This is a genomic window from Nocardia sp. NPDC050710 (assembly GCF_040654375.1).
Classification (GTDB): domain Bacteria; phylum Actinomycetota; class Actinomycetes; order Mycobacteriales; family Mycobacteriaceae; genus Nocardia.
Map to the genome: position 1 here is coordinate 111,565 of NZ_JBFAHV010000010.1, position 55,626 is coordinate 167,190.

The window sequence follows — 55,626 nt, forward strand, 5'->3', positions numbered from 1 at the left end:
GACTATCCGCTCCCAACTCAGCCCCGTCCGGAGCGAGCCTTACGAGCGACCCGTTCGCGGCCGTCTCGCTGCCGAGCGGCCGAAGCGCACGCGACGCAGTCGCAAGTCTCGGCCGCTCGACAGCGAGACATCCAGGGCCGCGAACACGCCGCGCCCGCGCGGCCAAAAACACAGCCCGCGAACACGCCGCGCCGCCAGGCGCGGCAGAATAAACACAGTGACCGTGATCATCCTGCTCGCGCTCTCCGGCTTCCTGCTCGGCGGCGCCTACTCGACCTGGAAGACGGCGCGCCCGCTGTCCATCGCGCTGGCCGTATGCGCGGTGCTCGCGGCGGGCGGCGCTATCGCCTGGTGGATCTAGCTCGGTTTCTCGAGAACTCAGCTCTTCGACAGACGGAAGATCCGCAGATCTTCGGGGACACCGCTGAGCGGGGCCGCGAAGAAACTGCGTCTGTACGGCTTGACCGCGAACCCCAATTCCTCGAGTGTGCCCTCGCTGAGCGACAGCAGCGTCGCCTCGGAAAGCATGGTGTTGCCATTGCCGCCCGCCTCCATCACCCGGGCCGCGATGGTGACGTCGACCCCGAGCCAATCGCCGCCGATCTCGCGCGGCGAACCGGTGTGCAGACCGATCCGCATTCGCGGACGGTAGCCGTGCACGCCGACCTTCTCCAGGTTGCGTTTGGCCTGCACCGCGGCGTGCAACGCGCGATCGGCCGAGGTGAAGACGGCCATCACGCCGTCGCCCATGCGTTTGACGACGTGGCCGCCGCGATCGACGATCGGCGGCTCGATGGCCTTCGCGACACCGCGCAGTAACTCCAGCGTCGCCTCGTCACCGGCCGAGAGCGACCAACTGGAGAAGGCCACCAGGTCGGTGAACATGACAGTTACTTCTTCGCTACCTTTTCCGCGGCCAACTCGCTCCAGCATCGCCTGCCAGACCTGGAGCGCGCCGAAGCCGATCTCGCGGGCGGCGCTCGGGGTGTCGCCGACCAGCTTGTCGGCCGCGCGGGCCACCGCGCGCGCCCCGCCGGGCCCCGAAACCGACAGCGGGTCACCGAAAGACGGGTCACCGGGCAGCTGTTCACGCGCCTTGCGCAGTACGCCGATCAGATCCGGTCGTTGATTCGCCGCGTTCATCAGCGAGGAAAGCTGCCCCCGGCGATATCCCGCACCCGGACGACGCGGTTCCTCCGCTTCGTCGGTCGGCACCAACGGGATGACGACCTCGGGCGGAACCCCGCCCTCGTCCTCCGGCTCCGACCCGGGCTCAGCACCGCCGGAAGGTGTTTCGTTCACGCCCCGAGGGTATCTCAGCGGACCGACCGTGGGCGGGCTACCAATTATCGCCATCCGAGACCTCTCGATCGAGCGGGACGAGCACGCCATTGGGTCCGCCGATGGGTAACACGATGTTTGCCGGGCCGATGCTAGTGCGCGGACGTACACCCGTGCAGTGCCGTGCGTCACATCCGGAGAAACCACCGGCCCGGTGCGAAGGGGATATCGCACCGGGCCGGAGGGCACACCGTCCGCCGGGCAGTGGCAGGCGGTGTACTCCGGGGTCACGGACCTCCCGACAAGGTCGCGACCTCACACACCCGAGTAGCGAGGGAAGGCACTCGGGTGGCTCTCGGTCAGGCGTCGCGCTTGTTCACCACGAACAGCGCGGAGCCGAAGATGAGGGCGACAATGGCGGCGAAGTAGAGCAGTCCGCCCCACTCGCCCCAGTGCCAGGGCAGGGTCTCGTCCGCGGTGCCGAGGAATCGGCCCGCGTTCTGGAAGGGCAGGAATACCTGGATATTCCGCCCGACCTTGCCGAAGGCCCCGACGATCGGCTCGATCAGCACCGGCCACACGATCAGCAGCGAGAGCGCACCGGCGGACTGCCGGATCAGCGCACCGACGCCCACCGCGAGGAAGACCACCAGCGCCACGAAGATCGGCACCGCGTAGAAGACCTTGTTGTCGCCGTCCGACAGACTCAGGAACCGGCCCGCGTCGCTACCGGTCATCGCCTTGAAGATGAAGAAGCTGACGAAGGTGAGGATCGCCGAGAGGACCGCCGCACCGACACTGATCAGGCCCGCCTTGGCGACGAGCACCGAACTCCGATGGGGCAGCGCCAGGAAGGTCGCCTTGATGGTGCCGAAACGGTATTCGCTGGTCACCGCCAGCGCCGCGAGGATCATCACCAGGATGTAGCCGAAGCCGGGGAAGCCCGCGGCCACACCGGTAATGCCGAGTCCCGCGATCGAGTTGTCCGGATACGGGTTGTCGGTGATGGGGACGCGGCCCGCCGCCACGTCCTCGTTGAACTGATTCACCGTCGCCTTCAGCGCGAGACTGAACAGCACCGCGATGCCGAGCGCGAAGGCGACCATCAACGCCGTGCACCACCAGGGCGACCGGGTCGAGGTGAGTTTGATCCGTTCCGCTGCCAACACGCCCATCAGAGCGCACCTCCCATCACCTGGTCGAAGCCTTCACCGTGGTACTGCACCGCACCGCCGGTCATCCGCATGAACGCCTCCTCGAGCGAGGCCCGCTGCGGCGACAGCTCGAACAGCGTGATGTCGTTCGCGCCCGCCAGCTTGCCGACCGCGTCGCTCACGACATTGGCGACGATCAGGGCCGGGCCGTCCGAGCCCTCACCGTCTTCGCGCACCGTCATACCGCTGGAGGTCAGCAGGCTGCGCAGTTGGTCGAGCTGCGGGCTGCGCACCCGCACCGCCGTCTCCGAGGAGCGCTCGATGAATTCCTTGGTGGTCGTGTCGGCGATCAGCTGACCGCGTCCGATCACGATCAGATGTTCGGCGGTCTGCGCCATTTCCGAGAGCAGGTGACTGGATACGAGCACGGTGCGACCCTCGGCGGCCAGCCGCTGCATGAACCGGCGAATCCACAGGATGCCCTCGGGATCGAGGCCGTTCACCGGCTCGTCGAACAGCAGAACTTGCGGATCGCCGAGCAGAGCGCCCGCGAGGCCGAGCCGCTGCGACATGCCCAGCGAGAAACCGCCCGCATTCTTACCCGCCACCTCCGAGAGGCCGACCAGCCGCAGCACCTCGTCCACCCGGGACTTGGCGATGCCGTTGGAGGCGGCCAACCACTGCAGATGGGCGCGGGCGGAGCGATTGGGATGCACCCATTTGGCGTCGAGTAGTGCGCCGACGGCACGTAGCGGATGGTCCAGCTCGTGGTACGGCTTGCCGTTGATGAGCGCCGTCCCCGCGGTGGGCTTGTCCAGCCCGAGGATCATCCGCATGGTGGTCGATTTACCGGCGCCGTTCGGTCCGAGGAAGCCCGTCACCTGTCCCGGCTGGACGGTGAAGGACAGATCCTGAACCGCGACGGTCTGGCCGAAGTGCTTGGTCAGGCCCCTCAGTTCGATCATGCCGACCAGCATTGCGCAAAACCGTCTCGGACGCGTCACTACAAAGTGTTCTCTTCGGTCATCCTCAGGGATGACTATCGGGTGTCCAGGTGGGTGCAAGTCCGTACGGGAATGTCCGCGAGCTGGCGTTATGCATGCCAGCGAATGCGAGTGGACGCCCACGTTCAACCGGAATAGTGACACGTTGGTGACACGGAACGGCCAGCGCACGATGTAGGCCCCGGATAGATCCGGGGCCTACATCCTTTGCGGCCTCCTGGCCGTTCGAGCCTGGTTTCTGCATGGTGAATCTGATTCAGTCGTCCCGGCCGTCGTCCTCGCGCGGGTCTTCGTTCCAGTTGTTGCTGGCCGAGCCGTCCGGCCCGGGGTTCTGCACCTTCACCATGTCGTGACGTCCTTCCCAGCGTCGTTGCTGCTCGGGTGGGTCTATGAGCCTGTGGCGCGGTGAATCTCGTCGTAGCGGCGGGTGTAGGACGCCGCCCTCGGTGCGATCACGTTCAGCTCGCACAGCCGCACCAGGGTTTCGGGCACCTCGCCGTCGAAGTGCGCCAGGCTCGGTGCGATCACGGCGTCGGCGTCGAGCGCCTGAACCACGTTCCTCAGACGCATCTCCGGATCGTCGGTCGTCGCGCTGAACGTCACGGTCTTGGCGAGGCTGTAGCCCAGAGTTTTTGCGCGACTGCGGATCTGGATCTCATCCCATTGCTGGCTTGCGCCGGATACGTCCTTGCGTAGGTATCCGATCGCGGTAGGTGTCTGCCTCATCGCCGGGCCGCCTTCCGGATCGGCGGAATATCCAGCGCGGCCCGGCCTGGCGTTGTCTGGACGTACCCGCGTCCGTTGGCGCTCAGTTCCCATGTCGTGGTTGGCGTTCCGGCCGTCGGTGCGAGTAGGCCACGGTCTGCCAGTGCCATGACCGCTTCGTGGACCCGTCCGGCCTCGAGGCCGGATGCGCCGGCTAGCTGTTCTGCGGTCAATTGCTGGCCCGATTGCAGGGCCTTCATGACCCGGGCCTCGTCGTTCGTCATTGCCGTCACCTCCGTCGGCGAGATGGTGAGGCAACCCGGGACCAGGCCGACTGACACCGGCCCCGGGCGCCCACCTCGGACGGTAGAGACGGGCCGCGCAACAGCACATCAGAATTGCGCGAGATTGCGCGCTAATTCCAGCTCGTGGGGCCAATTAAGCTGGGAAGATTGCGATACCAGGACTCATCGCAATGCAAGGAGCGTCCAGTGACCACACTGCGACTGCTCGGATCTGGGTCGGAGAATGGTGGATGTCCCGCCCTGTACGCAGCCGATCACGACACGTTGGTCGTGCAAGGTGTAGCTACTCGCAGTGGTGCAGCAGTGCTCGTTCCGCACGTGCTGCTCGACTGGGCCGAACCCGGCACCACAATCTCGGTCGAGACCACCGATACGCCTGGCTTGCTGCTAGTCGAAGGGGTACCCGTGACCGCTGACGTGCGCGCACGGCTTACTCTCGCGTCCGACGAAACCGCGGTGGTGGTCACGGCGTGAGGGCGCTATCCGGTGCGGGTATCTTCGACGAATTCTTTCGTGCCGCAAAGACATCAGCGTTTCACGTCGAGACCAAGGATTCGTACGTAGTCGATACCGAGGCAGAAGCCCTGTCTCGGTTCGCTGCTGGGGAGCCGCCGCCCGCACAGCGTCCGGCGGCACATAATGCGTGGAACGACCTGATTCAGGAGACCACCGGTCGGGGTGTGGCCGTCTCACGGGTGCGCGTCGTCACGGTGCCACATTCGACCTACACAAGTTGGCTGATATCGGTTACGGAGCGCGCTATCGCCAATGGTGAGCAGATCCGTTGGCTACCTCGGCATTTGGCCGAGCAGTCGGGGCATGTACCGCTTGACGACTTTTGGATTTTCGATCGAAGGACGGTCGCGTTCAACACGACCGATCCAACTGGCGCTACAACTGGGCTCGCCGTAACTGATGACCCGGTGATCGTGTCGGTGTGCTCTGAGATCTCCGAGCGGCTCTGGGCACAGGGTGTCGATCACGCTCGTTATGTCGAATCGGAGCACGCCGGAAGGTGAGCACAGTTGGGCAGGCAAGGGCAGCCCTCGGAGCGCGGCTACGTGAGCTCCGTAGGGATGCCCGCTTATCCGGTAAGCAACTCGCGGTCGCGTGTGATTGGCATCCGTCGAAAGTATCTCGCCTGGAATTGGGCAGGCAGCAGCCCAGCGAGGATGACCTTGCGGCATGGTGTCACGCGGTCGACAACGAACTCGTGTACGACGATCTCGTTGCCACACTTCGCAATCTGCGGTCGATGTATCTGGAGTGGCGACGGGTAAACGCAAGTGGGCACGCGCCACGCCAACGGCGTTCGATCGGTATCGAATCTGCAACCAAGCTGATCCGCTGGCACGAAGTCAACGTGATTCCCGGCCTGCTGCAAACCTCCGACTACGCGCGCGGAATTTTGCGCGCCTGCATCGACATGACGGGAGGCCGTGACGATCTCGACGACGCGGTAGCCGCCCGGATGGAGCGGCAGAAGGTTTTGCATGCCGGTGCTCGCCGCTTCACGTTCCTGGTCGAGGCGGGTGCGCTGTATCGCACCGTCGGCAGCTCCGAGGTGATGGCAGAGCAGATGGACGCGCTGGTCGAAGCGAGCCGAAACCCACGAATCAGCCTGGGCGTAATCGAGCTCACGGCGCGCTACCGCTGCCCGGCACGCGGGTTCATCCTGTTCGACCGCTCAATGGTGATGGTCGAGACTCCCAGCGCCGAGCTCACGATCACTCGCCCGTCGGAGGTGGTGACCTACGAGCGGACCTTCGCGCTACTGGCCGAATCGGCCGTTTTCGGCGACAGCGCCCGCGAGGTGATCACGGCCATAGGTGCCGTGCACACAGCTCATGCTGGCGGTTGCCGCTGAGCCACGCCGCCGCGGCCTGATGTAGAACGGCTCCATCGCGCATTCGCCGCGGCGCGAGCCTGCGTCGATCGGTTGTCCGACTGGCCTGGTTCGCTGATGCAATGGCCCGCGCTCCACTTTCCCCAGAAGAACGTCAGCTACGGGTAGAACTCATGCGCGCCATCGCGCACGAGATCCAACGACGCGGCATGACCGTCACGCAGGCGGCGGAATTCCTCGGTGAGAAGCAGCCGACCATCTCGTATTTGGTGAACGAACACGCCGAGCGCCACAGCCTCGGTCAGTTGCTCGGCTTCGCTCGGCAGTTCGGCCTGTTCTTCAGATTCGAGCTAGAAAGCATCTGACAACTCAGTACAGCACCCGTGCAGGTTCAGAGCGGCGACCAACCCTGGGGATGACCCAGGCTCCGGGTGGATGGGGGCCTACACCCGGTCAGAACCAGGACTTGGCCCGGATGTCGTTGGCGAGATCCACCAGGGCATAGCGGTGGTTGCGACCGGGGGCGCTGCGGGCGAGGACGCGCAGACCCGCCTCGGTGCCCTCACGCAGATCGCGTTCGGCGAACGGAGCCCCGAAGAGGGTGGCCTCCGCGAGCTTCGGAGTATTACCGGACCGCAGCCAGGCCAGTGCCGCGCCGAGTACCAGTACCTTCATCTGCACCGCGCGACTCTCACCCGCGGGCAAGGTCTGCACCCGGGAGGCCGCGATGTGCAGGGTGGACTCCTCCAACTCGGCGATCGGGGCGGCGGTGAGCAGCAGCCAGGCCGCCGTCAACCGGGCCGTGTTGTAGCAGCGCGAGGAGGCGGGAACTTCGTCGAGGGCAGTGACGGCCTCGGCGACCCGGCCCGCCGCCGCGAGCTGGCGGGCCAGTCCGAAGGCGGCGCTCACCACCGCACGATCGGTGCGCCAGACCGTGTCGTAGAACTTCTCGGCGTAGGCCCGCCACTGCTCGGGATCCTCCGAATCCCAGTGCTGCAGTATGAGTTCCGCGGTCGCGGCGAGGGCGAGTTTGGGTGCGATCTCCCCGGGCAGCACCCGCAGCACCGCGTCGAAGGCGGCGAATGCCTGCTCGTAGTTCCGCTCCAACAGTTCGGCCTGCCCGGTGTACCAGTGTGTGCGCCAGTCGTTCTCGGGCGAACCGCGTAGCAGGTACAGCACCGCGGCCGCCTCGCCGAGATCCAGCCGCATCCGGGCTTCGGCCAGCGTCAGCTCCAGATCCAGGGTGTCCGGCGAATTTCCGGGGTCGGCCCCGGCGCGCGCGCGGGCCTCCTGTAGCGCGGCCAGGGCCTGCTGCGGGTCCGGATGCACCGTGGTGGCCAGCAGCGGCGCCGAAGGGTCGGCCGGGTCGAGCAGCGGAACCGGTAGCGCCGCAACGATATCGCGGGGCTTCAGCAACTCGCTGCGGGCGATGCCGTCGGCGTAGGCGTCGGTCTGGCTGATCAGTTCCTCGGTGCCGAAGCTGGCGCGCTGCGGACCGAATACCGTCGACAGCTGGGGATGTTCGACGCCGGTGTCCAGCGCCAGGATTTCCCGCAATACGCCCGCCAACTGTGCCGACAGGATGCGGGCCGAGGCGAATCGGCGCTCCGGATCGGGATCGGTGGCGCTCAGCAGCAGCCGGTGGAAGAACTCGTAACGCCGCAACGCCGGCTGGTCGGCGGGGTCGGGGATGCCGTCGCGGTAGCGGCCGTGCTCCATTGCCATGTTCAGGGTCAGCACCGCCAGCGTACGGCCGACGGTGTAGATATCCGAGGCGACCGTCGGCCCCGTCCTGGCGATCTCGGGGGCCTGGAAACCCCTGGTGCCGTACAGGTTTCCGTAGGCATCGATGGTGGCGACGGCACCGAGATCGATCAATTTCACCTGATCCTCGGTGACCATGACATTATCGGGCTTGAGATCGTTGTAGGTGAGTCCGATGGAGTGCAGGTACTCCAAGGCGGGCAGGATCTCCAGCAGGTAGGCGATCGCCTCCGCGACCGGCATCCGCTGCGGACGCTTGTAGGTGTCCAGGATCGCGCGCAGCGAACGCCCGCCCACGTACTCCATCACGATGTAGCCGATGGGCTCGCCGTCCTGGCCCGCGGATTCGACGAAGTTGTGGATCTTGACGATGCTGGGATGGGCCACCTCGGCCAGGAACTGGCGCTCCGCGACGGCGACCGCTTGGGCCTCGGCATCGCCCGCGTGCAACAGGCCCTTCAACACCACCCAGCGATCGCTCACATTGCGGTCGATCGCCAGGTAGATCCAGCCGAGGCCGCCGTGCGCGATACAGCCCTGGATCTCGTACTGCCCGGAGACCATATCGCCGGGGTGCAGCGAAGGCCGGAAATCGTAAGGGGCATCGCAGGTTTCGCAGACGCCGACGGTGGTGGCCAGACGCACCGGGGTGGCGCGACCGACCGGATTCCCGCACCGCCAGCAGAAGCGCTTACCCTCCGCGACCACCGGATCGGTGAGCACCGCCGCCAGCGGGTCCGCGGGGGCGACGGTCGGGATCGGCACCAGCCCGGCGCCGAGCAGGCGCACCGCGGGGCGGGAACGGGCGGTGCGCACGGAGCGACCGGAGGTGCGCAGCGCGGCACCGGAATCGGCCCCGGGGCCGAAGGCGGCGGCCTTGGTGCTCTGTTCGACAGCCTCGGGTGCCACCGCCATTGTGTTCTGGTCGACAGGAGTTTTCTGTTTCACCGGAGTGCCCTGTTCCACCGGCGTGCCCGGCTCGACGGGGCCGCCCTGTCCGGCGGATTCCGCCGCCCCGCCGCCGGTCTCGTCCACGGCCGCTCCGGTGCCGCTCGGCTCGGGTTCCGAAGCTCGACGCGGCACCGCCATGGTGGCATCGGACTCACCCGGCTCCGTCCAGAATCCCAGGTAGAGCGGCTGTGTGGCCGTCACATCGCCGGGGAACTCCGCCGTGGCCGAATCGACCGGCTCAGGCGGCGAATCCCGGTGCCCGGCAACCACATCGGACCAGCGAATGGTTGGAACCGCATGTTCGGACTCGAGGCCGGCCCCGGCGGACTCGGCCGGTTCCGATGCGCTGCGCTGCTGTTCGCTCATCGCCCTCAGTCCTCATAGGTGGGGGCGGGCGGCGCGGGCACATCGCCGAGCACACTGAGCCACTGCCGGTAGATCCGACTCCAGGTGCCGTCGGCACGGATCCGATCCAGGGTGCCGTTCACGAAACGCACCAGATCGTCGGAACCCTTCGGAATGCCGATGCCGTAGGGCTCGCCGCTGATACTCGCGCCGACCAGCTCGGTATAGGGGTCCTGCGCGGCCAATCCGGCCAGGATTGCGTCATCGGTACTCACCGCGTCGACTTGGCGCTGCTGTAGCACCACCAGGCAGTCGGCCCAGGTCGGCACCGAGAGGATGGCGGCGGCGGGCTGCTCCCGGCGGACGCGGTCCAGCGAGGTGGTGCCGCGCACCACGCAGACCCGTTTGCCCGCCAGATCGTCGAGTCCGCGAATGCCGGAGTTCTTCATCGCCAACACCCGCTGATCGGCCCGCAGGTACACGGTGGAGAAGCTGACCCGCTGGCGTCGCTCACAGGTGATCGTCATGGTCTTGGCGACCATATCGACGGTGTGATCCTCCAGTGCCTGTTCCCGATCGGCGGAGCCGAGGGTGCGGTACTCGATCAGATCGGGGCTACCGAGCAGATCGCGGGCGACCTCGCGCGCGATATCGGCGTCGAAGCCGACGATGGTGCCGCTGAGCGGATCCCGGAAGCTGAAGAGATTGCTGCCCGCGTCCAATCCGACCACCAGCCTGCCGCGCGCCCGGATGGCGTCCAGTGTCGGTCCGCGGGCGGCCGAACCCGCCCCGGTGGGCCGCAGACTGGCGGTCGGATCACCGCATTTCGGCTCGTTCTGCGGCGGCAGCGGCGTATCCGTGAATACCGAAACGGCTTTGGCGGGCAGCGGCGGCTCGGTATACGTTGCGGATCGGGTGGTACCCGCCGAACCCGTGTCGTCACTGCAACCGGTCAGCACGACGGTGGCGGCGAGAGCGGCGGCCAGCAGGCCGCGGGCCCGGTTCACCGGTACTCCCGCAGTCGGGGCCAGAGCCCGAGTCCGACATAGCCGGCGGCCAGGATGCCGAGTATCAGCGCACCGGGCGCCAGGAAGTCGAGCCCTCCGGTCGCCTGGGAGATATTGCCACGCAAGGTATTCCGAGTTTCGGTAATGCCCTCGTCGAGCGCCCGGTCCAGCACGTCGACCTGGGCGGCGGCATCCGCGGAGCCGGGGCCGGTGGCCACCGCGGCAGCGCCCTGGAAATCGCCGCGGGCCAGTGTCTCGTTCATCCGCAGATGTGCCGCGCGCCAACGATCCAGTGCGGCACGGGCATTCGCGGCGTCATCGGCCGCGGGAACGTCACCGGGATAGCCGCCGAGCAGCTCGCCGAGCCGGACTATTCCGGTGTCGTAGGTCCGGTCGTAGTCGCCGGTCGCGTCGCGGCGCACCAATTTCAGCGTCTCCGCCGATCGCGCCTGCTGGGTCAGGATCCGGCTCTCGGTGAGGCGCGACGCGGGCACCGCGCCCTCGTCGCGGCCCTGGATCATCGCCGCGGCCGATACCGAACCGGCGATCACCGTCCAGCCCAACAGGATCAGCATCGCGGCGGAGGCGAGTAGCAATCCGGCGTTGAAGGTCCGCCGCCAGCGCCGCGCCAATTCGACCTGAGCCCAGACCAATACGGCCAGCGCCAGGATCGGCAGGACGATCGCGGGCCACGGCGGGCGGATGTGGTGACGCTGGGCCGAATCCACCGCGGCGGACCGATGATCCTGTAATTCCTCGGCCATCGGCAACAGCGTCGTCTGCATCTGGTTCGATGCCTCGCTCAAATACGCGGCGCCGACCGGATTCCCGATGCGGTTGTTGGTACGGGCGGTCTCGATCAGCCCGGTATAGACCGGAAGGCTCGTGGCGATACCGGTGCGCAACCGGGCGTCGGCGGAGGTGTCGGAGGGGTCCTGCGTCGCGTGCCCGGATTGGGTGATCAGCTCCGCGGCGGCCTCGCCGACGGCCTGGGTGTAGCGATCGCGCACCGCTTCCGGCTCCAACCCGCCCGCGATGAAGGCGGTGCTCGCGGCGGCGTCGGCAATGGACAGCGTGGTGTAGAGCCGGTGCGCGGAGTGCGCGTCCGGCTCGGTGTCGTCGAGCATGACATCCAGTGCCTGCTGGCGATCGCTGACGGTGATCGCGGTGACCGTACCGGCGGCCAGACATAGACCAATCAGTAGCAATCCGAGAGCAATCAGACGTCCGGGCGAGGACTGCGCGAAGGACCGCAGATTGGCCGGATCCAGATGTTCACGCACCATTGCCGCGGGCAGGCCGGCGAAATGCCTGCGCGCGGATTCGGCACCGACCGACGGCGGCCGCGCGGCCGCCAGCTGCTCGGTCCGAGCCATATCCACCTCCGGGTCTGCGCCACACATAGGCGCCTGTGTCGCAGTTTATTGTGGTCCTACCGGTGCTGCGGCGTGTGAAACACCCCTGGAAAACAGTCCAGACTATGACATCGCCGCGGCTGGATGAGGATAGGTAGCGATGCGTGGTGACGGTGACGGGTGGTCGCGGGACCCGGACGGAGTTCGGCACTGGGGCCGATTCGGCGCTGCCGGATTGTTGCTGCGAGCGCCGCTCGCGGACGGGGGCGCGGCGGTACTGCTGCAACATCGCGCGCCGTGGAGTCATCAGGGCGGTACGTGGGCGCTACCGGGCGGTGCGCTGGACAGCCACGAGACACCGATGCGCGCCGCGGTCCGCGAGGCATGGGAGGAAGCGGGCATCCGCCCCACCGATGTCCGGGTGCGCAGCGAGCGCGTCACCGCCTCCGCGCCGAGCGGCTGGATCTACACCACCGTCATCGCCGACGCCGCCATGACCTTGCCGACCAGCCGCAATCGTGAGAGCACGGCGCTGGCTTGGGTTCCCGAGGAGGAGGTCGTCGACCGACCGCTGCACCCGGGTTTCGCCGCCGCCTGGCCGGAGCTGCGCGCCGCACCGGCCCGCGTCGTCCTCGACGATGTGGCCGACGCCCCCACACTCGCCGCCGCGCTCCCGCGCATCGTCGACCTGGCCGATCAGGGCTTCGTCTGGCTGCATTCGGATCCGGACGGACCCGGCGGCTATGTGCGCATCGTCGACACGGTTGCCGACGCCGTCGAACCCGCCGCGACACCGGAACCGGAACACAGTGCCGCCGCGCTGCTGTCGCTGACCCGGGGTCAGCTGCTGGCCTGACTCGGATGCGCCAGGTGGCAAAGGTGCGCCTCCGCTTCCCAGCCGTGGATATACCGCGCCGACCGGCTCGCGACACGGCATCCGCGATCAGGCGTTGGCGAGCAGCGCGACCTTGAGTCTGCGGGCCGCGGCCTCCGGATCACGGGCCTCGGTGATCGCGCGCACCACGACGATGCGTTGCGCACCGGCCTCGAGCAGCGCGGGGAGTCGCTCGGAGTCGATGCCGCCGATGGCGAACCAAGGCCGGGTCGGATGCGAATCGGCGGTGGAACGGATCAGATCCAGGCTCGCGGGCTGGCGACCCGGTTTGGTCGGGGTCGCCCACACCGGCCCGGTGCAGAAGTAATCGATGTGCTCATCAATGGCGGCCAATCCGGCCTGCGCCCGACTGTGGGTGGATCGGCCGATCACCACATCGGGGCCGACGATGCGGCGGGCATACCAGGGCGGTAGGTCGCCCTGACCCAGGTGCAGCACATCGGCCCCCGCGGCGAGCGCGATATCGGCGCGATCGTTCACCGCGACCAGCGCGCCGTGCCTGCGGGCCGCGGCCTTCAATTCGGCAAGCGCGCCGAGTTCCGCCTTGGCCTCCAGCGGGCCGAACTTCGCCTCACCCGGCGAACCCTTGTCCCGCAACTGGATGATGTCGACCCCGCCCGCAAGCGCCGCGTCGGCGAACTTGGCGAGATCGCCCCGTTCCCGGCGCGCGTCCGTGCAGAGATATAGCCGCGCGGTCGCCAGACGTTCCCTGGGCGGTAGGAGCCGGTTCGGGTGGGAGGGATGCACGCCCTCGACCGTAGCCGCGCTACCGTGGGGATGCGAATAAGGAGGCCAGAAGCAGGTGGAACGAATGCGGACGCTGGCCGTCGTCGGTGGCGGCGCCATCGGTCTGGCCGTGGCGTGGCGAGCAGCGGAATCGGGTTGGTCGGTCACGCTGTTCGATCCCGCCGTCGGATCCGGCGCGTCCTGGGTCGCCGGGGGCATGTTGGCCCCGCTGTCGGAGGGCTGGCCCGGTGAGGACCGGGTACTGGAGTTCGGCGCCGCCTCGTTGGCCCGCTGGCCCGAGTTCGCACAGCGCCTCCAAGCCACCACCGGGGTGCCGGTATTCGTCGCGGACGAGACATTGACCGTCGCGCTGGACAGCGCCGACGCCGCCGATCTGCGCACCGTCGCCGACTGGGTCGGCGGTCGCGGTCACGAGATGCGGATCCTGGACCGGGTGGGGGTGCGGGCGCTGGAACCGGCGCTGGCCCGCACGGTGCGCGCCGGTCTGCTCGCACCCGCCGAACCTGCCATCGACAACCGGCGACTGCTGGAGGGCCTGCGCCGGGCCTGCGCCACCGCCGGGGTGCGGATGCGGGCCGAATCGGTCGACACCCTCGAACTACCCGACTTCGATCAGATCGTGCTGGCCGCGGGCGCCGCCTCGGCGCGGCTGGCGCCCGAACTTCCGGTGCGGCCGGTCAAGGGCGAAATCCTGCGCCTGCGGCACCGTCCGGGCGCCGCGCCCGCGCCACGACGGGTTATCCGCGCCCGGGTGCACGGCAGACCGGTCTACCTGGTCCCGCGCGGGGACGGGATCGTGGTCGGCGCAACCCAATACGAGGCCGGTTTCGACACCGCCGTCACCGTCTCCGGGGTGCGCGATCTGATCGCGGACGCCGAGGCCGTGCTGCCCGGTATCGGCGAATACGAACTGGCCGAGGCCACCGCGGGTTCGCGACCGAGCACCCCGGACAATCTGCCGCTGATCGGCAGGCTCACCGACCGCCTCGTCGTCGCCACCGGTCACGGCCGCAATGGCATGCTCGCCATACCGCTCACCGTCGACGCGACGCTCGGGCTGCTGGCCGGGGCGCCCGTGGCTGAGGCGGAAGCGGCCGACCCACACCGATTTTCGACGGCGACCGCGCCGTCCGTCTCGTCCGTAGGAGGAGTTCGATGACCGCGACATCAATCCCGATCGGTGTCACCGTGAACGGGGAGGACCACGAGTTCGCCGAATCGCTCAGTGTGCGTGAGCTGTTGACTCGACTCGGGCTGCCGTGCCAGGGCGTCGCCCTGGCCGTCGACGGCGCGGTCTTCCCTAAATCCCGCTGGGATGAACCGGTCGGCCGCGGCTGGACCATCGAAGTGCTGACGGCGGTCCAAGGTGGATGAGCGCCCGACCCCCGTCGTCGACGAGCAGGCGGACGCGGGCTTCGGGCTGCCGCCGCTGCGCATCGCGGATCGGGTGTTCGGCTCCCGGCTGATCATGGGTACCGGCGGTGCGGAATCGCTGAGCGTGCTGGAGGAAGCGCTGCTCGCCTCGGGCACCGAACTCACCACGGTCGCCATGCGCCGCGTCGACGCCGCGGGCGGCACCGGGGTGCTGGATCTGCTGAAGCGCCTCGACATCATGCCGCTGCCCAATACGGCGGGCTGTCGCACGGCCGCCGAGGCGGTGCTGACCGCACAGCTGGCCAGGGAGGCGCTGAATACCAATTGGGTCAAGCTGGAGGTCATCGCCGACGAGCGCACCCTGCTCCCGGACCCGATCGAATTGCTCACCGCCGCCGAACAACTCGTCGACGCCGACTTCGTGGTGCTGCCCTACACCACCGACGATCCGGTGCTGGCCCGGCGCCTCGAGGATGCGGGCTGCGCCGCGGTCATGCCGCTCGGCGCTCCCATCGGCACCGGACTCGGCATCGGCAATCCGCACAATATCGAGATGATCGTGGCAGCGGCCGGAGTACCGGTCATCCTGGACGCGGGCATCGGCACCGCGAGCGATGCCGCGCTCGCCATGGAACTCGGCTGCTCGGCGGTGCTTTTGGCCACCGCGGTGACCCGGGCCAAGCAGCCCGCGCTGATGGCCGCCGCGATGGCCGATGCGGTCCGCGCGGGGCATCTGGCCCGTGCGGCGGGACGCATTCCGAAGCGGTTCTGGGCGCAGGCGTCCTCGCCGTCGCTCTGAGACTTCGGCGAATACAGAGCTCAGCGATTCCGACACGAAGCCCGGCGAATCCGGCAAAAGCGAAGCCCGGCCGGGAGGGAAAACCGGCCGGGCTGGACCTTGTGTCGCGGAGCAGTCGGCACTTCGGACGCCGCGGGCCTACCGCACGCTGTCACACCGGGGGCAGCCGGAGTGACGCTCGGGGGCGAGGGCATTCGCGTATCCGATGACGTGCGGTGGAGTCCGGCGGCGGTCTCGGAGTACCGGGCGAACCTGATCCGGTACCCATACTGACCGGACCATCATGAGATTTCCGTGAGGTTTTCTGAAGAGGCCACCACATCGTGCGCGGCGCGGGCGATGGCCAGCTCCTCGTTGGTGGGCACCACCAGCACCGGGATGCGCGAGTCCGGTGGCGAGATCCACCGTGCGCCACGCTCTTTCGCGGTATTGCGGGCCGGGTCGACGGCAATGCCGAAGCTCTCCAGCCCGGCCAGCGCGTCGGCGCGGACCTGGGGGCTGTTCTCCCCCACCCCCGCGGTGAAGGTGATGGCGTCGACGCGACCCAGCTCCACCAGGTACGCGCCGAGGTAGCGGCGCAGCCGGTGGATGTAGACGTCGTAGGCGAGCCGCGCCGACTCCGAACCCGTATCGATCAGTCGTTGCAGTTCGCGGAAGTCATTGACCCCGGACAGGCCCTTGATCCCCGAATTACGGTTCAGCAGTTGATCGATCCCGTCGGCGTCCAGATTCGCCGACCGCATCAGATGCAGCAGGATGCCCGGATCCAGATCGCCGCCGCGGGTACCCATCACCAGGCCCTCCAGCGGGGTCAGCCCCATGGTGGTGTCGACCGGATGTCCGCCGCGGATCGCCGAGGCCGAGGCGCCGTTGCCGAGGTGGAAGATGATCTGATTCAGCTCGGCCGGATCGCGCTCCAACAGCCCGGCGACCTGACCCGCGACGTACTCGTGCGAGGTGCCGTGGAATCCGTACTTCCGAATACCGTGCGCCATCGCCACATCCGCGTCGATGGCGTAGGTCTTGGCGGCGGCGGGCAAGCCGTGGAAGAACGCGGTATCGAACACCGCGACCTGCGGTACGCCGGGCAGCAGTTCCCTGGTGCTCCGGATACCGGTGACATTGGCCGGATTGTGCAGGGGGGCAAGGGTGGACAGGTCGGAGATGGCCGCCACCACCGCGTCGGTGATCAGCGTCGGCTGGTAGAAGATCTCACCGCCGTGCACCACCCGGTGCCCGACCGCGCGCACCCCCGCGCCCGTCAGATCGTGCCCGGTCGCGGCGAACATGTCGAAGACCAGCTGCAGACCCGCCTTGTGGTCCGAGATCGGCCCCTCGTGCTCGACGGTGCGCCCGCCCGCCTTGTGTTCGATGGCGCCGCTCTGCTCGCCGATCCGTTCGACCAGACCGGAGGCCACGACCACACCCGATTCCGGGTTCAGCAGTTGGTATTTGATCGACGACGAGCCGGAGTTGATCACCAGCACCAGGTCATCGGCGGCGTTGCTCATCGTGCCTCCTGCGTCCCGCGCAGGGCTCCGGCATCAGCGCCGGGCCCCTCATCCGATCCCCAACCGGCGGTGCGCCGGGGTTGTTCCACATCCGTCACCCCGTGTGCTGGACGACACCTCGGGTTTCGTCCGCGCGCGGTGCGCCGATGGCCGCGCCTTCGAAGCAGCGGCCCGATCGCAGTCCGGCATTCGGTGAGCACGACGAAGTCGCGGCGGCGTGCCCACCGTGCTCATTCGCCCTGGGCCTGGATCGCGGTGATCGCCACCGTGTTGACGATATCGGCGACCAGAGCCCCACGGGACAGGTCGTTGACCGGCTTGCGCAGACCCTGTAGCACCGGGCCGATGGCCACCGCGCCCGCGCTGCGCTGCACCGCCTTGTAGGTGTTGTTGCCGGTATTGAGGTCCGGAAAGATGAATACCGTGGCGCGACCGGCCACCTCGGAATCCGGCAGCTTGGTATTCGCCACCGTCGGCTCGATCGCCGCGTCGTATTGGATCGGGCCCTCCACCAGCAGCTCCGATGCGCGCTCACGCACCAGCTTGGTCGCGACCCGCACCTTGTCCACATCCGCGCCGCTACCGGACTCACCGGTCGAGTACGAGAGCATGGCGATCCGCGGATCGATACCGAAGCGGGCAGCGGTCTGTGCGGAAGAGATCGCGATATCCGCCAGCTGCTCCGAGCTCGGATCCGGGACCACCGCGCAGTCGCCGTAGGCCAGCACCCGGTCCGCCAGGCACATCAGGAAGACGCTGGAGACGGTCGAGACCCCGGGCACCGTCTTGATGATCTCGAAGGACGGCCGGATGGTGTGCGCCGTGGTGTGCGCGGCGCCGGAGACCATGCCGTCGGCGATGCCCTTGTGAACCATCATGGTGCCGAAATACGAGATATCGGTCATGGTTTCGCGGGCCCGCTCCAACGTCATGCCCTTGTGTTTGCGCAGCTCGGTGTATTCGGCGGCGAAATCGTCCAGGTAGCCGGAGGTTTCGGGATCCAATACCTGCGCGTCGGTGATATCGACGCCGAGTTCCGCGGCCCTGGCCCGCACGCTGGTCTCGTTGCCGAGGATGACAAGGTCGGCGATCTTGCGCTGCAACACCCGGCCCGCCGCCCGCAGGATGCGGTCGTCATCGCCCTCGGGCAGCACGATGCGCTTGCGGTCGCCACGGGCCCGTTCGATCAGCTGGTATTCGAACATCTGCGGGGTGACGATGGTCGTGAGCGGAACGTTGACGCGGCGCAGCAACTCCGGCGCATCCACATACTGTTCCATCAGCGCCAGTGCGGTATTCACCTTGCGCGGGTTGCCCGCCGACATCCGGCCGCGAGTGCGGTAGGCGGCGCTGGCGGTGTCGTAGGTGCCGAGATCGGTGGTGAGGATCGGCAGCCGGGGCTTCAACCCTTCCATCAACCGCGCGACCGCGGGATGCGGCAGCATGCCGCCATTCATGACGATGCCCGACAACGACGGAAAGCCCTCGGCCTCATGCGCGTTCACAACGCTGAGCAGCACGTCGGAGCGGTCACCCGGCGCGATCACCACGACGCCGTCGGTCAACCGCTCCAGAATGTGTTCGGCCGTCATACCGCCGACCATGATCTTCAACGCCTCGCGCTGTAGTAATTCCGGGTCGCCGCTGTACATTTCGCCGTCGACGGCCTGGCACAGCTCGGCCATGGTCGGGGCGATCAGCAGCGGCACCTCGGGCAACGCCCAGGTAGGCACCCCCAAAGGCCGCAGGGTCGAACAGATTTCGGTGAGCCGATCCGGATCGCAGCGGTTGGCGACGATCGCCACCAGCTGCGCATGCTCCTGATGCAATTCGCTCGCGCACAGCTCGGCCAGCTGCTTCACCTCATCCGGGGTGCGATCGGAACCGCGGACCACGAGGAGCACCGGTGCGCCGAGGTTCACCGCGATCCTGGCGTTGTAGCGCAGTTCGCTCGGGCTGGCCACGTCGGTGTAGTCGCTGCCGATCACCAGGACCGCGTCGCATGCCTTGGCGACCTCGTGGAAGCGCATCACGATCTCGCTGATCGCGGCATCCGGGTCGGCGTGCACCTGCTCATAGGTGACGCCGATGGACTGGGTGTAGTCGAGATCGGCGGTGCTGTGTTCGAGCAGCAGTTCCAGGATGTAATCCGGTTCGGTGGTCGACCGGGTGATGGGGCGGAACACTCCGACGCGGGCGGTGCTGGCGCACAGCATCTGGAGGACGCCGAGCGCGACCGTCGACTTTCCGGTGTCACCTTCCGGCGACGCGATGTACATGATGGACGGGGCAGAATCGGCCATGATCATGAGCTTAATGAGCGGCCGGCTCGGGCCACCGCCGGAATCTGGCAACTATCCGGAGAATCACGTACGAACCGGCGGGCGATCACCGCGGCGGCCTCTCGCGACCAGGTGGGGCGCGGTCACCGCATATAGTCCGGGAATGGCTGAGCAGTTTCCGGACCGGCAGTGGGGTTCGCGCACCAATATCCTGTCCCGAGCGGCGAACAGATTCGCGGCGACCAAACCCGGCTCCTGGTTCATCCGGACCATCACCCCGCTGGATCGGGCCCTGCTGGAGCGCACCGACGCCAAGTTCACCGTGCTCGGCCCGATCGGCGCACCCGTCATCCTGCTCACCAGCATCGGCCGCAAATCCGGTCGGCCGCGCACCCAGCCGCTGCTCTACGTGCACGACGGCGACACCCTGTACATCATCGGCAGCAACTTCGGCCAAGAGCACCACCCCGCCTGGACCGCCAACCTCCTGGCAAACCCCTCCGCCACCGTCGCCATCGCGGGCGAGCGCATCCCCGTCACCGCCACCCCCATCCCCGCCACGGACAAGGACGCCATCTTCACCCGCTTCGTAGACATCACCGGCGCCTACGCCGCCTACCGCGACCGCACCACCCGCGACCTCCGCATCTTCGCCCTCACCCGCACCTAGCGATCTCCACAAAGGTTTCCCACGCCTCACAGAGGGTGCACGCTCTGTGAGGCGTGCGGAAGGTCTGTGGGGTCGTCTGATCAGATCCGGGGCGCGGGGATCCACGTGCCGATTCGGGTGGTGGGGTGGGCGATTTGGGCGGCCCGGGTCAGGCGGGTCAGCCATTCGTGGGGGGTTTCGAGTTCGCGCCAGGTCCAGCGGATGACGATCCAGCCCAGGGCTCGGAGTGCGTCCTCGCGGGCCTTTTCCGCGATCACCACGTCCTCGGGGGATCGGGTGCCGCGCAGAGCCGCGCGGTACTTCACGAGGCCGTCGAATTCGCCGATGACGCCGAGCTCGGGGAAGAGGAAATCGACTCTTGCCACCTCCTGGTGATCGGGGGTGAGGATGTGTGCCTGCAACTCCGGCGCGGGAAGGCGAACCGCCCGCATCGCGACACGGCTGCGGGATTCGCCCGCGCTCTCGGAACGGCCATCCAGGAAATCCACCACTCGGCGCGCCGCCGGGACGCCGGGACGCCCGACTGACCGCGCAAGTTGTTCCGCCAGTTCGGCTCTCGTTGCCTTGCCGAGCCGGAGTGCGCTGTCACCGGCGACGACGGCCTGCTCGAAGGGAACCGTACGGGCCAGGTCGATCACCGTTCGTGCCACGCTGGTCACCGACAGGTCTCCGACCCGCACGATTTCGTCGGCATCGATGCGCATCGAATGCAGGACGACCTGCCGGGTAGCGCGCCCACCGGTCGAGCGATCGCGGGCGAGGTGGACCCGGCTCAGCGGTACGCCCCACATCGTCAATCCGTGCGCGATCGAGGCGGAAACGTGGCTCACCGTGGCGTCCGGACTGGAGGCCTGCACCACGGCATTCGTCAGAACCAGATGTCGCTCTTCGGCGGTCAGCTCTGCCGCACCCTCGGCCTCGATGTACGAGCCGCGCCGAACCCGCCGCCAAGCCGCTCCGTGCAACTCCCGGTCGGTGAATCCGGCAACGAGCGCGTCCCCGCGCGATATCGGAACAGGACGATCCATACCGCCGATCCTCAACCGCACACCCCCGCCAAACCACACCCCCACCCCAAAATGTGGACAACTCGCCCCCTGTGGACTACCGGGCCAATGGCGCCCACAAAGCCTCCACACGCCTCACAGAGGGTGCACGCTCTGTGAGGCGGGCGGAAGGTCTGTGGCAGCTACGATCCCAACCCAACGGGTAGCGCTCTACCCTGGGTGTATGCGGATTTCGGTGGCGGCGGATGAGTGCGTGGGGGTGGCCGGGGAGTTGGTCGAGGAGCTCGGGCGTCGGGGGTTGGAGACGGTGGTGCATGGTGCGCTATCGGAGACCGAACGCGACGATTGGGCCTGGGCGAGTGAGGCGGCGGCGCGGGATGTCGTCGAGGGGCGCGCCGAGCAGGCGATTGTCTGCTGCTGGACCGGTACCGGCGCCTCCATCGCGGCGAATAAGGTGCACGGGATTCGGGCCGCGCTCTGCGGGGATGCCGCCACCGCTGCCGGGGCACGCAAGTGGAATGACGCGAATGTGCTGGCGCTGAGCCTGCGTACCACCTCGCGGGCGGTGCTGACCGAGATTCTGGACGCCTGGTTCGCGGGCGAGCCGAGTACGGGTGCGGACGACCGGGCCAATATCGCGCATCTGGCGAAGATCGAACGCGAGCACTGAAGCGAGGTCGTCGACTTCGATCAGAACACCGAATCACAACCTGAGCCGACATCTCTTCGGTTCAACCTATTGACAGTATGCTGTCAAATATGACAGCATACTGTCATGGCAATGAAGACAGTTCACACGGCGGTTTACGACACTCTGGCCGACTGGGAGGTCGGGGCGGCCACCGCACATATCAACAATCCGACGTGGCAGGTCGCGCCGGGCACATTCGAGGTGAAGACCGTCGGCCTGACCAAGGACCCGATCGTCACCAAGGGTGGCATGCGGATCGTGCCGGATCTGGCGCTGGCCGATCTCACGCCCGCCGACAGCGCGATGCTCATCCTGCCGGGCGCCGATACGTGGATGGGCGAGGAACTGGTTCCCTTCGCGCGCAAGGCGCGGGAGTTCCTGGATGCGGGGGTGCCGGTCGCGGGGATCTGCGGCGCGACCTTCGGACTGGCCAGGGAGGGTCTGCTCGACACCAGGAACCACACCAGCAATATCGCGGAATTCCTGTTGTACAGCGGATATTCGGGTGCGGACCGGTACATCGACCAGCCCGCGGTGACCGACGGCAACGTGGTCACGGCCTCGGGGATGGCGCCGTTCGAATTCGCTCGCGAGGTGCTCGGCCTGCTCGGCGTCTACGAGCCGCATATCCTCGACGCCTGGTACCGGCTCTTCGCGCACAGCGATCCGGCGGCCTACGCGGTGCTCGACGAGTACGAACAAGCACAATCGGTCGCATGACGAGCGACCCGCGAGACAGCGCGTGGCAATCGGGCCGGAGCGGGCGGGGCACAGGCCACACTTCGTCCGGGCACGGACATGGCTGAGACACCCGAACAGGAGCTCTTCAGCAGCGCCGCGATCACCTCATTTCGGCTGAACGGCCAATTCCTCTCGATCGCGGAGGAATTGGCCGCACCGGCGGGACTGACCGCGGCCTGGTGGCAGGTGCTCGGCGCGGTGCTGCGCGAACCGCTGCCGGTGGCGGGCATCGCCCGCGCGATGGGCATCACCCGGCAGAGTGTGCAGCGCATCGCGGATCTGCTCGTGGACAAGGGTATGGCCGAGTATCGGCCGAACCCGGCGCACCGCCGCGCCAAGCTGGTCGCGGCGACCGACTCCGGTCGCGCGGCGATCGCGCGCATCAACCCGCGTCACGCTGTGCTCGCCGACCGGCTCGCCACCGAACTCGGCCCGGATCGCCTGGCGGAGATCGTCACCGCGCTCACCGACCTCGCTGCCGCGCTCGACGCGCTCACCGGCAACACGGACTGAATCCGAACCGCGCGAGACCGCCTGTCGAACAGGGCAGTCCGCCGCGTCGATCTAGTCGAACGGCTTGGTGGTCCGCCCGACCAGATCGGCGACCGAGTCGAGCACCAGCGTCGGCCGGTACGGGTACTGCTCGACAGACGCCCGGGTGGAGATGCCGGTGGTGACCAGGATGGTCCGCATACCCGCCTCCAGTCCGGAGACCACATCGGTATCCATCCGGTCACCGATCATCACGGTGGATTGGGAGTGGGCGCCGATGCGGCGCAGCGCCGAACGCATCATCAGCGGATTCGGCTTACCGACGTAGTAGGGCTCTCGCCCGGTCGCGCGGGTGATCAGCGCGGCCACCGAACCGGTCGCGGGTAGCAGGCCCTCCCGGGACGGACCGGTCGCGTCCGGATTGGTGGCGATGAAGCGGGCGCCGCGCTCCACCAGCCGGATCGCGGTGGTGATGGCTTCGAAGGAGTAGGTGCGGGTCTCGCCGAGCACCACATAGTCGGGGTCGCTGTCGGTGAGGACATAGCCGATTTCGTGCAGCGCTGTGGTCAGCCCGGATTCGCCGACCACGTAGGCGGTCCCGTTCGGGCGCTGGTCGTTCAGGAAGGTCGCGGTGGCCAGCGCCGAAGTCCAGATCGCCGCCTCCGGGATATCCAGGCCGGTATGCCGCAACCGGGCCTGGAGATCCCGCGGGGTGCGGATCGAGTTGTTGGTCAGTACCAGGAATGGGATTTCCTTGGCCCGCAGCTCGGCCAGGAATTGATCGGCGCCCGGAACCAGGTGGTCCTCGTGCACCAGCACTCCGTCCATATCGGTGAGGTAGGACAGGATCGGCTCGTCGTCTGCGGTCACCGGTCAATTATCGGCTACCCGGGCGGGCCCGGCGGGCGATGTGCCGTGCGATGCGACCCAGCGCACACCGCCGGACCCCGCTGACTATGGTCGAAGTCGGCCGTATGCGACGCCGGCGCGGGAACGCCCGCGCGCTCCCGGCGGTTGTAGCGGGACAGGTCCGCGGCACGCCTGCGGCCGAACCCGCGTGCGGAATTCCCGCACCGGACGCGTGGCAGCGAAGCGACAGGAGTGGCGCACATATGGGTGGTCTCAAACTCGGATACAAGGCGTCGGCGGAACAATTCGGGCCGCGTGAGCTGGTCGACATCGCGGTACTCGCCGAGGAACACGGACTCGACAGCGCGACGGTGAGCGACCATTTCCAGCCATGGCGGCACAAGGGCGGGCACGCCCCGTTCTCGCTGGCCTGGATGGCCGCGGTGGGCGAGCGCACCGAACGCATCCAACTCGGCACCTCGGTGCTGACCCCGACCTTCCGCTACAACCCCGCCGTGATCGCGCAGGCCTTCGCGACCATGGGGTGTCTGTACCCGGAACGGATCATGCTCGGCGTCGGCACCGGTGAGGCGCTCAACGAGATCGCCACCGGATACACCGGGGAATGGCCGGAATTCAAGGAGCGTTTCGCCCGGCTGCGCGAGGCGGTCGACCTGATGCGCGCCCTGTGGACCGGTGAGCGCACCGATTTCGAGGGCCAGTACTACAAGACCGTCGGCGCCTCCATCTACGACGTGCCCAAGGGCGGCATCCCGATCTACATCGCCGCGGGCGGCCCGCTGGTGGCCAGGTACGCCGGCCGCGCGGGTGACGGATTCATCTGCACCTCGGGCAAGGGTATGGACCTCTACACCGAGAAGCTGATGCCCGCGGTGGCGGAGGGCGCCGCCAAGGCCGGGCGCAGCGTCGACGATCTCGATCGGATGATCGAGATCAAGATCTCCTATGACACCGATCCCGAACTGGCGCTGGAGAATACGCGCTTCTGGGCCCCGCTCTCACTGACCCCGGAGCAGAAGCACAGCATTACCGATCCGATCGAAATGGAGGCCGCCGCCGACGCGCTGCCCATCGAGCAGATCGCCAAGCGCTGGATCGTCGCCAGCGATCCCGACGAGGCCGTCGCTCAGATCAAGCCGTATCTGGATGCCGGGCTGAACCACCTGGTCTTCCATGCCCCCGGCCATGATCAGCGGCGCTTCCTCGAGCTGTTCGAGCGCGATCTCGGCCCGCGGTTGCGCTCGCTCGGCTGAATCCGGGTACGAAAAAGGCCCCACGCCAACCGATTTCGGGCGAGGGTGGGGGCTTTGCACATCTCGGGAAGGCGTGGCCGGGTCGAGCGACCCGGCCATCGGCATCTCAGCGCAGGGCGTGGTCGAGATCGCCGAGCAGATCCTCGACATCTTCCAGACCCACGGAGATCCGGAGGACACCGTCGGACAGGCCGATCGTGGCGCGCCCCTCCGGGCCCATGGCACGGTGAGTTGTGGTGGCGGGGTGGGTGATCAGGGTTTTGGAGTCACCGAGGTTATTGGAGATGTCGATGATCCGCAGCCGGTTGAGCACCTCGAAGGCCCGCTTCTTCGCCTCGTCGGCGGGAGCGTTGAGCTCGAAGGTGACCACGGTGCCGCCGCCGCTCATCTGACTGGTCGCCAGATCGTACTGCGGATGCGATTCCAGGTACGGGTAACGCACCCAGCCGACCGAATCGTTGCCCTCCAGGAACCGGGCGATCTTCAGCGCGGACGCGGTGGAGTGCCGCACCCGCAGCGGCATCGTCTCCAGACCCTTGAGCAGCGTCCACGCATTGAACGGGCTCAGCGCCGGACCGGTATGGCGCATCAGGTTTTTCACCGGACCGTCGATGTAGTCCCGCGCGCCGAGAATGGCGCCGCCGAGCACCCGGCCCTGACCGTCGATGTGCTTGGTGCCCGAGTAGACGAGCACGTCGGCGCCGAGATCGAAGCCCTTTTGCAACAGCGGGGTCGCGAAGACGTTGTCCAGCACCACTTTCGCGCCCGCCGCGTGCGCCAGCTCGCTGACCTTGCGCACGTCGACCAGGGTCTGCATCGGATTGGCCGGTGTCTCGAAGAAAACGGCCTGGGTCGGCACCGACAGCGCCTGCTCCCACTGGTCCAGATCGTCACCGTCGACGAAGACGGTCTCCACACCCCAGCGCGGCAGGATCTCATTGCACACCACGAAGCAGGAGCCGAAGAGGCTGCGCGCGGCCACAAGTCGATCGCCGGCGCCCAGCAGTGCGCCGAGCGCGGTGAATACCGCCGACATACCGCTCGCGGTCGCGAAACACGCTTCGGCGCCGTCGAGCAGGCGTATCCGCTCCTCGAACATGGCCACCGTCGGGTTGCCGTAACGGGAGTAGACGAAGTGCTCGACCTCGCCGGTGAACGCGGCCTCGGCCGCCTCGGCGCTTTCGTAGACGAAACCGGAAGTCAGATACAGGGCTTCGGAGGTCTCCTCGAAACCGGAGCGCCGCAGACCGCCGCGGACACCGAGGGTCGCGGGGCCGACGCCCTCCGGCAGCGGCTTGTCGAAGGCGCCGCCGGTGATCACGACTGCCGCCAGGGCAGTCCGAGGGCACGCCACCCTTCACTACCGCGATGGCCGAACGCGTCGAGCGCGCCTTCGAAACCCTCGAGCACGTTGTAGGACGGGGCGATGCCGAGCTGGGTGGCGACGGTCGCCGCATGCGCCGAACGCTGACCGGAGCGACACAGGAAGACGACGGGCGCCTCCGGGCCGCGGCCGTCGAGCGCCTTGCCCAGCTGATCGGCGAACTCGGCGTTGCGCGCGCCATTGCTGTCGACCCATTCGATCAGCACGGTCGGCCGCTCGATCGAGCTCGTATCCGGTACGCCGACGAAGCGCCATTCCGCCTCGGTACGCACATCCACCAATACGGCTTCCGGGTTGTCCCGCAATATGTCCCACGCCTGCTGCGGGGTGATGTCACCGGCATAACTCATGTCGAACCTCCTGTGAATCCGCACTTGCCGCACCTGTGTTCGGTGCGCGGCCAGGTCGTCACCCGGAGCACCCCACCGCGGAGGAGGGTTGCCGACCAGCCAGCCGGGGCTTGACGCTGGTTCTCATGACCTACGGACTGAGATTGCCTGGGCGACGGCCACCCTGTCAAACATCGGTTCGCGACACGCGGACGGTCAGTCGCAGACCAGCCACTTATCGCCGGACCGGGTGAAGTTCCAGGTCGCGGTCGCTTCGCGGCCATCGACCTTGGTGGTCACCGTCGCCTTCGCCCGATCGCCGTTGACGGTCGGATTCTCGATTTCAATGACCTCGATGGACTTTCCGGTTGCCGCCGTGCCGAACTGAGCCGCCAGCGGCGACTTGCTCTCGTCGAAACTCGCGCAGGCCGCGCCCGGCGGCGGCATGAGATCGCTGTTCGCACGCGCTTGCGCGTAGTTGCGCGCGGCCGCCGCGATCCGGTCGGCTTCTGTGACATTTTTCTCAGCGGGCGAGAGCAGCCCGCCCGCCACGATCGCGACGAGCACGATCGCGGCGAAAATCGCCGCCGCGATGAACGGCACCATGGTGCGCTTATCGGTCTGGTCGACCACGATCGCTTCGTCGCCCTCGGGGTCGGGCCGCTGCTCGGTCATATACCGATGATCCCTGGTCGGCGTGGTTATCCGACGCCGACCCCCGTCTCGCGCGGCGGGACCGCCACGCCCGCGCGATAACGCGGACCGGACGGTCCCTCGATAATGATGTGAGCGGGCTGGCCATCACCGCTGGGAGGCATAGCATCCACCCAGCTCACGGCACCCTGATAGGTCGCTCGCCGCGCCACCGATAGAATCGCGAGAATGCGACCTGCTGTCATAGCCATTCGACAGCTCACCGTCGTAGCGACCTGGGGGCCGTGTAGCCACGAGCCAGCAGCACCAGCGTCCGCATCGCGAGGTGCAAGCAAGCGGCGCGTCAGCTTAGCCTAAGCTAAAACTGACGCCATTAATTCTCGACCATAAGGTGCGCGTAAGAGATGACCGAACAGAGTGCAGCATCAACGAGCGGTGTTCCCGGCCCCTCCGTGGTGACGCAGGCTGCCTCCTCCGGGCCTGACGCTCACACCGCGGCGGCCCGCCCGCTCCGCATTGCGATCGTGGGCGCGGGACCGGCCGGTATCTACGCCGCCGACGCGTTGATGAAGTCCGACGCCGAGGTGAGCATCGACCTGTACGAGCGCATGCCCGCACCCTTCGGGCTGATCCGCTACGGCGTGGCACCTGACCACCCGCGGATCAAGGGCATCATCACCGCCCTGCACAAGGTGCTCGACAAGGAGCAGGTGCGCCTGCTCGGCAATATCGACTACGGCACCGATATCACCCTCGACGACCTGCGTCGCTTCTACGACGCGGTGATCTTCTCCACCGGCGCCAACGCCGACCGCGCACTGGATATCCCCGGCATCGGCCTGGACGGCTCCTACGGCGCCGCGGACTTCGTGTCCTGGTACGACGGACACCCCGATGTGCCGCGCAGCTGGCCGCTGGACGCGGAGAAGGTCGCGGTCCTCGGGGTCGGCAATGTCGCGCTCGACGTGGCCCGCGTGCTGGCCAAGACCGGTGACGAACTGCTGCCGACCGAGATCCCGCCGAACGTCTACAAGGGACTCAAGGACAACAAGGCCATCGAGGTCCACGTCTTCGGACGCCGCGGCCCCGCCCAGGCCAAGTTCACCCCCCTCGAACTCCGCGAACTCGACCACTCCCCGACCATCGAGGTCATCGTCGACCCCGAGGACATCGACTACGACGAGGGCTCCGAGGCCGCGCGCCGCCACTCCAAACAGGTCGATATGGTCGCCAACACGCTGGAGCAGTGGGCGATCCGCGACCAGGGCAACCGGCCGCACAAGCTGTACCTGCACTTCTTCGAATCGCCCGCCGAAATCGTCGGCGACGAGAACGGCAAGGTCGTCGGCCTGCGCACCGAGCGCACCCAGCTCGACGGCACCGGCAACGTCAAGGGCACCGGCGTGATCAAGGACTGGGACATCCAGGCCGTGTACCGCGCGGTCGGCTACCTGTCGCAGAACATCACCAACCTGCCGTTCGACGATCAGGCGGGCACCGTGCCGAATGAGGCCGGACGCGTCATCGCCGACGAGAATGCCGACGGCGCGGCCCGCTACATGCCCGCCACATACGTCACCGGCTGGATCAAGCGCGGCCCGGTCGGCCTGATCGGCCACACCAAGGGCGACGCCAACGAGACCGTGGCCTGCCTGCTGGACGACGCCGAGAACTTCACCCCGGCCGAACAGCCGGAACTGGATGCCGTCACCGAGTTCCTCGAGAGCAAGGGCATCCCGTTCACCACCTGGCAGGGCTGGTACCGCCTCGACGCACACGAGCGCGCCCTCGGCGAGCCCGAAGGCCGCGAACGCGTCAAGGTCGTCGAGCGCGAAGATATGCTGCGCGCCAGCGAACCGCACAAGGTCTGATCCACCCGGGCCGCAACGGTCCCATTTCGGCGACCGTTGCGGCAGCAGAAACTCCGCTACTGAGGCATTCTGTTCACGTGTTCGATGCCCATTTCCACATCTTCGACCCGCGGTTCCCGCTGGCCGAGAACGATGGCTACCTGCCCGACCTGTACACCATCGCGGACTATCGAAAGCGCATGTCGCGCTTCGACGTCCGTGGCGGTGCGGTGGTCAGCGGTTCCTTCCAAGGCACCGACCAGACATATCTGAAGGCGGCGCTGGCGGAGCTGGGTGCGGGCTGGGTCGGGGTAACCACGCTCGACCTGGACGCCAGCGACGACGACATCATCGAGCTGGACCGCATCGGGGTGCGAGCGCTGCGCTTCAACCTCAAGCGCGCGGCCGCCGACATCACCGGCATGACATTGCAGGCGCTGCGCGCGCACGAACTGGTCGGCTGGCATGTCGAGGTCTATATCGACGGTCAGATGCTCGCCTCGCTACAGCCGGTCATCTCCAAACTCCCCGCCCTGTCCATCGACCATCTCGGCATGTCCGATGAGGGCCTGCCCTACCTGCTGGACCTGGTCGACCGCGGCGCCCGCGTCAAGGCAACCGGATTCGGCCGCGTCTCGATGAACGTCGCCGACACGCTGCGCCGCATCCACACCGTCAACCCCGAGGCCCTGATGTTCGGCACCGATCTCCCGGGCACCCGAGCGGGTCGCCCCTTCGAGGACTCCGACGTGGACCTCATCTGCGACGTGGTCGGCACCGATATGTTCGCCGTCCTCGAAGACAATGCCCGCGCGTTCTACCGCCTCCCCGCCTACGAACGCGCCACCGCCGCCGACCCGCTCCCCACGGTCCCGCTGCACCGCACCGAACAACCCACCCTCCCGCTGCGTCGCGACGAACTCCCCACCCCGGTCCCCGACGACACCATCCCCTTCCCGATCATCGAGAGGTGAGACGCGCCCGCCCAGGGCAATGGGGTTGAGCCGCAGGCGAATCGGTTGCCGAACGGCTGCTGGGCGATGAACGCGCCGCTTACCCACGTTCCGGTGGCCAGCAGGCCGCCGAGGAGTTCGACACGCACGGACCGGCAACCGGCCCGTCTGCGCCACCCGGCCCGCGCGCCTCGGCCGAGGCTACTTCCGAGCCCGCAACCACCCCTGACCAGCTACGGCGCGACCTCGGCTGGATATTCGGCGAATACTACGGCGATCCGAGATAGGTCGATCGACCGATGTGGCCGGACGGGCCTGCGATCACCATTGGCAGCACGGTCTCGATAAGCACCGATCATCGGAGGTTCGAAAGGCGTACGTGAAACGCCTTGCCTTGCCTGCCAATTCATATTCCGAGCCGTGCCCGATCGCGCTCCGGCGCAGATTCATCGCATTTGTCGAAGGAAACCTCATGTCCCGTCCACTCCGCCGCGGCACTCGTGCCGCAGGCATTCTCTTGGGTGTAGGTGTCATCGCGCTCGGCACAGTGGGAGGGCCCGCGCTACAAACCGCGGGCGCCTCCAGCCACCGCGAGGCCCCCTTGGTCGCCGCCGATCCGACGGTGGACAACACCGACGTCTACTCGTTCGTCAGCCCCGATAAACCGGACACCGTGACAATCGTCGCCAACTGGTTCGGGCTGCAGGAACCCAACGGCGGCCCGAATTTCTATCCCTGGGCCACCGACGCCAACTACGACATCAATATCGACAACGACGGCAACGGGAAGCCCGACATCACCTATCGGGTCACCTTCGCAACCGAAGATCGGCGCGCGGGCAGCACCTTCCTGTACAACAACGGTCCGGTCACCGCACTGAACGACGAGAACCTGCTGTTCCGGCAGAACTACACGGTATCGGTCAGTCACGGCGCGAACGATTGGCGGCCGATCGCGCAGGGCCAGGCGGCTCCGTCGTTCACCGGAACGGCCTCGATGCCGGACTACGGTCAGCTGCGCAAGCAGGCGACCGCGAATCTGCCGGGCGGCGGGTCGGTCTATGTCGGAGCCGCGGAGGACCCCTTCTTCCTCGACCTGCGCGTATTCGATCTGCTCTACGGTGGTGATCTGTCCGAGGTCGGTACCGACACACTCGCCGGATACAACGTCAACACCGTTGTCCTGCAGGTGCCCAAGCGCGACCTCGCGCTGCGCAACGACCCGGCGCGCAACCCGGTGATCGGGGTGTGGAGCGACACCGAGCGCCGCTCGATGCAACTCAGCCCCGGCGCGGCGACATCGGTCGGTGAGTTCGTGCAGGTGTCGCGGCTGGGCAACCCGCTGGTGAACGAGGTGGTCGTCCCGGTCGCGCTGAAGGACGCGTTCAACAGTCTGTCGCCGAGTAAGGACGCGACAATTCCCGACGTCGTCCGGCGGGTCACCGATCCCGAACTGCCGAAACTGATCGAGGCGCTGTACAAGGTGCCCGCGCCGGCGGCCCCGCGCAACGACCTCGTGGAAATCTTCCTGACCGGGATCGCGAAGAAGGCGCCGACCCTGGACGGCAGCACCCCGCCCATCCAGGCGGACCTGAACTCGCAGATCCTCAATGCCGACGTGCAGGCCGCGGCGTTCCAGCCATCGGAGATGTTGCGCCTGAACATGTCGGTGCCGGTGACGGCGCAACCGAACCGGCTGGGCGTGATCGGCGGTGACCTGCAGGGATTCCCCAACGGTCGGCGGCTGAGCGATGACGTGGTCGACATCGCGCTGCAGGCCATGGTGGGTGCCGCGCAGACCGGCAAACCGGTCGACGCCCTCGCCGCCGGAGACGCGGTCGATGCCAACGACACGTCGTTCTCCAGCAGCTTCCCGTATGTCGCGCTGCCGTCGCCGGGCAAGACCATGGTCCAGGCGAAGGCGACGAACGCGACCACGAACGTGGCCGTCACGGCGCCGCAGGACACCGACGACAGCACCTCCACGGTGCTGCTCGTCGCGGCCGGTGTCGGCGTGGGTGCGGTGGTCGCGGGCGCCGGCTGGCTGTTGATCCGCCGCCGGGCGCGCAGGGCATCGGCGTCCACCCCGCCGCCGAGCTCCTGACATCTCGTTCCGGTGGCGGGACCGATCCGGTCCCGCCGCCGGAACGATCCCCCGCTTCGCGCACATGACCACCCCGAAGGACTTGTGATGTCCGAACTTCTTTCCCGTACGCTCCGTCGGCCTTTGCTCATCCTGTTCGTCCTGGCCGGAACGATCGCCGCCGCACTGGGAGTAACCGCGGCGCTGCCCGACGACTCCCCGACCGCCCAGCCCGTCACCACCGACCCCGGCGGCCCGTTGGTCGCGCAGATCACCCAGACGCAACAACAACTCGATCGCGTACCCGGCAATGCGATCGGTTGGGCCGGTCTCGGCGCCGCCTACGTCGAGCTGGCCCGGGTGACCGGCGATCCCGAGAACTACGGCGAGGCGCAGCGGGCGCTGGATCGATCGCTGGAGCTGAAGCCCCAAGGCAATGCCGAAGCGCTCACCGGACTCGGTGCGCTCGCCAACGCCAGGCACGACTTCATCGCCGCGCGCCGCTACGCCGAACAGGCTCTCGCGCTGCGACCGGACAGCGCGGACGTCTACGGCGTCCTGATCGATGCGCTGACCCAACTCGGCGAGGCCGACGCCGCGACCGCGGCCGTGCAGCGGATGCTCGACTTGCGCCCCGGCGTTCCATCGTTCACCCGCGCCGCCTACGACCTCGAACTGCGCGGTCGCACCGACGAGGCCGGGCAGGCGCTACAGATGGCGCTGAACGCGGCGAATACCGCCGACCAGATCGCTTTCTGCCGCTACCACCTCGGCGAGCTCGCGTTCCACACCGGAAACCTCGACGAGGCCGAGAACCATTATCGCTCCGGTCTTCTGGCGAATCCGGCGAACGCGGCACTGCAACAGGGCATGGCCAAGACGTACGCGGCCCGCGGCGATCTCGACCGGGCCATCGCCGAGTACACGGCTGTGACCGACCGCGCGCCGCTGCCCGAATACCTGATCGAGTTCGGCGAGCTGTTGGAGGCCATGGGCAGGCCCGGTGAAGCAGCCGCCAAGTATCGGGAGGTCTCCGACCAGTTCCGCAGGCTCGAAGAGCAGGGAGCCTCCGAGTACGTGGACGCCGCTCAGCTCGCCGCGGAACACGGCGATCCGGTCGAGGCGGTACGGCTGGCGCAGTTGGAGTTCGGCCGCCGCCAGAGCGTCATCACCTCCGACGTGCTCGCCTGGTCGCTGCACAAGGCGGGGCGCGATGCCGAAGCGATCGTCTACGCCGACCGGGCGGCTGCGCTCGGCTGGCGCAGCGCCACCCTCGCCTACCATCGCGGCATGATCCTCGCGGCGCTGGGCGAGGCCGATCAGGCCGCCGCCGCACTGTCCGAGGCGCTGCGGACGAACCCGTATTTCTCGCCCTTGCACGCTCCGCGGGCCCAGCAGGCCCTCCAGGCGCTCGGCGCTCGATGAACCGATGAGGACACGCCCGCGTCGACCGGTCCGCCGGATCTACGCGGGCGACTGTCCGTGCTATTCGGGCTGATCCGTCCCGCAATACGGCAGGAGGGTGTCCGACTCCTCCCCCGTCTCGACCACACGAACGTCGCCACGGCAGCGGCTATTCGATCGCGGCGGAACTGGTGTTGTGAGCGCACAGCGGGACATCAAGGATTCGTCAATCCGGTGCGCCGAACCTTGTCCGCGGCGCCGCGAGGACTTTATATCGGATTATGACCACCACTCCGGACGCGCAGCCTGATCTGTGCACGTCGTCCGGCGCTGTCCTGGTCGGCGGCGTGCACATGTTGCCCTCGTCGCTGGAACTTTTCGGTTTCGGAAGTGAGGACGAGCCGCCGAGTCCGGCTTGATATCTCCCTCTTTCCGCCCTGTTCGGCGCTGCCACGGGGCGCCTCTGTGCGTACGGAAGCTACCGCTGCCGTACGTATTCCGATGACTGTCCGCGCGCCTGGATCACTCGTTGCGGATTCATCCGCCGTCAGTCGACGGCGGACCCACGCTCACTCGATAGGAGAGCTATGTTCGAAACTCTGTCCGCGGTTCGGATCACCATGGTGACCGGCGTCGATACCCGTCTCGGTCTCGCGACCGCGCGACGGCTCGCCGCCGACGGCGCCGCCGTTATCCTGCACGCGCAGGGCAAAGAAGGCGCCGAGGAAGCGTTCGAAGAATTGGCGCAGGCGGGCACTCCGGCTGCCCGGCTGCACGTCGTGCACGCGAACTTCTTGAAACTCACCGAGGTGGACGAGCTCGCGGCCACATTGGGCGCGACGGTGACGCGCCTGGACGCGCTGATCGATGCCGCGTCGATTCCTGGCGGGGAACGCCGCTCACGAACCGAAGACGGCTACGAGACGACCCTGCAGGCCAACTATCTTGCGCCGCAGCGCTTGATCACGGCGCTGGCACCCGCGGTCGCGGCGGCACAAGGCCGCGTGGTGACCGTGTCGTCTCCGCAGCACGTGGGGGGCACCGTGGACTACTCCGACCTGGATCGCAACCGCGGCATCTACACCCCGCTGGCGGTTTACGCGCAATCCAAACTGGCGATGACCATGTTCACGCGGACACTCGCCGAGACCGGTCCCGAGGGCCTGACGGCGGTGAGCGTGCACCCGGCCGATTTCGAAATCGACATGCCCCAGCTCCGCAGTCAGGTGAACGCGCCGATGGACGATGCCGCCGATCTGCTGGCGATGTACAGCGGCTCCGGCGCCCCGGTCGTGAACGGCTGCTACTACGAAGGCACTCAACTGGCGCGACCGGCTGCGCTGGTGCGCAATTCACGTGCCCGAGCCCGCCTGGCCGCCTGGACGAATCAGCAGCACCCCACCGCTTGACCACACGAGAAACCTAGAGGCAGCAACTCCGATGTCGAAACGAGCCAGCAAGAAACGCGCCCGCCGGAAGAAGAAGGCCAACCACGGTCATAAGCCCGGACAGCGCTGAAACGCCCACCCCCGGACTGGGACCGAGGCTGGGAAACCCGAAGCCCCGCGGTGCGCCCACTGCGCGCCGCGGGGCTTCGCTCGTTCTGTCACCGTCGCTGTGTTGTCGCGCCAGGACACATGGGACGCGCTCTACGGGGATGCACTCGACGCGGTGTGAGCCGAGGGCGGCCACCGGGCCGGGGCGGCATCGGCCCGCGTGGACGGTCAGCGAGAAATTCGGCTCAGGTAATACGGCGTGCTCGTTTTGACGAAATCTTTCCGAACCGACCCTGATCTCGAGGAATAGCCTGGTGGTGTGGAGGTCGAGGTGACCCGCTTGGCGGGAATCGGTGTACGCAAAGACTTTCCGGTGAGCACCACGCGCGGTCGGATCGGTGTCATCGAACACCGTGACGGCACGATCGACCTGATTGTCGGCAACGCAGGCAATTCCGCCCGCGTCGAGCTGATACCGCTGTCGGCGGAGGAGGCTGCGGTGCTGGCCGATCTGCTCGGTGCACCGCAGCTGGTGAACCGGCCGGACGATGAGCATCGCGGCTGCGATGAGGCGGTAACTCGGCACGTGCCGGTTCACCGTTGACGTGACCACCGCGTAGCAGCGGTCGACGGTCTGCGATCTGATCGAAGATCGTCACTTCCGCCATCAACCGGCCGACCGCCCGGCGGCTCGACGGGACCGCTAGGCGATAAAGGCGCCTATTACCCAAGTTCCGGTGGCCAGCAGGCCGCCGAGGAGTTCGACGAGCATGGACAGCCCGACGCCCTTGAGCGCGTGTTTCGTTGCCTGCCAAGCCTGTTGGTTCTGTCCGAGGCGTTGGAGTTCCGAAAGGTAGACGCCGAGAACGAATCCGACGAACAAGCCGACCAGCGGAATTACGAAGAAGCCGATTATGCCGAGGACCGCGCCGAGGAACAGGGCGCGGTTGGACACGCCCGCGTCCTTCATCTTGCGACCGGGCCAGGTGTATTTGACGATGCCCGAGATCACCAGGAAAGCGGTGCTGACGGCGAAGACGGTCCAGGCGGTCACGCCGCCGGTGAGGAATGCCCAGACCGCGATCGCGCCGAAGATCAGGATCACCCCGGGCAGGATCGGCACGATGATCCCGACCAGCCCGACCAGAATGACGAGGCCGACAACGACCTCTCCCCACACACTCACCGCTGATCCCTCCGATAACCGCGCTCCGGCACGCTGCCAGGATTCTCGCCTATGCACCTCCCGCCCGCACAGCGGAGGCTCCGCAGCGCGTTAGGTGTCGGCTCCGACCGCCACCCGGACCGTTTCTCACGTCCGGTTGCGCGAGCACGCATACTCAGGTGTGCTGACCTGCGTTTTTCACCAGCAGACCGGCGTTGAGCATTTGCCCGCACGCCCCCGCGCCCACGGGCATGATCGACTCGGAACGATCTCGACCTCGTGATCAAGGAGGACCGGTGCGCCATCCCTCGATCCATACCGCCTCGCTGCTGTCGGGCGAAGAGATCTACCGGAGTGAACTCGGCTCGTTGACCAGGCTGACGGCCGATAGTTTCCCGATTCTGAGCGGGCTTTCGATCAAACGGCTGACGCTGGCGCCGGGTGCGATCCGCGAACCGCACTGGCATGCGAACGCCACCGAACTCACTTACTGCACGGCCGGACGGGCGCTGGTATCGGTGCTGGACGACGGCAGCAGATTCTCCTCGTTCCTGGTGGGTGCCGGGGAAATGTTCCACATTGATTCCGGCGCTCTGCACCATGTGGAGAATATCGGCGACACCGAGGCGGAGTTCATCTTGGCGTTCCGCCATGAACGACCCGAGGATTTCGGATTCGGTGCCTCTCTCGGTGCGATGACCGATTCCGTGCTCGGCAACACCTACGATCTGCCGGCCGCGGATTTCGCCGAGATCCGGCATAGCACCACCGCGAAGCTGATCGTGCGCCGCGACGGCGATCCGGAAATCCCGTCCACCGCTCATTTCGGCGACCCGCACCACTTCGCCATCGAAGCGATGGCGGCGCCGGTGGATTCACCGGTCGGCTCCGCGCGCACCGCGCGGGAACAGTTCTGGCCCGCACTGCACGACATCTCGATGTATTCGCTCCGGATCAGGGAAGACGGTATGCGCGAACCACATTGGCATCCCGTCACCGCCGAAATGGGCTATGTCCATCGGGGTTCGGCGCGGATGACGATCATGGATCCGGACGGGACCCTGGACACCTACACCGTGAACGAGGGCGAGGTGTACTTCGTCCCGCGCGCCTACCCGCACCACATCGAGGTCGTCGACTCGCCCCGAATCCACCTGCTGATCTTCTTCGACCAACCCACACCCGCGGATATCGGCTACCGCGCCTCGATGAGCGCCTACTCCCGCAAGGTCCTCGCCGCGACATTCGGCGTGGCTCTCGACGCCCTTCCCGACCTGCCCTTCACCCCCAGCGACCCGCTGATCGTCACCAGAAACAATCCGCTCGCCCCGTAGCCGTAGCGATACGGGCGCGCACGGCCGTCACGTCGACGGGTTCGATTCGTGACGACCGGTAGCGAGGATGTACACGCTGATCAGCAGTACCCAGGCCGGGAAGACCAACCCCACCCAGACGCTGTAGCTCACCACGATCAGCAGGAACAACGCGAGTAGATAGGTGGTCAGCACCAGCCATCGCGGCATCAAACCGGTGCGCAGCCAGATCGTTCCCAGGCAGATCATGAAGACCCCGGCCATGCGCACCGCGTAGACGCCATTGAGCTGCAACATCACCTCACGCCCGAAATAGACGATGTCGTCCGGAACATCGCTCGAGTGGCGAGCGATGGCGAGGATACCGCCCGCGACGCCCATCGAGGCGAAAACCATGGCCACGAAGAGCAGTCCGCTGCCGAACAGCACCGTCGAGAAGAACCGGTCCTCGAATTGCCCGATGCGGTCGCGGATCACGCCGATGAACCACAGGAACGCGATCCCCGCGAAGGGCTCGAGCACCAAGGCGAACTTGATTCTCGAGCCACTCGGTCCCGTCCAAGCGCCCTCGGAGAGCGGGTCACTCGGCAGCGAGATCCGCAGCAGCACAAGGCTGACCGCGAACAGCACGGCGAAGAGGATGCCGGCGACGGCCGCGGAGCGCGGCGTCGTCAAATGGCGGAACTGCCTCTCATGATGTGTCTCGGCCATGGTGGTCGGCTGCACTCCCGAGGGGAATTCGATTCGCTGGCAAACGCACGGCAAATCCTAGACGACGGGTTGCGAGGCCGCCAGAGGCCGCGTTCCGCGCGACCGCGGCATCCGGTGACACCGCCGGATGCGCGTCGGTCGGGCGCACAGCAGAGGTTCCGTCGGCGGATCCGACGTTATTGTCATACTGTCAATACATCCCCGGGCGCGCTCCCGGGGCCGCACCGGGTCGCCGGTGCGCTGGATCAACGACGAACCGAGGTAGGGCGTGAGCACACCATCCACCGCCACAGCTGAGCAGGGCCCGCTCGCGGGCATCAGGGTAGTCGAGCTGGCCGGTATCGGCCCCGGTCCGCACGCGGCACTGCTGCTCGCGGATCTCGGCGCCGACGTGGTGCGGGTGCAGCGGCCCAAGATGCTGCCCGGCTTCATGGAACGGCCGCAGTGGCGCGGACGCACCATTGTCGAGGCCGATCTGAAGGATCCGGCGGATATCGAGAAGGTGTTCGGGCTGATCGAGAAGGCCGACGTCCTGATCGAAGGTTTCCGACCCGGCGTCACCGAACGCATGGGCCTCGGCCCGGATGACGCGCTGGCACGCAATCCCGAGTTGGTGTACGCCCGGATGACCGGCTGGGGGCAGGAGGGCCCGCTGGCCGACCGCGCGGGCCACGACATCAACTACATCTCGCTGACCGGCGTGCTGAACGCGATCGGCCGCAAGGGCGAACGCCCGGTGCCGCCGCTCAATATGGTCGGCGACTTCGGCGGCGGCTCGATGTTCCTGGTGTTCGGCGTCCTCGCGGCGCTGGTGGAGCGGCAGAGCTCCGGTAAGGGGCAGGTCATCGACGCGGCGATGATCGATGGCGCGCTTGCCCTTTCGCACATGATCTGGGGTATGCGCGGGGTCGGCCTCTGGTCGGATGAGCGCGGCACCAACCTGCTCGACACCGGTATGGCGTTCTACGACACCTACGAGACCTCCGACGGCAAGTACATGGCGGTGGGCGCGATCGAGCCGCAGTTCTACGCGGAACTGTTGCGGGGCTTGGAGATCGACCCCGAGGGCCTGCCGATGCAGATCGACCCGAACGGCCAGGATCAGCTGAAGAAACTGTTCAGCGAGAAGTTCAAGACCAAGACCCGCGACGAGTGGGCCGCGATCTTCGACGGCACCGACGCCTGCACCACCCCGGTGCTGACCTTCACCGAGGCCGAGCAGAATCCGCACATCGTCGCGCGCACCGGACTGGTCGAGATCGACGGTGTGGTGCAGCACGCCCCCGCGCCGCGCTTCTCCCGGACCCCCACCGCCATCCCCACCCCGCCCCCGACCGAGGCGACACCGTTCGAATCCGTCTGGGCGGATTAGGTTCTCGGCGCACCGTATATCCGGCGAGCTCCATCGCCGGATATGCCGTGCGACGTCAGTGGCGGGTCCAATCGGGTTGGGTGAAGTCGGCGATTCGGGCGTCCGCCGGGTCGCGGCCGAGTAGCACGACTTCCCGGAATTGCCAGAGCAGTGCGCCGGTCGGCGCGTGGATGGTCATATTGTCGGCGAGCCGCATCTGTAGGAAGTTGCCGCCCTCGGGGGTGGTGAACGGCATCGTGCCGGGGAGATCCGCCTGTCGCACGGCCTCGCCGGGCCGCACCCACCGCGGCACATCGTCGGCGGCCAATCTGGCGAGATTCACCAGATGTACCGAGTGGACCTCGGCGGGGCTCGGACGCAGTGCGGTGGCGTCGGCGAGGGCGGCGACGAAGGGGGTGATGACGAAGCCGGAGGCGGCCGGAAAATCGTCCAGGCGGCCGAGCAGGTCGGCGGGGGTGGCGGTAAGGGCGAGTTCCTCGTGCAGTTCGCGGATCGCGGCCTGCGCGGCGGTCTCACCGGGGTCGACGCGACCGCCGGGCAGCCCCCACTGCCCCGCGTTGCGGCCCCGGTAGGCCCGTTTGATGACGATCACCGCCGGGGAACCGTCCGGCGCGGCGACAACGCACAGCACGACCGCGGCGCGCCGGATATCCGGCGCATCGGGTACTTCTACATGCGGGAAGCGATGCAGACAGCGGTCGGCCGACGCGCGGAAATCGTCGACACTTGCGGGGACACTCGGCGCCATGTAGTCGATACTGCCCGAGATCGAATTCCGCCGCGTCGCGGGGACCGGGCGATACCGCGGGCGCATGGCGCACGGGCTGTCCGGATCAGTAGCAGGTCAACGGCTGGAGCGGGTCGGCGGCGCGGGGCGTGAGCGCCTCGTACGCGGCGGCGATCGCCTTGACCGCCAGACGCAATTCGGATTCCTGATGGGTGAAGGGCAGGCGCAGGAAGCGTTCGAAGGCGCCCTGGACACCGAAACGCGGTCCGGCGGCGAGCAATACACCGAAATTGGGCGCGGTGGCGGCGAGTGCGGTGGACACCGGCGCCGGAAGTTGGGCCCAGAGCGACATGCCGCCCGCGCCCGCGCTGACCCGCCAGTCCGGCAGTTCCTCGGCCAGGGCCTCCAGGAGAGCCGCGCGCTGGGACCGCAATTGGTCGCGGCGGCGATCGAGGATGGTCTCGGCGTTCTCCAGCAGGTACCCCGTGGCGAGCTGGTCCATGACGGGGGTACCCAGGTCGACGGTCGAGCGGATGCCGAGCAACTTGGTGATCAGCGCCTGGTTGGTCCGGATCCAGCCCACCCGCAGACCACCCCAGAAGGATTTGGAAGCCGAACCGATGGTGACGATTTCAGCGCCCTTGGCGAAGGCGGCGACCGGCGGGGGCGGGGTCACCGAATCCAGCCCGAGCTCGACCATCGACTCGTCCACCACAATGGTCATCCGTGTGTCGCGGGCGATGGCAGCCAGTTCGGCGCGGCCATCGGCGTCGAGCAACAGACCGGTGGGGTTGTTGTAGTCGGGCACCAGATAAGCCAGGGTCGCCGCGGTTTGCCGTGCGGCACTGCGGATTCCGTCGAGATCCCACCCCTGCTCCGGATTCTCCGGGCGCAGCGGCACCGGGACCGGACGGGCGCCGACATCGCGAATGGCCTCGATGGCGTTCGGGTAGGTCGGATGGTCGATCAGCACCCGGGCGGCGGGCGCGGTCAGCACATTGAGCAGCAGCCGCAGACCATGCTGGGCGCCGAGGGTGACCAGGATCTGATCCGGTTCGGTGGGCAGGCCACGCTCGGTGTAGCGGCGGGCCAGTGCCTCGCGCAGTGCGAGCACACCAACCGGATCCATGCCGTGGGTACCCAGATAGGCCGGAATGCCTTCCAGCGCAGTGGAATAGGCTTCCTGCATTTCGCGAGGCGCGGCCATGGCGGCATAGGTCATATCGATGGTCGTCAGCTCCGGCTGCGACATCATGGCCAGAATGCTGCGTGCGGGCTTGGTGCCGTCGTGCGGCACCGCGGGCGGCAGCGCCACCGTACTGCGCGAACCCTGGCGGCTGATCAGGTAGCCGTGCTCGCGCAGCAGCGCGTAGGTGGAGGTGATGGTGGTGCGGCTGACCCCGAGCGTGCCGGCCAGATCGCGTTCGCTCGGGAGCGCGACACCGAGCGGAGCCCGCCCGTCGTGGATGAGCAGCCGGATGCCCTCGGCGAGCGCCAGGTAGGCCGGGCGTGCGGAACGCCTGCCGCCCGATTCCGCACCGTCGTCGTCCGCACTGCGCCAGCGGCCCAGATCCCTGGCCAGACTGGCCGCACCGATCACTCTCGTCGCCATACAGTCCAGTATTGAGGGATTGGATATTTTTTGGCAAGGCCAGTCGGCGCACGCTATCCGTTATGACCGCGCTGCTCGCCCTCCTCGCCCTCCTTGCCTTCGCCTACGGCATCCACCGCTTCGCACCGAAGAGCGGCGCGGAAACCTTCCTTCTCGAACGCTTCCGCCCGCCGGGACCACTGACCGACCGGTCCGTTTCCCACTATGAAGAGCAGCGACGATATGCCGATCTGGTCGCCATCTACGGCCGGTCCGACGTGCCGGACCCCGAGGCGGGACCCGCACCCGCCCTCGCACGGACACGGGTGCGGCCGATGGCAAACCCCAGTTGCGGCACCGTTAAGGCCAGTTTTTCATAACTGGACTGGACTGGTCGAACTTGTCGGACCCAGGGTGCAGACTGATCCCATGGGTGCCTCCACTCGACTGCCCGCGGCGGCAGCGCTGTTCGAGACCGCGATCGGCGTCTGCGCCATTGCGTGGAGCGCAGACACCGTGTTCCGGTTCCAGCTTCCCGATAAGGATCCGGACGCGCTCCGCGCGCGCATCACCCGCCGACGCGTCGGCGCCCCCGATGACGGCGAGGTCCACGAGGCCGAACCCACCGGCGCGATCACCGACGCCGTCACCGCGATTCAGGCACACCTCGCGGGCGAACTCGACGATCTACGCTGGATTCCGCTGGACACCGGTGGAATTCCCGAGTTCCACCGCGCGGTCTACGCGGTAACCCGCGCCATCGACCCCGGCCACACCCTCAGCTACGGCCAGGTGGCGGACCGCATCGGAGCACCGGGCGCGGCCCAGGCTGTCGGGCAAGCGTTGGGCCGCAACCCCATTCCCCTCATCATCCCGTGCCACCGCGTGCTGGCGGCCGACCATGCCCTGCACGGTTTCTCCGCACCCGGCGGGATCACCACCAAACAGCGGCTGCTCGAAATCGAACGGACTCCCGGCTTCGGTGAACCGACGCTCTTCTGAGCGAATGCGCCTCACCTCGGATCCGAGCGATTACTTTCCGCGCCGCGCACCGTCTGATCCTTCGAATGGCCGGCAACGGCACACTCGAGCCGATGAGGAGAAGCTGATGAAGACCGAAAAGCTGCTTGCCGCAGGACTGTTCGCCACCCCACTGTTCTTCGTGGTGGCGTTGAGCCAGGCATTCACCCGCGACGGTTTCGACCTGAGCAAGCATATGATCAGTCAGCTGGCGCTCGACGACCTCGGCTGGATCCAGATCGCGAATTTCCTCGTGACCGGCACCCTGTTCGCCCTGGTCGCGGTCGGCCTGCGGCGCGTGCTCACCGACGGCATCGGCCGGGTGTGGATTCCGCGCCTGGCCGGCGTATTCGCCGCCGGAATGATCGGCGCGGGCATTTTCGTCTGCGACCCGTATCAGGGCTACCCGGTGGGCGAGGCCGAGGTCATGACGTGGCACGGCACCCTGCACGGCGTGATGGCCGCGGTGGGCGGTCTGGCACTGGTCGCCGCCCACGTGATTCTGGCGCGGCGCTTCCGTCGCGAGAACCGCACGCGCATGGCGGTGACGAGCATCGTCGTCGCCATCGGCTACCTGGTGCTTCCCTTCACGATCCCCGGGCTGACCAGCATCACCTTCGCCCTCGCGTCCTTCCTCGCCTGGGGCTGGTTCGCCATCGTCGCCAACGGCCTGCGCGGCGAACAGCCCGTCACCCCGGCGGTCCGCGCGCACGCCCTGCAGCCCGCCTGAGCTATCCGACGATCATTCGGGCGGCGGATGCTGACGGAAGAATTCGCAGGCATCCCCCGTCAGATATCCGTCCATACAGGCGAAATACGTCTGAATGCAGCTGTTCGTGGTACACCCGAGTTCGAGCAGCCGCTGGTGGATCCGCAGATTGCGCTGCTGGCGAGCGTCGGGGGTCACCGTGGTCGGGGTGGCACTGGTGGTCGTCGACCCATTCGACCCGGAGCCATCCGAGCAACCGGACAGCAGCGCGAGCGCGGCCACCGCCGCGCTTACCGCAACCGACACCCGCACAGCCATACACAACCTTTCACAACGCCCGTTACCTGACGGTACCCACCACTCAGCGGGTCAGCGTAGCGAAGCGCGAAATGCCCGGATCATTCGCAGGCGAGATCATCCAGCGCACCGTAGCAACAGTGTGGCGCGGCCCCTCCGAGGACTCGGGACGGGACGGCCCCCTCGGAAGGGTCACGGTGGTGCGGTCACACCTGCTGGATCGGCCGCGGATCGGCCATTACCCGCGCCGGTGCCGCCGATCAGCTGGCCGGGGATTCGCCGCGCATCAGCGCACCCAGCGATTCCCGATCGGTGACATCCATCTTGATGCAGGCGCGATAGAGGTGGCCTTCGACGGTGCGCACCGAAACGGTGAGTCGATCGGCGATCTGCCGGTTGGACAGGCCCGCGGCAACGAGATTCGCGATTTCGCGTTCGCGGGAGGTGAGCGGGAGCGGCTGGGCGGCGTGACGCAGCGCGGGGGTGCTGGCGCCACCGCAGGCGGCGGCCAAACGGTTGGCGGTGGCGGCGGATTCCAGCAGGCGGCGACGGTCGCCGCCGCGCTCATGCGCGGAGGCGGCCTGGGCCGCGGCGTCGGCGGCCGACAGCAGGGCGCCGATCTGCTCGAATTCGGTTGCGACGGCGTCGAGTCCCGGTCCGTCGTGGGCGGCGAGCGCGACCGCGTGCTTGGACTGGGTCTGCACCAGGCGACCGTCCACCCGAGCCGACAGGTCGGCGAGTCGGCCCGCTACCGAGTGATCGCCGAATCGAGCGGCGGTATGCAATGCCATCGCTTCGATCGCGTGCTGCTGCGATCGTGCGGCCGCGTCGGCGGCGCCCAACGCGAGCCTGATCGCCGGGGTGACGGTGCCCTCGGCGGCGGCCAGACAGGCGCGGGCGATCTCCAGTTGCGGGTCGTAGACCGCGGTATGCCGCCCGCAGCGCGCGGCGGCCTCGGCAATGGTTTCGGCGGCCTCGGCGGCGCGGCCGAGCGCCGAGTACGCCTCGGCCAGGCGGATTCTCGCGGGAATCATCCAGGCCGCCGCACCCTCGGTGGCCAACGCCGCGAGTGCCTGCTCGAGGTCTTCGATGCCGTCCGGGAAGCGGCCCTGGGCCACGTCGACGGTGCCCTGGAGGATCTTCGCCAAGCCCCAGGCCAGATATTGACCGGGGGCGGAGTAGCCGAAATAAGATCCGGCGGTTCGCCGCGCGGCCTCCAATTCACCGGACAGGGTCAATGCGAGCACTTCGGCGTGCGTGGAGATGAACCGGTTGAGCCCGTCGATTTCGGCCTCCACCTGATGCCCGCGGGTCGCGTACTGCCGCGCCGCCTCGGCCTTACCCATCAGAGCCAGGGTCAACCCACCACCGAAGGAAGCCCACCAAATCGCCCACGGCGGAGCACCTTTGGTGTTCATCACGGATTCCGCGTCGGCGAAGGCATCCGCCAACCGGTTTTCGTTGACCGCGCACGCGGACGCGAGACCGGTCAATGTGGTCACGATCTTCGGATGCTGTGCCCTACCGCGAACCAGGGCGAGCACCTCGTCGGCGCGATCGGCATCGCCCACCGCCCATAACAGATTCGATACCCGGGTGCTGCCCCAGCGAACGAGTTGCACCTCGGTCAGCTGATCCGGATCGAAGCTGGCCAAGGTGCGCTCGGCCTCGATTCGATGTCCCTGCCACAGCAGCGCCCTGGCCAGCAGATCCGCCGCTTCCACACCGCCGCGGCGCTCCACCGCGGCACGCGCGAACCGCTCTCCCAGCGGCAGATTCGCCAGCCCGATGGCATCTCCCGCGGCGGCCACGAAGAGTTCGAGATCGGCGGATTTATCGCTGTCCAGGGCCAATTCGGCCAGCCGGATGCGGTCGGCGGCGGAATTGATCGGGCGCTCCCTGAGCGAGGAGTAGAGCCTGCCGCGCAGCCGCCGAGCCGAGGCGATGCCGAGCCTGCGCCGGATCACCTCACCGAACAGCGGGTGGTTGTAGCGCACGATCAGCTGGTGCGAATTCTCCACAACCCTGATCAGGCCACGGGTTTCGGCGGCCTCCACGGCCTCCTCACCGGCCAGTTCGGCGAGCACGTCGAGATCGATCGGTTCGCAGAACGTCAGCAGCTCGAGTACCTTCAGCACCGAATCGGGCAACTGCTCGACCCGATCCTCCAGCAGCGCAGCCAATTCCGAGGTGACCGCCGCGCGACCACGCAGCTGCCAGACACCGTTCACCTGACGCAGCGTGCCCGCCTCCAGCGCACCCTCCACCAAATGCCGGAGAAACAGGGCATTTCCGCCGGAGGACTCCCACATGAGGTTGGCAGTGAACCCCTCCAGCTGCCCACCGAGCATGGACTCCACCAGATGGACGCTCTGCCGCTGGGTGAACGGCGTCAGGTCGATGCGCAGCAGGTGACCGTCCTTCCACAGCGAGGTCACCGCATCCGGCACGGGTACTCCGCTACGCACCGTCGCCACGATATGCGCGGCCTTGTCAATGGCCAGTTGCAGCAACAGGGTCGCCGACAGCTGGTCCAGCAGGTGCGCGTCGTCGACGCCGATGATGGTGTGCCCGTCCGCGAGCAGGGCCTCGCGTGCCGCGGACATGAAGGTCACGGGGTCGTGCGCGGTATAGACACCGACCATATGGGCGAATACGCCCAGCGGGATGCTGCGGGCCGATTCCGTGCCCGCCACCCACCGGATATTGCCGCCGACCGCGGCGGTCGCCTGTCTGGCCAGCGTGGTTTTGCCAACCCCGGCATCGCCGGTCAGGACCGCGCCGACATATTCACGACCGCTGAGCGCGGACCGAATTGCGTCGAACTCGGTCTCGCGCTCGATCATCGGCCAGTTCCGAGCCATGCTCTAACTGTAGTTCTTCACAGTTCATGATCGAAGACATCCGCGAACCCCAACGGGCACAAACGGTTCGCGAATGTTCGCACATTCGCACCGTAGCGAGGGTTATGGCGCGACAACCGCGCCGTGATCAGCCCAGAACGTCGTGCCGGACGATGGTCTGATCGCGGCCGGGACCGACGCCGATGCAGGAGATCCGCGCCCCCGACAACTCCTCGAGCCGCTGCACATACGCCTGTGCGTTCACGGGCAGCTCTTCGAAGGTGCGGGCCCCGGAGATGTCCTCCCACCAGCCGGGCATCTCCTCGTAGATCGGCTTGGCGTGGTGGAATTCGGTTTGCGTGGTCGGCATCTGCTCGACCCGCTCGCCATCGATCTCATAGGCGACGCAGATCGGGACGGTATCCAGACTGGACAGCACATCGAGCTTGGTGAGGAAGTAGTCGGTGATGCCGTTGACCCGGGTCGCGTAACGCGCGATGACCGCGTCGAACCAGCCGCACCGCCGGGCGCGCCCGGTGGTGACGCCGACCTCGCCGCCGTTCTTGGCGAGGAATTCGCCGTACTGGTCGAACAGCTCGGTCGGGAACGGGCCGGAACCGACACGGGTGGTGTAGCACTTCAGGATGCCCAGGACCGTATTGATCTTGTTGGGGCCGATGCCGGAGCCGACCGCGGCGCCGCCGGAGGTCGGGTTGGACGAGGTCACATACGGATAGGTGCCGTGGTCGACATCGAGCAGGGTGCCCTGCGAGCCCTCCAGCAACACCGTCTCGCCATGCTCGAGGGCCTCGTTGAGCCGCAAGCGGGTATCGGCGATGCGGTGCTTGAAACCCTCCGCCTGCGCCAGCACCTCATCGACCACCTGCTGTGGGTCCAGCGCGCGGCGGTTGTAGATCTTGACCAGCACCTGGTTCTTGAACTCCAGCGCGGCTTCGACCTTCTGGGTGAGGATCTTCTCGTCCAGCACGTCGGCGACCCGGACGCCGACGCGGGCGACCTTGTCCTGATAGCAGGGGCCGATGCCACGGCCGGTGGTGCCGATCTTCTTATTGCCGAGAAAGCGTTCAGTGACCTTATCGATGGCCACGTGGTACGGCATGATCAAATGCGCGTCCGCGGAGAGCAGCAGACCCGAGGTATCGACGCCGCGCTCCTCCAGCCCCGCCAGTTCCGCCAGCAGCACACCGGGATCGACCACGACACCGTTGCCGATGACGTTGGTGACGCCGGGAGTGAGGATGCCGGAGGGGATCAGGTGTAGCGCGAACTTGTCGCCATTCGGCAACACCACGGTATGACCTGCGTTATTGCCACCCTGGTACCGGACAACCCATTGCAGGCGGCCACCGAGCAGATCGGTTGCTTTGCCCTTGCCCTCGTCGCCCCACTGGGCGCCGATCAGGACGATTGCCGGCATGGTTTGTCTCCTACGGTTCGAGGCGCAACACACGCGTGTTGCAGCTACCTGCCCGTCTGGAGGAGGTGGCCGGTAACTCATTTTAGCCGATGCCCTATCACCCACTCGGCACCCTGCCGGGTGCCGCGCCACGGGCGCAGCCAATTCAACAGGGCTATGGTTGGGCACGGAGCGGACCGGAAGGGGGTTCGCCCGGAAGTGGCGAGGAGGCCGACGGGTGTGTCGGCCGGACCGAGGAGGGTGTACGGCAGTTTGAGTACCCACGTTCTCCGCTGCGACGGCGCGCCCGTTCCGATCGCCCTCGCCGCACTGCCGACAACCCAAACGGCCGCTATCCCAGAGACTTCCATCATCGACGAACTGCTGCCGGTCCTCGCCGCCGACAGCCTGCCCCGGCTGATCGTGCTCGGCGAGGACGCCGCGCTCGCCGCCGTGATGACCCATCTGATGAAGACCGAACGGCTGCACGTGGAGATCGGCTACGTCCCGGTCGACAAGACCTACGGTTCCCGCGTGTATCAGACCGGCACCGGCAACGCCGCCGCCAAACGCGCGATCGAGGGCCGGGCCACCGAGACCCCGCTGATCCGCGACGACACCGGTAGGGTGCTCATCGGCCGCGCCATCATCACCGGCGTCGACGACGCCAAACTGGAGGGCGAAGCCTACGTGGACGACATCAAGCTGTTCTCCGGCAAGGTCAACGCGATGCATATCTCACCGACCCTGCATCTGCCCGGCGTGCGGGCGACGGTGCGGAAGGGCATACGCAAGAGACGCTGGATCGAGGGCAGGGCCGCGCAGCTCGGCACCCCGGGGGCGGTGGTGACCCGGGATGGCATCCGGACCGACAAACCGGTACCGCGCTCCACGTTCTACCGGCATCACGAATCCTGGTACCTGGTGCGATGAGTCACCCGTTCGCGAAGCAGCGCTCCGGCCGCGGTGCGGTACGACCGAGCCCGATATTCCTCCTTGTGGTGGCGATCGCCATCGGCGGCGGGGTGCTGGCCTGGGGCGCCGATCTCGACTCGACCCGGGCCAAGGTCGGGGTGTTCACCCTGGTGGTGGCGGGCTGGATCGTCTCGCTCTGCCTGCACGAGTTCGCGCACGCCTTCATCGCCTGGCGCGCAGGCGATCACGAGGTGGAACTGCGCGGATATCTCACATTGAATCCGCTGAAATACTCGCATCCGCTGCTGTCGATCGTGCTGCCGATCGTCTTCATCGCACTGGGCGGCATCGGTCTGCCCGGCGGCGCGGTCTACGTGCACTCCCACAACTTCAGCGCCCGCGTCCAACGGTTGATCAGCGGCGCGGGACCCGCGGTGAACGCGCTCTGCGCGGTGCTGTTGCTGGTGATCGTGCGGGTGTTCGGCAGCGGCTCGTCGCACGCGGCATTCTGGTTCGGGCTCAGCTTCCTGGCATTCCTCCAGGTCACCGCGGCATTGTTGAATATTCTGCCGATCCCGGGGCTGGACGGATACGGCGTACTCGAGCCCTCGCTGAGCTATCAGACCCGGCGCTCGCTCGACCAGTTCAAGCCGTTCGGCATGCTGGTCCTGTTCGCCCTGCTGTTCACCCCGGCCATCAACGAAGTCTTCTTCGACGCGGTCTACGCGCTCTTCGAACTCTCCGGGGTGCCGCGCGAATGGTCCAGCTTCGGCAACTACCTGACCCGCTTCTGGCTCTGACGCTCCGGTCGCCCGGTCCAGCACAGAACCGGGCGACCCTCCTCTCCGCGCGATCACGTCCCCGCCCCGACCCGCCCGGCCACCACACCGTCTGGCCGGTGGGGCGTTTCGTCATCGTGCGAAGATGCCCGACCGCAACACCCCTCGTCGATTGCGGTCACGATATGACGCTATGGGCAGCGCCCGGCCGGAACACGAGTAGCGGACTACGCGAAGATCAACTGGGCATCGCATCGGACGGCCCGATCCGCACTCGCGGACCGCGGCAATGCCCGAAATCGTTCGAGTAGTCCTGGGCGCGCGGCGTATTCCGGCAGCCGCGCGGCCGATCAATCCTCGGGCGGCACGTGCGGATTAGGGACGGTCGGTGGCAGCAACGCCATCGCGGAGATCCGCTTCATACCGCAGACCTGCATCAGATCGATCACGATCGAGCGCACCTGCGCGAACACCACATGCGCCGAAAGTCCCGCACCGGCAACCAGTTCCGGCCGCGCGGCCTTCGCAACGGTGCGCAACACCCGCGCCGCCTCGGCCTGATCGGGCTGCTCCCCCGGGTCTGCCAGCATCATTTTGCGCACCACCTCGACCGCCTGCCCGAGCCGCTCCACCTCGTCGATCAGCCGGAGGTCGAGGATTTCGTCGTCGTTCACCAGGGTCAGCGAACGGCGCAGCAACACTCGGGTATTGCGGACCGCGTTGTCCAGCGGGTCGGCGGTGGCGCGGATGCGCTCCAAGCGGGGGCGCGAATTCCAATACAGCGGCGAGATGCGGCTGATCTCGCGACCGCCCTCCAAAGTGGCGCGCAGCGAATCGATCTGGGGCTGGGTCGCGCGGGCGACATCCAGCGCCTTGCGGATCTTCTCCGGATCCTGTTCCAGCAGACCATCGGCGCAGTCGGATAGCGATTTACCCATCACCGCAAGGATTTCCGCGGCGTGATCACGGGCCCGGCGCAGCGGATGCAACGGAACCGCGGCGACCACCACCACCCCGACCAGGCCGCCGACCAGCGCATCGATCATCCGCGAAAAGCCGCCGCCCGCCGACGGCGGCAGCAGGGTCGCGACGAGTACGGCGGAACCCGCGGCCTGCATGGTGATGATCGACCCACCGTCGAGGAATACCGCCAGCGCCATCGCCACCGCGACAACCAGCGCGATCTGCCAGACCCCGGTACCCGCGCGGGTGATGAACAGGTCGCCGATGCCGATACCGACGGCCACGCCGACGACCAACTCCACCGAACGCTTCAGCCGCGCGCCGAAGGAGATGCCGATCGACACCACGGCCGCGGTCGGCGCGAAGAAGGGCTGGGTGTGCCCGACGACCGTATGCGCGATGAACCAGGCCAGCGCGGCCCCGAGGGCGCACTGGACGATCGGCAGTGCGGACAATCGCAACCGCGCCCAGGAACGGCGCAACCGATCCTGGGCGCTGTCCCGCGCTACGCCGACGCGCGAGTTCGGGTCGAGCCCACCCGTCACCCGACCACCACGCATCGAATCGCTGCGCGATACCGCTTTCAACTACGGCTCAGGCGAGGCCGAGTTCGGCGGCGGCGCGGGGGTCACAGTCCTCGAGCAGATCCAGGCAACGGGCGTACTCCTCGGACTCGCCGACCGCCCGGGCCGCCCGGGCCAGCGCACCCACGCTGCGCAGGAAACCGCGGTTGGGTTCGTGACTCCACGGCACCGGGCCGAAACCCTTCCAGCCGTTGCGGCGCAATAGATCGAGGCCACGGTGGTAGCCGGTGCGCGCGAACGCGTAGGCGGCGACGATGTCGTGGTTGACGACCGGATCCGAGCCTTCCGCGCCACCGCGGGTCAGCGCCGCCTCCGCGAGATAGGCCCATGCGATCGAGGCGGCCGGGTGCGCCGCCGCGACCTGCACCGGATCGGCGTTCTCGAGCAGCGCCTCCTCCGCGTCGGAGATTTCGGGCAGAAGTACCGGTTGCGGACCGAGCAGATCACCGAAGGAGGTCATGCGGTTCATTCTTGCACCGGGATGCGGAGGCGCGGCGATCGGACAATCACCACGGATGGGCAAATTTGCTCAGCGATGCTAACGACTTGCCGTGAGTAGCGCGATCTATTGACGGACTCCGGTAGGTACTGACCATTAGGCTTGCCGTCGAGTCAAACTGTTCCGCCCGAGCGAGGGGTAGTAGGTGTCCGACCCGAACGACGAGAAGAACCCGGCGCGGGGTACCGCAAGAGCCGAACAGGCGCGCCAGGACACCCCGGCGAAGCAGACACCCGCCTCGGACGCCGCGCGCCCGGCCGCCGCCCCCACCCAGCCCATGCCCGCCGCCGGGAAACCGGCCGCCGCCTCCGGCGGGCAGGGAAGCGCCGGTGCCGCGGATCCGCGGGGGACCGCCACCGCCACGTCGTCCACCGGCCGCTCGGGGACTCCCGGTAAGGCTTCCGGTTCCGAGACCCCGACCACCGAACAGTCCCGAGCCGCCGGCGCGCCGAAGACCTCGCAATCCACCGGTGTACCCGAGACGGCGAATCCGGCCTCGAGCAGCGCCGCGCGACCCGATGCCGCCTCCGACCGGCCGACGGCGCCCGTCGCTGCCACACCCGTACGTCGACCCATTTCCGAATCCGCGACCCGCGCGAACCCGGCGCCCGCACCGAATCGCGAACAGACAGCGAAGACCGGTGCGACCGTGTCCCCGGCAGGCGCCACCGCACAAGCCGACGCGGCGACCGACCAGCCGTCGGTCTGGCGAACGGACGATGAGGCGTCCTCCGATGGGCCCGCGACCGCATCCGAGTCCGGCGGCGCGACAAGCACTCGAGCCGCCGCGGGCAACGCGAACCCGGCGGGAGCCGCGGCCTCGCGCACACCCGCGAACCAAGGCACAGCGCCCACCATCAGCGCGGCCGCGAACCGGGGCCCCACGGGCAGCGCGAGCACGGCTGCCAGCAGCGCGAGCGCATCCGCAAACCAAGGCGGCGCCGCCCCCAACTCGGACACGGCCGCGAACCGGAGCCCGGCAGGCAGCGCGAGCACAGCCGCCGCAAGCAGCGCGAGCACATCCGCAAACCAAGGCGGCACCGCCCCCAACTCGGACGCGGCCGCGAACCAGGGCCCGGCAGGCAGCGCGAGCACGCCCGGAAGCCGAGGCGCGGTCCCCAGCCCGGACGCGGTGGCGAACCGGGGCCCGGCGAACCGCGCGACGGACGTACCCGGCGGGCCGAATGCCGAGACCGCCGAGATCAGCCGCGACGCGGTGGCGGGTCGCGGCGACGCCGCACCGGGCGGCCCGGACGCGAAGACGGCCGAGATCCGGCGCGGTGCCCCCGCGGACCAGCCGCGAACCGCCGATGACACGGCAGCCACGCCGGACAACTCCAACGGCGAGACGACTGTCATCCGCCGCGAGAGCCCGGCGGGCCGGGGCGCGGCGGACTCGACCGCCGCGGTGGGCAGTGCGGCGGGTGGGGCGGACGCGGAGACAGCGGTGATCCAGCGTCGCCCGGTGCAGCCGCCCGCAGCGAGCCCGACCGGCTCGGAACCCGGCACGCCGCCTCCCGGAACCGCGACCTCAGCCCCGAAGGCCGATGGCACCGCCACCGGCGGGCAGCCCACCGGATCTACTTCAGGCACGTCGACTCCCGGAACCGCGACCTCGGAACCAGCCCCGGCAGTCGGTGGCACCGCCACGGGGGCACCCACCGCGGGCGGCCAGCCGACCCGATCTGCTCCAGGCACGCCGCCTCCCGGAACCGCGACCTCGGAACCAGCCCCGAAGGCCGCTGGCACCGCCACGGGCGGGCAGCCGAGCGGGTCTGCTTCCGGCACGTCGAAGGCCGGTACCGCGTCCGGAGGGACGGCTCCGGGCGACCGGGCCGGGCAGCCCACGCCCGGCGCACCCGGTTCCGGCGGACCTGCCTCCGGTGAGCCGAACCCGGCGGACCCGTCCGGAGGACCCACGGGGGACACCACTGTCCCGTGGGAGACGCCCGCTGGGTCCGAGGACAAGACCGTCGTGATGCGGGTGGTGCCCGCGGCCGGAGCGGGCCCGGCGCAGGCCGAGGAACAGCCCATTGCCGGAGCGGACGACAAGACCGTGGCGATGCCGATCGTGCCGAATCCGGCCGATATGCCGACCATGGCGATGCCGATTCAGATCCCGCCCGATCAACGGGCGGCGCAACGGAAGCGGACGTCCGAGGGGCAGCAGGCAGGCACCGATCGCGTGGTGCCGCCGGGATCGCGCCCGGGTCCGCTGAGTAAACCGCCGACCACGCCGCGGCCCGCGCCCGGGCCGAAACAGCCTGGTCCGCAAGGGCCCACGACCCCGCAAGGGCCGGGCCCACACGACGAGGTCGAGGAGACCCGTCCGACGCAGCCGCGGCCGCCCGCCAAGCCGCGGCCTTCGGTGCCGCAGGCACAGTCACCCGCCGATGTGCAGATGACGCTGCCGGTGCAGTCACTCAACAATCCACCCGGGGGTCCGCACCCGCCGCAGCAGCGTCCCCTTGCCCCGCCACAGCGGATCGCCGCGCCCGCACCGGCCCCGAGCGACCAGTTACCCGCCGATGCCCCGGCGGGCGGGCGCTCGAAGCGCTGGCTGCTCATGGTCGGCGCGGCGGGCGTGGTCCTTGTCGCCGTGCTCGCCGCGGTCGTATTCGCGCTGTCCGGGAATCCCAGCTCGCCGGAGGCCAAGGTCCGCGCCGCCATCAGCGACTACACCGACGCACTGCGTGACGGCGATCTGGCGACACTGCGGTCCAGCACCTGCGGTCCGCTGCACGACTTCTACGCGAATATCCCCGACGACCAGTTCGCGGGGGTGCACAGGCTATCGATGGAGCGCAAGAACATCCCCGTGGTGGACAGCGTGGATGCGATCCAGATCACGGGAGACAACGCGATCGCACAGGCGACCGTCTACACCGAGGCGGATCCGTCGAAGCGTTCGGCCCGGACCTTCGATCTGCAGCACACCGCGGACGGCTGGAAGGTCTGCGATCCGCCGAACGGCACCCCGTAATCGTCAAGGGCGCAAGACAAGCGCCGCGGCCGGTGGGTGCCCGGCCGCGGACACGTCTAGCGACGATGCCTCGCCGGAGCGCGTCGCCGCCGCCGAAAGCCGCGGTGTGGTCGGTCCCGGCGATCGTAGCGATCGTCACAGTCCGCTGGTCAAGGGTCCGACACGGCCAGTAGCATGGCCCGGATCATGGGCAGGGAACAGACAATGGCGCAGCCGGAAATAGATGCTGTGGCGCAGACGGCAGCGCTGGCGGGACGACGGTTCCGGGTACGCGATCACTACGTGGTAGGCCGGGAGAAGGTGCGCGAATTCGCGCGTGCGGTGCAGAACCAGCACGGTGCGCACCACAACGAGCCGGACGCGCGCAAACTCGGCTATGAGGGCATCATCGCCCCGCCGACCTTCGCGTCCGTCCTCGGTACGGCCTGCACCCGCGCCCTGCTCGATACCGTGCTGACCGAGTACGACCTATCCCAGGTGCTACAGACCGACCAGGTCTTCGAAATGCACCGGCCGATCCTGGCGGGCGACCGGAT

Annotated in this window: 56 protein-coding genes, 1 pseudogene and 1 riboswitch (1 of these 58 only partly in view); of the genes and pseudogenes, 31 read left to right on the forward strand and 26 right to left on the reverse strand. The window is 67.7% G+C overall.

The window, feature by feature from the left end:
- The first annotated feature begins 217 nt into the window (after positions 1 to 217).
- Positions 218 to 361 carry a hypothetical protein gene (locus AB0H61_RS19355; protein WP_357306169.1) on the forward strand — a complete coding sequence of 48 codons (144 nt, stop codon included), beginning with the start codon at positions 218 to 220 and terminating at the stop codon, positions 359 to 361.
- Positions 362 to 378: 17 nt separating this feature from the next.
- Here AB0H61_RS19355 and AB0H61_RS19360 read toward each other — a convergent pair whose 3' ends face one another.
- The 5 genes from AB0H61_RS19360 to AB0H61_RS19380 all read right to left on the reverse strand — a co-directional run bounded on the left by AB0H61_RS19360 (position 379) and on the right by AB0H61_RS19380 (position 4,428).
- Entirely contained in the window at positions 379 to 1,143 is a 765-nt protein-coding gene (locus AB0H61_RS19360; protein ID WP_357306484.1) for an adenylate/guanylate cyclase domain-containing protein, read from the reverse strand.
- Between the two features lie 497 nt (positions 1,144 to 1,640).
- Positions 1,641 to 2,456, reverse strand: coding sequence for an ABC transporter permease (locus AB0H61_RS19365; protein WP_357306171.1), 816 nt, complete (start codon positions 2,454 to 2,456; stop codon positions 1,641 to 1,643).
- A complete protein-coding gene (locus tag AB0H61_RS19370) occupies positions 2,456 to 3,400 on the reverse strand; it encodes an ATP-binding cassette domain-containing protein (protein ID WP_357306173.1) in 945 nt (314 codons plus the stop codon). The genes AB0H61_RS19365 and AB0H61_RS19370 overlap by 1 nt, the downstream gene beginning before the upstream one ends.
- 426 nt (positions 3,401 to 3,826) lie before the next feature.
- Entirely contained in the window at positions 3,827 to 4,165 is a 339-nt protein-coding gene (locus AB0H61_RS19375; RefSeq protein WP_357306175.1) for a hypothetical protein, read from the reverse strand.
- Positions 4,162 to 4,428 carry a hypothetical protein gene (locus tag AB0H61_RS19380; protein ID WP_357306178.1) on the reverse strand — a complete coding sequence of 89 codons (267 nt, stop codon included), beginning with the start codon at positions 4,426 to 4,428 and terminating at the stop codon, positions 4,162 to 4,164. Before AB0H61_RS19380 ends, AB0H61_RS19375 begins: the two co-directional genes overlap by 4 nt.
- Before the next feature lie 324 nt (positions 4,429 to 4,752).
- Here AB0H61_RS19380 and AB0H61_RS19385 point away from each other — a divergent pair, with 324 nt between their 5' ends.
- The 5 genes and pseudogenes from AB0H61_RS19385 to AB0H61_RS19405 all read left to right on the forward strand — a co-directional run bounded on the left by AB0H61_RS19385 (position 4,753) and on the right by AB0H61_RS19405 (position 6,660).
- On the forward strand, positions 4,753 to 4,923 hold the full coding sequence (locus AB0H61_RS19385; protein ID WP_357306180.1) for a hypothetical protein: 171 nt from the start codon (positions 4,753 to 4,755) through the stop codon (positions 4,921 to 4,923).
- A complete protein-coding gene (locus AB0H61_RS19390) occupies positions 4,920 to 5,468 on the forward strand; it encodes a DUF6879 family protein (protein ID WP_357306183.1) in 549 nt (182 codons plus the stop codon). Before AB0H61_RS19385 ends, AB0H61_RS19390 begins: the two co-directional genes overlap by 4 nt.
- Positions 5,465 to 5,635: pseudogene (locus tag AB0H61_RS19395) on the forward strand (helix-turn-helix transcriptional regulator); the annotation flags it as partial. The gene AB0H61_RS19390 and the pseudogene AB0H61_RS19395, both read left to right, overlap by 4 nt.
- Positions 5,636 to 5,662: 27 nt before the next feature.
- A complete protein-coding gene (locus AB0H61_RS19400) occupies positions 5,663 to 6,316 on the forward strand; it encodes a DUF5753 domain-containing protein (protein WP_357306487.1) in 654 nt (217 codons plus the stop codon).
- Between the two features lie 101 nt (positions 6,317 to 6,417).
- Positions 6,418 to 6,660, forward strand: a complete 243-nt coding sequence (locus AB0H61_RS19405; RefSeq protein WP_357306186.1) for an XRE family transcriptional regulator — start codon at positions 6,418 to 6,420, stop codon at positions 6,658 to 6,660.
- A gap of 88 nt (positions 6,661 to 6,748) precedes the next feature.
- Here AB0H61_RS19405 and AB0H61_RS19410 read toward each other — a convergent pair whose 3' ends face one another.
- Genes AB0H61_RS19410 through AB0H61_RS19420 form a run of 3 tightly spaced genes read right to left on the reverse strand, consistent with a single transcriptional unit; the run spans position 6,749 to position 11,738 of the window.
- A complete protein-coding gene (locus AB0H61_RS19410; RefSeq protein ID WP_357306188.1) occupies positions 6,749 to 9,376 on the reverse strand; it encodes a tetratricopeptide repeat protein in 2,628 nt (875 codons plus the stop codon).
- A 5-nt stretch (positions 9,377 to 9,381) separates the two neighbouring features.
- A complete protein-coding gene (locus AB0H61_RS19415; RefSeq protein ID WP_357306191.1) occupies positions 9,382 to 10,362 on the reverse strand; it encodes a glutamate ABC transporter substrate-binding protein in 981 nt (326 codons plus the stop codon).
- Positions 10,359 to 11,738: a hypothetical protein gene (locus AB0H61_RS19420; protein WP_357306194.1), complete on the reverse strand. Its 1,380-nt coding sequence runs from the start codon at positions 11,736 to 11,738 to the stop codon at positions 10,359 to 10,361. The genes AB0H61_RS19415 and AB0H61_RS19420 overlap by 4 nt, the downstream gene beginning before the upstream one ends.
- A gap of 139 nt (positions 11,739 to 11,877) precedes the next feature.
- On the opposite strand from AB0H61_RS19420, the gene AB0H61_RS19425 reads away from it, so the two are divergent.
- Positions 11,878 to 12,573: an NUDIX hydrolase gene (locus tag AB0H61_RS19425; protein ID WP_357306196.1), complete on the forward strand. Its 696-nt coding sequence runs from the start codon at positions 11,878 to 11,880 to the stop codon at positions 12,571 to 12,573.
- A gap of 87 nt (positions 12,574 to 12,660) precedes the next feature.
- On the opposite strand, the gene thiE is transcribed toward AB0H61_RS19425, so the two are convergent.
- Positions 12,661 to 13,359, reverse strand: a complete 699-nt coding sequence (thiE, locus tag AB0H61_RS19430; RefSeq protein WP_357306199.1) for a thiamine phosphate synthase — start codon at positions 13,357 to 13,359, stop codon at positions 12,661 to 12,663.
- Positions 13,360 to 13,423: 64 nt separating this feature from the next.
- On the opposite strand from thiE, the gene thiO reads away from it, so the two are divergent.
- Genes thiO through AB0H61_RS19445 form a run of 3 tightly spaced genes read left to right on the forward strand, consistent with a single transcriptional unit; the run spans position 13,424 to position 15,532 of the window.
- Positions 13,424 to 14,518 carry a glycine oxidase ThiO gene (thiO, locus tag AB0H61_RS19435; RefSeq protein WP_357306489.1) on the forward strand — a complete coding sequence of 365 codons (1,095 nt, stop codon included), beginning with the start codon at positions 13,424 to 13,426 and terminating at the stop codon, positions 14,516 to 14,518.
- The gene (gene thiS, locus AB0H61_RS19440; protein WP_357306202.1) at positions 14,515 to 14,733 is read left to right on the forward strand and encodes a sulfur carrier protein ThiS; all 219 of its coding nucleotides are present in this window, start codon (positions 14,515 to 14,517) and stop codon (positions 14,731 to 14,733) included. Before thiO ends, thiS begins: the two co-directional genes overlap by 4 nt.
- Before the next feature lie 46 nt (positions 14,734 to 14,779).
- A complete protein-coding gene (locus tag AB0H61_RS19445) occupies positions 14,780 to 15,532 on the forward strand; it encodes a thiazole synthase (RefSeq protein WP_357306491.1) in 753 nt (250 codons plus the stop codon).
- A 281-nt stretch (positions 15,533 to 15,813) separates the two neighbouring features.
- On the opposite strand, the gene AB0H61_RS19450 is transcribed toward AB0H61_RS19445, so the two are convergent.
- Both AB0H61_RS19450 and pta read right to left on the reverse strand, forming a co-directional pair.
- Complete coding sequence (locus AB0H61_RS19450; protein ID WP_357306205.1) at positions 15,814 to 17,043, reverse strand: acetate kinase; 1,230 nt, start codon at positions 17,041 to 17,043, stop codon at positions 15,814 to 15,816.
- A 230-nt stretch (positions 17,044 to 17,273) separates the two neighbouring features.
- Entirely contained in the window at positions 17,274 to 19,346 is a 2,073-nt protein-coding gene (gene pta / locus AB0H61_RS19455) for a phosphate acetyltransferase (protein WP_357306208.1), read from the reverse strand.
- A gap of 142 nt (positions 19,347 to 19,488) precedes the next feature.
- Here pta and AB0H61_RS19460 point away from each other — a divergent pair, with 142 nt between their 5' ends.
- Entirely contained in the window at positions 19,489 to 19,995 is a 507-nt protein-coding gene (locus AB0H61_RS19460; protein WP_357306211.1) for a nitroreductase/quinone reductase family protein, read from the forward strand.
- Positions 19,996 to 20,075: 80 nt separating this feature from the next.
- Here the strand turns inward: AB0H61_RS19460 and AB0H61_RS19465 are convergent, their stop codons facing one another.
- Positions 20,076 to 21,023, reverse strand: a complete 948-nt coding sequence (locus AB0H61_RS19465) for a hypothetical protein (RefSeq protein ID WP_357306213.1) — start codon at positions 21,021 to 21,023, stop codon at positions 20,076 to 20,078.
- Between the two features lie 202 nt (positions 21,024 to 21,225).
- On the opposite strand from AB0H61_RS19465, the gene AB0H61_RS19470 reads away from it, so the two are divergent.
- The 3 genes from AB0H61_RS19470 (at position 21,226) to AB0H61_RS19480 (ending at position 22,947) form a co-directional block, all read left to right on the forward strand.
- Positions 21,226 to 21,672, forward strand: coding sequence for an RpiB/LacA/LacB family sugar-phosphate isomerase (locus AB0H61_RS19470; protein ID WP_357306216.1), 447 nt, complete (start codon positions 21,226 to 21,228; stop codon positions 21,670 to 21,672).
- A 111-nt stretch (positions 21,673 to 21,783) separates the two neighbouring features.
- Entirely contained in the window at positions 21,784 to 22,413 is a 630-nt protein-coding gene (locus AB0H61_RS19475; RefSeq protein WP_357306218.1) for a type 1 glutamine amidotransferase family protein, read from the forward strand.
- Between the two features lie 78 nt (positions 22,414 to 22,491).
- Complete coding sequence (locus AB0H61_RS19480) at positions 22,492 to 22,947, forward strand: MarR family transcriptional regulator (protein WP_357306221.1); 456 nt, start codon at positions 22,492 to 22,494, stop codon at positions 22,945 to 22,947.
- Positions 22,948 to 22,998: 51 nt separating this feature from the next.
- On the opposite strand, the gene AB0H61_RS19485 is transcribed toward AB0H61_RS19480, so the two are convergent.
- Positions 22,999 to 23,796 carry an HAD-IIA family hydrolase gene (locus AB0H61_RS19485; protein WP_357306223.1) on the reverse strand — a complete coding sequence of 266 codons (798 nt, stop codon included), beginning with the start codon at positions 23,794 to 23,796 and terminating at the stop codon, positions 22,999 to 23,001.
- A 242-nt stretch (positions 23,797 to 24,038) separates the two neighbouring features.
- Here AB0H61_RS19485 and fgd point away from each other — a divergent pair, with 242 nt between their 5' ends.
- Positions 24,039 to 25,049 carry a glucose-6-phosphate dehydrogenase (coenzyme-F420) gene (gene fgd / locus AB0H61_RS19490; RefSeq protein ID WP_357306226.1) on the forward strand — a complete coding sequence of 337 codons (1,011 nt, stop codon included), beginning with the start codon at positions 24,039 to 24,041 and terminating at the stop codon, positions 25,047 to 25,049.
- A gap of 106 nt (positions 25,050 to 25,155) precedes the next feature.
- On the opposite strand, the gene AB0H61_RS19495 is transcribed toward fgd, so the two are convergent.
- The 3 genes from AB0H61_RS19495 to AB0H61_RS19505 all read right to left on the reverse strand — a co-directional run bounded on the left by AB0H61_RS19495 (position 25,156) and on the right by AB0H61_RS19505 (position 27,437).
- Positions 25,156 to 26,370 (reverse strand): O-succinylhomoserine sulfhydrylase, encoded by a 1,215-nt coding sequence (locus tag AB0H61_RS19495; RefSeq protein ID WP_357306229.1) that lies wholly within the window; start codon positions 26,368 to 26,370, stop codon positions 25,156 to 25,158.
- Entirely contained in the window at positions 26,367 to 26,783 is a 417-nt protein-coding gene (locus AB0H61_RS19500) for a rhodanese-like domain-containing protein (protein ID WP_357306231.1), read from the reverse strand. Before AB0H61_RS19500 ends, AB0H61_RS19495 begins: the two co-directional genes overlap by 4 nt.
- Positions 26,784 to 26,798: 15 nt before the next feature.
- Positions 26,799 to 26,914: riboswitch (SAM riboswitch) on the reverse strand.
- Positions 26,915 to 26,978: 64 nt separating this feature from the next.
- A complete protein-coding gene (locus tag AB0H61_RS19505; RefSeq protein ID WP_357306234.1) occupies positions 26,979 to 27,437 on the reverse strand; it encodes a hypothetical protein in 459 nt (152 codons plus the stop codon).
- 383 nt (positions 27,438 to 27,820) lie between these two features.
- On the opposite strand from AB0H61_RS19505, the gene AB0H61_RS19510 reads away from it, so the two are divergent.
- The 7 genes from AB0H61_RS19510 to AB0H61_RS19540 all read left to right on the forward strand — a co-directional run bounded on the left by AB0H61_RS19510 (position 27,821) and on the right by AB0H61_RS19540 (position 35,806).
- Positions 27,821 to 29,287, forward strand: coding sequence for an FAD-dependent oxidoreductase (locus tag AB0H61_RS19510; RefSeq protein WP_357306235.1), 1,467 nt, complete (start codon positions 27,821 to 27,823; stop codon positions 29,285 to 29,287).
- Between the two features lie 77 nt (positions 29,288 to 29,364).
- Entirely contained in the window at positions 29,365 to 30,240 is an 876-nt protein-coding gene (locus tag AB0H61_RS19515; RefSeq protein WP_357306238.1) for an amidohydrolase family protein, read from the forward strand.
- A gap of 451 nt (positions 30,241 to 30,691) precedes the next feature.
- The gene (locus AB0H61_RS19520; RefSeq protein ID WP_357306240.1) at positions 30,692 to 32,323 is read left to right on the forward strand and encodes a DUF4331 domain-containing protein; all 1,632 of its coding nucleotides are present in this window, start codon (positions 30,692 to 30,694) and stop codon (positions 32,321 to 32,323) included.
- Between the two features lie 87 nt (positions 32,324 to 32,410).
- Complete coding sequence (locus AB0H61_RS19525) at positions 32,411 to 33,727, forward strand: tetratricopeptide repeat protein (RefSeq protein WP_357306242.1); 1,317 nt, start codon at positions 32,411 to 32,413, stop codon at positions 33,725 to 33,727.
- Between the two features lie 260 nt (positions 33,728 to 33,987).
- Positions 33,988 to 34,125 carry a hypothetical protein gene (locus AB0H61_RS19530; RefSeq protein WP_357306245.1) on the forward strand — a complete coding sequence of 46 codons (138 nt, stop codon included), beginning with the start codon at positions 33,988 to 33,990 and terminating at the stop codon, positions 34,123 to 34,125.
- 168 nt (positions 34,126 to 34,293) lie between these two features.
- Positions 34,294 to 35,115: an SDR family NAD(P)-dependent oxidoreductase gene (locus AB0H61_RS19535; protein ID WP_357306248.1), complete on the forward strand. Its 822-nt coding sequence runs from the start codon at positions 34,294 to 34,296 to the stop codon at positions 35,113 to 35,115.
- A gap of 406 nt (positions 35,116 to 35,521) precedes the next feature.
- Entirely contained in the window at positions 35,522 to 35,806 is a 285-nt protein-coding gene (locus AB0H61_RS19540) for a hypothetical protein (RefSeq protein ID WP_357306250.1), read from the forward strand.
- Positions 35,807 to 35,905: 99 nt separating this feature from the next.
- Here the strand turns inward: AB0H61_RS19540 and AB0H61_RS19545 are convergent, their stop codons facing one another.
- Positions 35,906 to 36,388, reverse strand: coding sequence for a DUF456 domain-containing protein (locus AB0H61_RS19545; protein WP_357306253.1), 483 nt, complete (start codon positions 36,386 to 36,388; stop codon positions 35,906 to 35,908).
- Between the two features lie 275 nt (positions 36,389 to 36,663).
- Between AB0H61_RS19545 and AB0H61_RS19550 the strand changes: the two genes are divergently transcribed.
- Complete coding sequence (locus tag AB0H61_RS19550) at positions 36,664 to 37,701, forward strand: cupin domain-containing protein (RefSeq protein ID WP_357306256.1); 1,038 nt, start codon at positions 36,664 to 36,666, stop codon at positions 37,699 to 37,701.
- Between the two features lie 27 nt (positions 37,702 to 37,728).
- On the opposite strand, the gene AB0H61_RS19555 is transcribed toward AB0H61_RS19550, so the two are convergent.
- A complete protein-coding gene (locus tag AB0H61_RS19555; protein ID WP_357306259.1) occupies positions 37,729 to 38,391 on the reverse strand; it encodes a hypothetical protein in 663 nt (220 codons plus the stop codon).
- A gap of 268 nt (positions 38,392 to 38,659) precedes the next feature.
- Between AB0H61_RS19555 and AB0H61_RS19560 the strand changes: the two genes are divergently transcribed.
- A complete protein-coding gene (locus tag AB0H61_RS19560) occupies positions 38,660 to 39,763 on the forward strand; it encodes a CaiB/BaiF CoA-transferase family protein (RefSeq protein ID WP_357306261.1) in 1,104 nt (367 codons plus the stop codon).
- A 55-nt stretch (positions 39,764 to 39,818) separates the two neighbouring features.
- On the opposite strand, the gene AB0H61_RS19565 is transcribed toward AB0H61_RS19560, so the two are convergent.
- Together AB0H61_RS19565 and AB0H61_RS19570 are read right to left on the reverse strand one after the other, a co-directional pair.
- Positions 39,819 to 40,511: a CoA pyrophosphatase gene (locus AB0H61_RS19565; RefSeq protein WP_357306264.1), complete on the reverse strand. Its 693-nt coding sequence runs from the start codon at positions 40,509 to 40,511 to the stop codon at positions 39,819 to 39,821.
- An 85-nt stretch (positions 40,512 to 40,596) separates the two neighbouring features.
- Complete coding sequence (locus AB0H61_RS19570; RefSeq protein ID WP_357306266.1) at positions 40,597 to 42,102, reverse strand: PLP-dependent aminotransferase family protein; 1,506 nt, start codon at positions 42,100 to 42,102, stop codon at positions 40,597 to 40,599.
- 62 nt (positions 42,103 to 42,164) lie between these two features.
- On the opposite strand from AB0H61_RS19570, the gene AB0H61_RS19575 reads away from it, so the two are divergent.
- From AB0H61_RS19575 to AB0H61_RS19585, 3 genes are all read left to right on the forward strand, one after another.
- A complete protein-coding gene (locus AB0H61_RS19575) occupies positions 42,165 to 42,461 on the forward strand; it encodes a hypothetical protein (protein ID WP_357306269.1) in 297 nt (98 codons plus the stop codon).
- Positions 42,462 to 42,510: 49 nt separating this feature from the next.
- A complete protein-coding gene (locus tag AB0H61_RS19580) occupies positions 42,511 to 43,083 on the forward strand; it encodes a methylated-DNA--[protein]-cysteine S-methyltransferase (RefSeq protein WP_357306272.1) in 573 nt (190 codons plus the stop codon).
- A 106-nt stretch (positions 43,084 to 43,189) separates the two neighbouring features.
- The gene (locus AB0H61_RS19585) at positions 43,190 to 43,831 is read left to right on the forward strand and encodes a DUF998 domain-containing protein (RefSeq protein WP_357306275.1); all 642 of its coding nucleotides are present in this window, start codon (positions 43,190 to 43,192) and stop codon (positions 43,829 to 43,831) included.
- 12 nt (positions 43,832 to 43,843) lie between these two features.
- Here AB0H61_RS19585 and AB0H61_RS19590 read toward each other — a convergent pair whose 3' ends face one another.
- The 3 genes from AB0H61_RS19590 to AB0H61_RS19600 all read right to left on the reverse strand — a co-directional run bounded on the left by AB0H61_RS19590 (position 43,844) and on the right by AB0H61_RS19600 (position 48,388).
- A complete protein-coding gene (locus AB0H61_RS19590) occupies positions 43,844 to 44,128 on the reverse strand; it encodes a hypothetical protein (RefSeq protein WP_357306278.1) in 285 nt (94 codons plus the stop codon).
- 239 nt (positions 44,129 to 44,367) lie between these two features.
- Complete coding sequence (locus AB0H61_RS19595; RefSeq protein ID WP_357306281.1) at positions 44,368 to 46,971, reverse strand: LuxR C-terminal-related transcriptional regulator; 2,604 nt, start codon at positions 46,969 to 46,971, stop codon at positions 44,368 to 44,370.
- 127 nt (positions 46,972 to 47,098) lie between these two features.
- The gene (locus AB0H61_RS19600; protein WP_357306283.1) at positions 47,099 to 48,388 is read right to left on the reverse strand and encodes an adenylosuccinate synthase; all 1,290 of its coding nucleotides are present in this window, start codon (positions 48,386 to 48,388) and stop codon (positions 47,099 to 47,101) included.
- Between the two features lie 252 nt (positions 48,389 to 48,640).
- Here AB0H61_RS19600 and AB0H61_RS19605 point away from each other — a divergent pair, with 252 nt between their 5' ends.
- Together AB0H61_RS19605 and AB0H61_RS19610 are read left to right on the forward strand one after the other, a co-directional pair.
- Positions 48,641 to 49,300: a hypothetical protein gene (locus tag AB0H61_RS19605; protein WP_357306285.1), complete on the forward strand. Its 660-nt coding sequence runs from the start codon at positions 48,641 to 48,643 to the stop codon at positions 49,298 to 49,300.
- Positions 49,297 to 50,082: a site-2 protease family protein gene (locus AB0H61_RS19610; RefSeq protein ID WP_357306287.1), complete on the forward strand. Its 786-nt coding sequence runs from the start codon at positions 49,297 to 49,299 to the stop codon at positions 50,080 to 50,082. The genes AB0H61_RS19605 and AB0H61_RS19610 overlap by 4 nt, the downstream gene beginning before the upstream one ends.
- 329 nt (positions 50,083 to 50,411) lie before the next feature.
- On the opposite strand, the gene AB0H61_RS19615 is transcribed toward AB0H61_RS19610, so the two are convergent.
- From AB0H61_RS19615 to AB0H61_RS19625, 3 genes are all read right to left on the reverse strand, one after another.
- The gene (locus AB0H61_RS19615) at positions 50,412 to 51,506 is read right to left on the reverse strand and encodes an FUSC family protein (protein WP_357306494.1); all 1,095 of its coding nucleotides are present in this window, start codon (positions 51,504 to 51,506) and stop codon (positions 50,412 to 50,414) included.
- Between the two features lie 112 nt (positions 51,507 to 51,618).
- On the reverse strand, positions 51,619 to 52,068 hold the full coding sequence (locus AB0H61_RS19620; protein ID WP_357306289.1) for a DUF3151 domain-containing protein: 450 nt from the start codon (positions 52,066 to 52,068) through the stop codon (positions 51,619 to 51,621).
- 135 nt (positions 52,069 to 52,203) lie between these two features.
- Positions 52,204 to 53,700, reverse strand: a complete 1,497-nt coding sequence (locus AB0H61_RS19625) for a hypothetical protein (protein ID WP_357306292.1) — start codon at positions 53,698 to 53,700, stop codon at positions 52,204 to 52,206.
- 385 nt (positions 53,701 to 54,085) lie between these two features.
- On the opposite strand from AB0H61_RS19625, the gene AB0H61_RS19630 reads away from it, so the two are divergent.
- Both AB0H61_RS19630 and AB0H61_RS19635 read left to right on the forward strand, forming a co-directional pair.
- The gene (locus tag AB0H61_RS19630; protein ID WP_357306497.1) at positions 54,086 to 55,090 is read left to right on the forward strand and encodes a hypothetical protein; all 1,005 of its coding nucleotides are present in this window, start codon (positions 54,086 to 54,088) and stop codon (positions 55,088 to 55,090) included.
- Between the two features lie 186 nt (positions 55,091 to 55,276).
- Positions 55,277 to 55,626 carry the start of a fused (3R)-hydroxyacyl-ACP dehydratase subunits HadA/HadB gene (locus tag AB0H61_RS19635; protein ID WP_357306294.1) on the forward strand. Its footprint extends 703 nt past the window's final position, so 350 of the gene's 1,053 nt are visible here — the first part of the coding sequence; the start codon lies at positions 55,277 to 55,279; the stop codon falls past the right edge of the window.

What these genes read in the sequence shown, in the direction of transcription:
- AB0H61_RS19360 (WP_357306484.1), bottom strand. Translation starts at nt 1,143, where the DNA reads ATGAACGCGGCGAATCAACGACCGGATCTGATCGGCGTACTGCGCAAG.
- AB0H61_RS19365 (WP_357306171.1), bottom strand. Translation starts at nt 2,456, where the DNA reads ATGGGCGTGTTGGCAGCGGAACGGATCAAACTCACCTCGACCCGGTCG.
- AB0H61_RS19370 (WP_357306173.1), bottom strand. Translation starts at nt 3,400, where the DNA reads ATGATCGAACTGAGGGGCCTGACCAAGCACTTCGGCCAGACCGTCGCG.
- AB0H61_RS19375 (WP_357306175.1), bottom strand. Translation starts at nt 4,165, where the DNA reads ATGAGGCAGACACCTACCGCGATCGGATACCTACGCAAGGACGTATCC.
- AB0H61_RS19380 (WP_357306178.1), bottom strand. Translation starts at nt 4,428, where the DNA reads ATGACGAACGACGAGGCCCGGGTCATGAAGGCCCTGCAATCGGGCCAG.
- AB0H61_RS19405 (WP_357306186.1), top strand. Translation starts at nt 6,418, where the DNA reads ATGGCCCGCGCTCCACTTTCCCCAGAAGAACGTCAGCTACGGGTAGAA.
- AB0H61_RS19410 (WP_357306188.1), bottom strand. Translation starts at nt 9,376, where the DNA reads ATGAGCGAACAGCAGCGCAGCGCATCGGAACCGGCCGAGTCCGCCGGG.
- AB0H61_RS19420 (WP_357306194.1), bottom strand. Translation starts at nt 11,738, where the DNA reads ATGGCTCGGACCGAGCAGCTGGCGGCCGCGCGGCCGCCGTCGGTCGGT.
- AB0H61_RS19425 (WP_357306196.1), top strand. Translation starts at nt 11,878, where the DNA reads ATGCGTGGTGACGGTGACGGGTGGTCGCGGGACCCGGACGGAGTTCGG.
- thiO (WP_357306489.1), top strand. Translation starts at nt 13,424, where the DNA reads ATGCGGACGCTGGCCGTCGTCGGTGGCGGCGCCATCGGTCTGGCCGTG.
- thiS (WP_357306202.1), top strand. Translation starts at nt 14,515, where the DNA reads ATGACCGCGACATCAATCCCGATCGGTGTCACCGTGAACGGGGAGGAC.
- AB0H61_RS19450 (WP_357306205.1), bottom strand. Translation starts at nt 17,043, where the DNA reads ATGAGCAACGCCGCCGATGACCTGGTGCTGGTGATCAACTCCGGCTCG.
- pta (WP_357306208.1), bottom strand. Translation starts at nt 19,346, where the DNA reads ATGGCCGATTCTGCCCCGTCCATCATGTACATCGCGTCGCCGGAAGGT.
- AB0H61_RS19460 (WP_357306211.1), top strand. Translation starts at nt 19,489, where the DNA reads ATGGCTGAGCAGTTTCCGGACCGGCAGTGGGGTTCGCGCACCAATATC.
- AB0H61_RS19465 (WP_357306213.1), bottom strand. Translation starts at nt 21,023, where the DNA reads ATGGATCGTCCTGTTCCGATATCGCGCGGGGACGCGCTCGTTGCCGGA.
- AB0H61_RS19470 (WP_357306216.1), top strand. Translation starts at nt 21,226, where the DNA reads ATGCGGATTTCGGTGGCGGCGGATGAGTGCGTGGGGGTGGCCGGGGAG.
- AB0H61_RS19475 (WP_357306218.1), top strand. Translation starts at nt 21,784, where the DNA reads ATGAAGACAGTTCACACGGCGGTTTACGACACTCTGGCCGACTGGGAG.
- AB0H61_RS19480 (WP_357306221.1), top strand. Translation starts at nt 22,492, where the DNA reads ATGGCTGAGACACCCGAACAGGAGCTCTTCAGCAGCGCCGCGATCACC.
- fgd (WP_357306226.1), top strand. Translation starts at nt 24,039, where the DNA reads ATGGGTGGTCTCAAACTCGGATACAAGGCGTCGGCGGAACAATTCGGG.
- AB0H61_RS19500 (WP_357306231.1), bottom strand. Translation starts at nt 26,783, where the DNA reads ATGAGTTATGCCGGTGACATCACCCCGCAGCAGGCGTGGGACATATTG.
- AB0H61_RS19505 (WP_357306234.1), bottom strand. Translation starts at nt 27,437, where the DNA reads ATGACCGAGCAGCGGCCCGACCCCGAGGGCGACGAAGCGATCGTGGTC.
- AB0H61_RS19510 (WP_357306235.1), top strand. Translation starts at nt 27,821, where the DNA reads ATGACCGAACAGAGTGCAGCATCAACGAGCGGTGTTCCCGGCCCCTCC.
- AB0H61_RS19520 (WP_357306240.1), top strand. Translation starts at nt 30,692, where the DNA reads ATGTCCCGTCCACTCCGCCGCGGCACTCGTGCCGCAGGCATTCTCTTG.
- AB0H61_RS19525 (WP_357306242.1), top strand. Translation starts at nt 32,411, where the DNA reads ATGTCCGAACTTCTTTCCCGTACGCTCCGTCGGCCTTTGCTCATCCTG.
- AB0H61_RS19530 (WP_357306245.1), top strand. Translation starts at nt 33,988, where the DNA reads ATGACCACCACTCCGGACGCGCAGCCTGATCTGTGCACGTCGTCCGGC.
- AB0H61_RS19535 (WP_357306248.1), top strand. Translation starts at nt 34,294, where the DNA reads ATGTTCGAAACTCTGTCCGCGGTTCGGATCACCATGGTGACCGGCGTC.
- AB0H61_RS19555 (WP_357306259.1), bottom strand. Translation starts at nt 38,391, where the DNA reads ATGGCCGAGACACATCATGAGAGGCAGTTCCGCCATTTGACGACGCCG.
- AB0H61_RS19565 (WP_357306264.1), bottom strand. Translation starts at nt 40,511, where the DNA reads ATGGCGCCGAGTGTCCCCGCAAGTGTCGACGATTTCCGCGCGTCGGCC.
- AB0H61_RS19570 (WP_357306266.1), bottom strand. Translation starts at nt 42,102, where the DNA reads ATGGCGACGAGAGTGATCGGTGCGGCCAGTCTGGCCAGGGATCTGGGC.
- AB0H61_RS19575 (WP_357306269.1), top strand. Translation starts at nt 42,165, where the DNA reads ATGACCGCGCTGCTCGCCCTCCTCGCCCTCCTTGCCTTCGCCTACGGC.
- AB0H61_RS19580 (WP_357306272.1), top strand. Translation starts at nt 42,511, where the DNA reads ATGGGTGCCTCCACTCGACTGCCCGCGGCGGCAGCGCTGTTCGAGACC.
- AB0H61_RS19585 (WP_357306275.1), top strand. Translation starts at nt 43,190, where the DNA reads ATGAAGACCGAAAAGCTGCTTGCCGCAGGACTGTTCGCCACCCCACTG.
- AB0H61_RS19590 (WP_357306278.1), bottom strand. Translation starts at nt 44,128, where the DNA reads ATGGCTGTGCGGGTGTCGGTTGCGGTAAGCGCGGCGGTGGCCGCGCTC.
- AB0H61_RS19595 (WP_357306281.1), bottom strand. Translation starts at nt 46,971, where the DNA reads ATGGCTCGGAACTGGCCGATGATCGAGCGCGAGACCGAGTTCGACGCA.
- AB0H61_RS19600 (WP_357306283.1), bottom strand. Translation starts at nt 48,388, where the DNA reads ATGCCGGCAATCGTCCTGATCGGCGCCCAGTGGGGCGACGAGGGCAAG.
- AB0H61_RS19610 (WP_357306287.1), top strand. Translation starts at nt 49,297, where the DNA reads ATGAGTCACCCGTTCGCGAAGCAGCGCTCCGGCCGCGGTGCGGTACGA.
- AB0H61_RS19620 (WP_357306289.1), bottom strand. Translation starts at nt 52,068, where the DNA reads ATGACCTCCTTCGGTGATCTGCTCGGTCCGCAACCGGTACTTCTGCCC.
- AB0H61_RS19630 (WP_357306497.1), top strand. Translation starts at nt 54,086, where the DNA reads ATGCGGGTGGTGCCCGCGGCCGGAGCGGGCCCGGCGCAGGCCGAGGAA.